This is a genomic window from Sphingomonas sp. DG1-23 (genome assembly GCF_030730875.1).
Taxonomy (GTDB): Bacteria; Pseudomonadota; Alphaproteobacteria; order Sphingomonadales; family Sphingomonadaceae; genus Sphingomonas.
Map to the genome: position 1 here is coordinate 55,024 of NZ_JAVAMA010000015.1, position 56,872 is coordinate 111,895.

The following is a 56,872-nucleotide window of genomic DNA, read 5'->3' on the forward strand; positions in this document are numbered from 1 at the left end:
GGGGCGAGAGCAGTCATTAAGGACCGTAAGGCAGAATCAGCCTCAACGAGACTTTCGATGCCTTCACCGAAGCGGGAAGGCGGCAGTGGCATGCGGCCAGGCGCAACTCTCGAGGCAATAGATTCGTCAGGCCGCAGCGATGCGTGCGATCATTGCGGACATCCCATCCCGCCAGATGGCGGTAACGCAAACCAAGACTTTCGGCTCTGCGACGCGTGCGATAGCGACTGGCTAACGGCTGTTGCAGGTAGCGTTCTTTCGCGCGTGGCTCAGTAGATTCCGTCGATCTCGACGGTCAGCCGGGGCGTGGGCGGCGCGAGCAGCAGGCTGGAGCGGCGCGTATTGGCGATCTCCTCGGAGCGCAGGCGTGCGTATTTGTCCTTCGCCGCCGCCGCCGCATCGGCCGGATCGCGCAGGATCGTCGGCTTGAGAAAGATGAACAAGGTGCGCTTCTGACGAGTTTCGCGCCGGCTCTTGAACAATTCGCCGACGATCGGGATGTCGCCGAGGATCGGCACTTGCTGGCGCGAATCCTGCCGGTCGTCGGTGATCAGTCCGCCCAGCACGATGGTCTGGCCATTGTCGGCGAGCACGGTGGTGTTGATCGCGCGGCGATTGGTGACGAGGTCGGAGGCGGCGGCGGTCTGGGCCGCCGCGATCGACGAGGCTTCCTGGTTGACCTGCAGCCGGATCGTGTCGCCGGCATTGATCCGCGGCAGCACCCGCAAGGTGATGCCGACGTCCTTGCGCTCGATCGTGGTGTAGGGTGCGACCGAAGTCGAATCGGTCAGTACCGATCCGGTGACGAAGGGCACGTTCTGACCCGAAACGAACTCGCCCGGGACGTTATCGAGAACGGTGATCTGCGGGGTCGACAGCAGGTTCGCCCGCGTCGACGCGCCCAAAGCCTGGACGAGGATCGAGAAATCGTTGCCGATGTTGATGTTGCCGGTCAGCCCGGTGCCGATCAGCGCCCCGGCCGGCACGTTGAGTGCCTTCAGGATCGTGCCGAGCGACGTTCCCGCCTGATCGAAGGACGTGCCTACGCCCTCTTGCTGGAGCGTCACGGCGTTGGTGCCGAGCTGGACGCCGAGCGCCTCGGCATCGTCGCCGGTGATCTCGGCAATCGCCGCCTCGATCAGCACTTGCGGGCGGCGCACGTCGAGATCGGTGATCAGTTGCTCGATCGAGGCGATCGCGGACGGGGTGCCGCGCACCACCACTGCGTTGAGCTCGGGCGCTGGCTGGACGGTCAGATCGGGAGTCGAAAATCCCTGCGGCGTCTGGGCCGGCTGGTTCTGCATCACCGGCTGGGTCGCAGCGTTGGCGGCCTGCATCGCATTGCCGAGCCCGGCGCCGGTCGCTGCGGCGCTGTTGGGAAGCGACGCGAGGTTTTGCGATCCGCCGCTCAAACGGGCGAAGGGATTGCTGTTCGCGCCCGAGAGGCTGCGCGCGATCGGATTGTCGGCGCTCTCGCCCTGGCCGAGCACGCCGCGCAGAACGTCGGTCACGGTTTCGGCATCGGCATAATTGAGGCGGAACATCCGCGTGATCGGCGTCGCGCCGCCGGGCTGGTCGAGCGACGCGGCGATGCGGCGGGCCTCGGCGACCGCGGCGGGGGTGCCGCGGATGATCACGGTGTTGCTGCGGCCGTCGGCGGCCACGCGCGCGCCGGTGCCGCCCTGCTGATCGCCGAGAACGGTCTGGAGCGACTGGGCGACATCGGCGGCGTTGCCGTTGCGCAGCGTGATCGTTGCGAAGGTTGCGCCGCTGCCGCCGTCGAGCTGGCGGGCGATCGCCTCCACCCGGCGGACATTGTCGGCATAATCGGTGATCACCACGGCGTTGGGACTGGTCAGCGGCTCGACGCTGCCGAAGGTTGCAACGAGGGGACGGATGACGCGCGCGACATCGGCCGAGGGCACGTTGGCGAGGCGGACCATCCGGGTGACGAGTTCCTGCCCACCCGCCGCGCGGCCGGGGACGCCGCCGTCGCGCACGGCATTGGCCGCGGGCACCACGCGCCACGCACGGCCCGATCGCACTGCCGAGAAGCCATTGGCGCGGAGCACCGACTGGAACAGCTCCCAGACTCCCGAAGGCGATAGCGGCGTCGCCGAAGTGACGGTGACGACACCTTTCACCGCCGGATCGAGGATCAGGGTGCGGCCGGTGATCCGCGAAATCTGATCGGCGACGTCGGCGATCTCGACTCCGCGCATGTTGATCACGATGTCGCCCGGCTGGGCCTGCTCGGCGGCGTTCTGCGCGACGGCGACGCTGTCGAGCGCGATGCCGGCAAGCGCGAGAGCGGCGAGGGTGGAGCGAATCTGGTGCACTAGGGTCTCTTTAGCGAAGCGGCACGGTAAGCGTCAGCCGCTTCCCGTCGCGGAGGATCTGGATCTGGGCATTGCCGTTCGCCTGCGCGGAGGCGAAGGCGGCGTTGGCGGCAGCGGGATCGCTCAGCGACGTCCCGTTGACCGACTGGATGACGTCGCCCGCGACCATGCCGGGCGGACCGTTGTCGCCGATGCGAAAGCCGCCATTCACCGGCGTCGCGTCGAAGCGCTGGAGCAGACCGGCGGTGCTCGCCGAGGGCGGGATGGCGGGCGGGGGCGGGGCGCCCGCGCCCGAACCGGTCACCGGCGAGCCCGGTTGCGGCGTCTGCGCGGCCTGGTTTTGCGCCGCCTGACGCTGCTCGGGCGAGAGCGTCGGATCGGGGAAAGCGAGATATTCGCTGCGACCGCCGGCCGTGAGGATCACCCGATCGCGCAGGATCGACTGGATCGTCGCGCCGCTCACGGCCTCACCGACATGAAACGGCGTCGCGGCCGCGCCGCTCACCGAGATGAAGGCAGTCGAAAGCGAGGCGGGGCTGGCGGCGATCACGCCCTTGAGCTCGAGCGGCAGCGACGTGGCCTGCGACGCGTCGGCCGCCGCCACCTTTCCGAACGGCGCAAGGGCGATCGCAGGCGCGATGTCCGGCGCGACGGCCGGGCCGCTGCGGCCCGACGGCACCGTGATCGCGCCGGTGCCGGCATGCCCGGCGAGCCGCCAGGTGAGACCGGCGAGCGCCACTGCGACCGAAAGCACCACCAGCCCGGTGAAGATGTCGAGCGCGGTGCGCGCCTGGCGCGGGGTGAGGGACAAAGCAGTGCTCATCCCTTGCGTCCGTCCACGAAGCCGTCGAGCGATGCAAGGGGCGTGGTCGCGCGCGCGGGAAACACTTCGATCCGCACGCGCTGGATTTCGGGATCGTCGGTGCCGCGCCGGGTCACGGCGATCCGCCATCGCTCGCCGAGCATTTCGACCTGGTCGGCACCGGGCATTCGGGTTTCGAGCTCGGCGAGCCGGTTCTCGGCGACCCACATCGCCGCGGTGCGCCGCTCGACGCCGCGGGTGGAGTCGATGTGCGATTCGACGGTGCGCATCAGGCCGACGGTGGCGATCGCGAGCACGGCGAGCGCGACAAGGGCTTCGATCAGCGAGAAGCCGGCTTCTCCACTATCGTCACCCCGGACTTGTTCCGGGGTCCACCGGGCCGCGAACGAAGATGGCGCCCTTCTCGTAACAGCCTCACCGCCAGCGTGCTCAGGCGCGGTGGATGCCGGAACAAGTCCGGCATGAAGGAATAGAGCGAAGGCCCGCATCACGCCTTCGGCGCCGGTGCCGGCATCGCGCGCGCAGTCAACCCGTCATAGGTTACCAGCCATCGCTGCGACCCGCTTTCGACCATTGCGGAAAGCGGTCTCCCCGCGCCGTCGACGCCGAGGATCACCGGCGGCCGCACGCTCAACGTCACCACCATGCCGCCGGGAAGGCGATGGAAGCCCAGCGCGTCGTCAGTGCGCGCGATCAACTGGCCGTCGGCGCCGATCGTGGCGAAGCCATAGCCGTGCTTCTGGACGGTGAACGCCATCATCCGATCGCCGAGCATCGCGTCGTCGGCAGCCGCCTGCAGCCGGGTGGCGAGGCGGCGCGCCTCGGTCTCGACGCTCGGCGCGCGGGTGACGCTGCCGATGCCGAGCGTGACCGCGCCGGCCATCACTGCGATGATGACGAGCACGATCAGCATTTCGAGCAGGGTGAAGCCCGCGTCGCGATCGATCGCGGTCCGTGCTGCCCCCCGCACCGAAATCAGCCTTTGCCGTCGATATCGGCGTCGACTCCTTCGCCGCCTTGCTTGCCGTCGCGGCCGAGCGAGCGGATCGTGAAGGTCATCCCGTCAGACTGATAGTCATAGGGCTTCTGCCAGCCGTCGAGCGCGGGCGCCGAAAGATAGCCGCCCTGCGCCCAGCTGCCCGGAACCGGCGGCGCCGTCGGGCGCTCGACGAGCGCCTTCAGCCCCTGTTCGGAGGTCGGATAGGCACCATTGTCGAGGCGGTACATCTTCAGCGCGCCGGCGATGCTGCTGATATTGGATTTGGTCGTTGTGGCCTTCGCCTCGTCCGGGCGGCCCATCACGTTGACGGTGACCAGCCCGGCGATGACCGCGATGATCACCAGCACGATCATCATCTCGAGCAAGGTGAAGCCGGCCTCGCCCTTGGGAGTTGTGCGGCGCTTGCTGTTCTGCCTAAGCAGTGCGATGTCACTAAACTGTTTCAAAACTATGCGCATCCCCGCCCCATGCGTCCTTCCCATGAAGCAAATGTGACAGCCTCCGGTCGCACCATAGGCGCGCCCGATGCGCCGGAATCGCTCGCCACGGGAGTGTGGACGCTGGCGGGCGATCGGCTGATCATAGCCGAGCGGGGAGGCCCTGCAACCATCGTCGTGCCGACCGAGCAGGTGCGGCTGCTCGCGGTCGACCTGCCGTTGGCGAGTCGGGCGAAGCGGCTGGAGGCGTTGCCCTTCGCCGTCGAGGAACTGATCGCCGAACCGGTGGAGTCGGTCCATCTCGCGCTCGGCGCCGAGGTGGCGCCGAAACGCTATCTGGTCGGCGTGGTGCGGCACGAATTGATGACGGCGTGGGTCGATTCGGCCGAGGATGCAGGGCTCGGGCACGCCGCGATGGTCCCCGATGCGCTCGCGCTGCCGCGGCCGGCGGAAGGCGAATGGTCGGTCGATCTCGGCGCGGATCGTGCGGTGGTCCGCGCCGGCGACGGCACCGGCTTCGCGATTCCGCCGGCGATGCTGCAGGCTGCATGGCAGGCCGCGGGACGGCCTGCGGCCCGGTCCTACGGGGCACCGCTTCCTGCGGAGATGCTGGCCGGCGGATCGGCGATCGAGCCCGCGGCGCTGGCGGAGCGGTTGCTCGCGCCCGCGCTCGACTTGCGGCAGGGGCGCTATGCCCGCCGCCGCGCCGCGCTGCCCGATATCTGGCGGCGGCTCGGCTGGATCGTCGCGCTGGGGGCCGCCGCGCATGTGGTCATCGCCACTGCCGACACGCTGATGTTGCGCAACATCGCCGATCGACGCGAGGCCGACACGCGCGCAACCGCCGCCATCGCTGCGCCGGGAGCCAATCTGGGCGGCGATCTCGCCGCGAGCGTCGCCGATATGCTGCCCACCGGGAGTAGCGCGCCGCCCGACGCCTTTCTGCCGCTGTTGACCCGCGTATCGGGCGCGCTCGGGCCGCTCGCCGGGGCGATCACCGTGCGTGCGATCGACTATCAGGCGAATGCGCTCACGCTCGACCTCGAGGGCAGCGATCCCGGGCTCGCCGGACGTGCCGAGGCGGCGTTGCGCGCCGCGCGCGTCACGGCAACCGTAACCCGCTCGCCCGACGGCAGCGTCCGCATAACGGCGAGCAACGCATGAGGCTGATCGTTTCCCGCGTACCGGCGCTCGACGCCGCATTGATCCGATTCGACACCTGGTGGGGTGGCCTCAGCCGGCGCGAGCAGGTGATGGTTGCCGGCCTCGGGACGCTATTGGCGCTGCTGGTGCTGGTCTATGGCGTGGTCAAGCCGCTTCAGGCGGCGCGGGCGGAGGCGCTGGCCGACATCCGCACCTATGAGACGCTGACCGCGCGGATTCGCGCCGCCGGAACGCTGACGACTGCACGGGCGCCGCGGCGGCAGGGCCCGGCGGCGCAGGTCGCGACCAGCTCGGCCGCAGGCTTCGGCATGGCGGTAGCGCCAGAGGCGATTCCCGGCGGGGTGCGGGTGACGATCGCCGATGCAAGCTACGAGACGCTGGTGGCATGGCTCGCCGATCTGGGCGCGTCGAGCGAGCTTCGCGTCCGCCGAATCTCGATCCAGCGCCGGCCGGGCCCGGGCCGCGTCTCGGCGAGCGTGGATCTGGGCGCATGAACGAGACGCTGATCCTGATCGACGATGCGCCGGCGACCTTGCCGTACAGCTTCGCGCGCAAGCACGGCGTGCTCCTGCGTGTGGGCGGGGCGGGAGTCGAATGCGTCCACCGCGCGGATGTTGGCCTCGACGCCTTGCTCGAAGTGCAGCGAATTGCGCCCGGCGCCTCCTTCGTACCGGTCAGCGACGAGGCTTTCGATGCAGCTTTGAGCGCCACCTATAGCGGCAGCGCGGGCGCCGCCGCCGATTTCGATCTCGGCGACATGGATCTCGCCGCGCTCGCCGACAGCGCCGCCTCGGTCGACGATCTGCTCGACACCCGCGACGACGCGCCGGTGATCCGCCTGATCAACGCGCTGCTGCTCGAGGCGGTCAAGGAGGGCGCGTCGGACATGCATATCGAGACGCAGGAGAAGCGCCTCGTCGTCCGCTTCCGCGTCGATGGGGTGCTGCGCGACATGATCGAGCCGCCGCGCGCGCTGGCGCCGCTGCTGGTCAGCCGCATCAAGGTGATGGCCAAGCTGGACATCGCCGAGCGCCGCGTGCCGCAGGACGGCCGGGTGACCTTGCGGATCGGCGGGCACGATGTCGACGCGCGCGTCTCGACGATTCCGACCCAGCATGGCGAGCGGGTGGTGATGCGCCTGCTCGAAAAAGGCTCGCTGCGGCTCGACATGGAAGCGCTGGGGATGAGCGCGCGCGACCGCGAGGTGTTCAATAGGCTGCTCGAGCGGCCGCACGGCATGCTGCTCGTCACCGGACCGACCGGATCGGGCAAGACGACGACGCTCTATTCGGGGCTGAGCCGATTGAACGACCGCAAGCGCAACATCATGACAGTCGAGGATCCGATCGAATATGAGCTGCCCGGGATCGGCCAGACCCAGGTCAATCCGCGTACCGACATGACCTTCGCGCGGGGCCTGCGCGCGATCCTGCGCCAGGATCCCGACGTGATCATGGTCGGCGAAATCCGCGATCAGGAGACCGCGCAGGTCGCGGTGCGCTCGGCGATGACCGGGCATTTCGTGCTGTCGACGCTCCATACCAACAGCGCGATCGGATCGGTGACCCGGCTGATCGACATGGGGGTCGAGCGCTATCTGCTCGCGCCGATGCTGGTGGGGCTGGCGGCGCAGCGGCTGGTGCGGCGGCTATGCGCGACTTGCCGACGCGAGGATGTGGCGAGCGCGGCGGATTCGCTGTTGCTCGGGGGCGCGATCCTGCCCGGCGAAAAGCTGTGGCGCGCGGAAGGATGCGCCGAATGCCATCAGGACGGCTATCGCGGTCGTGCGGGGCTGTACGAAGTCGTCGCGGTCGACGACCGGCTCCAGAAGATGATCCATGACGGCGCCTCGGAAGCCGATCTCGAGGCGCATGCGCGCAAGGACAATCCGGGCCTGCTCGACGACGGGCTGGCGAAGATACGCAGCGGGGTGACCACGGTCGACGAAGTCGCGCGGGTGGTGAGGGACGAGGCGTGAGCGAGCCGGCTCCATTCCTCCCCGAGCTCGCTCGGGGAGGATTTTAGTTATGCCCGCTTATTCGTACCGCGCGGCCGACCGCAGCGGCGCCAGCAAGAAGGGCATCGTCGAAGCCTCGTCGCCGGCCGCCGCGCGCGCGTTGCTCCGCGAGCAGGCTTTGCTGCCGCTCTCCGTCGAGCCGGCGGGGGAGCGCGGCGCCTCGTTCGGCAGCATCCCGCTGCCGCGGCTGCGCCGCTCGGGCATCTCGCCCAAGGCGCTCGCCACGGTCACCCGCCAGATCGCCACGCTCGCCGGATCGGACATTTCGATCGAGGAGGCGCTCCGCCTCGTCGCCACCCAGTCCGAACAGCCGCAAGTGAACTCGCTGCTGCTCGACGTGCGCGGGGCGATCCTCGACGGGCGCAGCTTCGCGGTGGCGCTGGCGCAGCATCCCAAATCCTTCCCGGAATTCTATCGTGCCTCGGTGGCGGCGGGCGAGGCTTCGGGCCGGTTGCCCGATGTGCTCAACCACCTCGCCGAATTCGTCGAGAATCGCCAGTCCAACGGCCAGAAGCTCCAGCTCGCCTTGCTCTATCCGGCGCTGCTCGCTTTGGTGTCGGTGGGCATGATGGTGCTGCTGATGGTCTATGTCGTGCCCGACATCGTCCGGGTCTTCGTCTCGCGCGGCGCCGATCTGCCGCTGCTCACCCGGCTGATGATCGCGATCAGCTGGTTCCTGCAGAAGTTCGGGCTCTATCTGCTGCTGGCGCTCGCGGTGGCGGCGCTGTTCGCGGCGCGCTGGACGCGCGTGCCCGCCAATCGGCTGCGGCTCCACCGGATGTTCACCGAGCGCCGGCCGTTCCGCCGCTTCAGCCGCCAGATCAACGCGGCGCGCTTCGCCGGCAGCCTCGCGACCCTGGTGGGGAGCGCGGTGCCGCTGGTCGAGGCGCTGCACGCCGCGGCGGCGGTGACCCCCAATCGCTGGGTGCAGGAAAAGGCGCTCGGCGTCGCCCAGCGCGTACGCGAGGGCATCAGCCTGCGCGCGGCGATGCAAGAGGCCGGAGTCTTCCCGACGATGCTCGTGGCGATCGTGGCGAGCGGCGAGAGCAGCGGGCGACTTGCTCCCGCACTGGGCCGGGCGGCACACGAGCTCGAGCGCGAGCTGGATGCGCTGGTGGCGACTTTGGTCGCATTGGTCGAGCCGCTGGTGCTGCTGGTGATGGGCGGGCTGGTGCTGCTGATGGTGCTCGCGATCCTGCTGCCGATCATCAACCTGAACAATCTGGTGACGTTGTAAATCAATTCCTCCCCGAGCTTTGCTCGGGGGGGAACCAGCGAAGCTGTGGGAAGGGCCGCGCCGCAGGCGCGGGGGCGCTCGCCGATAGCAGAACCGCCGTCTTCGCGGCGACCCCTCCACCGACCTCGGCGGTCCCCCTCCCCGAGACGAGCTCGGGGAGGAATAGATTACATCTGCCCCTGGATCCGCGCGCCGGCCGGGAGGCCGAGGAACGGCATCATCGTCGCGCCGTCCGGCGTCACCGAGATGTCGACCGTGCCGCTCTCCGCCAGTTCGAGCGTCGCCAGCGTCCGGCGGCGCTGCGCCATCGGGGCGATGCGGATCGAGGTTCGGTTGCCGATATGCTCGGCGGTCAGGATCAATGCGGGGAGGGCAGAGGCCGCACCGCCGTTCTTGCGACGGCAGCTTCCGGGGTCGGTGGTCGCGGTGCCGCTCAGCATCCGGCTGCCGCCGCCGATCGCGATCCGCTCCATCTCGACCTGCATCACCAGATCGCAGGTGAAGGGGAGGTTGGGCTGAAGCGCGTGAAGGAGGCTGCCATCGGCAGCGCCGCTCACCTTGTCGAGCACCATGCGCCCGCCGAGATGCGCGAGAAGGCGCCCGCCGAGATCGGTGTCGGGGCCGGTCGCCTTCCAGTCGGCGGCATAGGCAAGGCTGGTCAGCGCGCGCAAAGGCGCCATCCGCCACGCGAACTTCGCGCCGCCGGCGACGCCGACTTCGCCGTTCCACACCGTCCCCGCCACGCCGCTACGCCAGGACCGGTTCTTGAGGACGGCGCTCGCCGGCAGCGTGACCAGCAAGGCGAGCAGATAGGCCCCTATGCCCAGCGCGGCGAAGACGATAATACGCCGGCGTGCCACACCCCCCCTATCCGGAGTCGGCAATGGACCGGCGGTCCCTGCTGCGCTTGCTGCAATCAGGCCTGGTCGCGTCAGCGGCATCGGTCGTGCTTCCCTCGCATGCATTTGCCACAGCAGAAAAGAAGGACAAGCGTCCGATCGCTCTGCTGGTGCCGCTCACCGGACCGCGAGCGCGGCTGGGCATTAGCATGCGGCAAGCGGCCTTGCTCGCCGAAAACAGCCAATATGTGCTGAGCTTCGATACTCTCGGCACTGCGGCGGGCGCGGTGGCGGCGGCGGGGCAGGCGCTGCGCCGCAAGCCTGCGCTGATTCTCGGGCCGCTCTCGGCCGAGGAAGTGCCGGCGGTGAGCAGCAGCGTCGCGGGGCGGGTGCCGATCATCGCCTTCAGCAACGATGCGGTGCTGCGCGCGCCCGGCACGTGGATCTTCGGGATCACCGCGCGGCAGGTGACCAGCGCGATTCTGCGTTATGCCCGCTCGCGCGGCGTGAAGCGCGTCGCGGTCATCGACGATGGCAGCCCGTGGAGCGCGGCGGCTTCGCTGGCGGCGGGCCAGCTCGAGGGCGAGCTGGGCGTGCAGGTGCGCGTGCTCGAAGTCAAAGCGGGGCAGCCGCTGCCGGCGGCGGGCGATGCGCCCGACGGCCTCTTGCTGCCCGGCAGCGGCGAGGCGGTGCTGGCGGCGGCGCGCAACCTCAAGGACAGCGGCATCCAGCTGCTCGGCACCTTGCAGGGAATCGACAACCGCCCGCAGGCGCTCGAGGCACTGGACGGCGCGTGGATCGCCAGTCCCGACCCGGCCGCGTTCGGCACTTTCGCCAGCGAATTCGCCGCGCGCAATGGCGGTGAGGCGGGGACGATCACGGCGCTGGCATACGACGCGGCGGGAATCGCCAATACGCTGCGCGCTGCGAACACGCTCAACGGCGAAGGCCTGCTCGACGGCAAGGGCTTCCGCTGCGTCACCGGGCCGGTGCGTTTCCGCACCGACGGCTCGGTCGCGCGCGACTTCGCGATCCTCGTCGCCCGGCCGCACGGCTATGAACCGGTGGCGGTGAGCTCGGGATCGTGAGCAAGGAGCCCGAAGCCGGCGAATCCGGCTTCACGCTGATCGAACTGATGATCTCGCTGGGGCTGTTCGCGCTGATTGCGGTCGCGGGCCTCGCATTGGTCGAGGGCATCATCAACGTCCAGGGGCGCACCGAGAAGCGGCTCGACCGGCTCGCCGATCTCCAGCGGACGATGTTCGTGGTGTCGAGCGACATCGAGCAGATCGCCGGCGGCCCGATAAGCGGCGGCGGCGCGAACCTCTCCTTCACCCGCGCAGCCCCGGGCATGGGCGGGGCGGCGGTACCGCTTCGCTATGGCGTGGCGGGAGGCGCGTTGGTGCGGACGATAGGGCCGGCCCCGCAACTCGTGCTGGCCGGCGTGGCGAATGCGCGCTGGCGCTTCTGGGACGGGGCGTGGGTCGATCGCTGGCCGGTCAACGACGAAGGCAAGGATCGCTGGCCGCGCGCGGTGGCGATCGAGATGCAGGTGACCGGGCCGGGCGGCGCGCCGGGCTCGCTGCGTCGCGTGATCGCCTTGCCGGTGCGGCCCGAGGGGCCGAAGCAGTGACCCGCGGCCACGACGAAGAGGGGATGATCCTCGTCAACGTGCTGATGTTCGTCGCGATCGCCGCCGGGCTGGTGCTGCTGATGATCAACCGCGAGGAACTGGCGCTGGATCGCGGCCTGCGGACGCGCGAGGCGGCGCGGGCACTCGCGATCGTGCGCGGCGGCGAGCTGTCGGCACTGGTCGCGCTGCGCCGCGATGCCGAGCAATCGCCCGAGGTCGATCATCTCGGCGAGCCCTGGGCGAAGCTGTCGGAGAGCGGGGCGGCGATCGACGGGGGCAGCTTCGATCTCGCGATCGCCGACGCCGAGGGGCGCTTCAACATCAATTCGGTGCGCACCGGGCAGGTCGCTGCGACGATCCTGTTCCAGACGATCGGCAATCAAGTGGGGCTGACTCCCGAGCAGATCGTCGCTGCGGTGGAATATGTCCGGCTGCGCGGCCCCGTCACCGATCTCCGGCCGCTGCGGATGGCGGGGATCGAACCCAAGGTCGCGGATCGGCTCGAGCGGCTGGTCACGGCGCTGCCGGGTACGACGACGCTCAATCTCAACGCCGCCGATCAGGAGATGCTGGCGCTGTTGTTCCGCGATCCGCTGGTCGCCGGGCGGCTCGTCGCGATCCGCGACCGCCAGGGGTTTCTCACCGCAAAGGACCTGACCGATCAGAATGTCTCGCTGCCTTCGGGGACGTCATTCCGCTCGAACACTTTCTGGGTGCGCACCCGCGCGACGATCGGCGGCACCAGCCAGCAGGCCGCGACCTTGATCCAGCGGCGGCGGCGGGAGGACGCAAGCGTCGAGGTCGTGCCGGTCGAACGCTGGCGCAACGCCGCAGTGCCGCCGGGCGCGCCGCCGCTTCCTGCCGCGAAAGGCTGATATTCCCCTCCCTTGCAGGGAGGGGAGTCACAGAACGATCCGGAACAGCGCGCCGCCGCCGGGCGCATCGGTCACGTCGATTGCGCCGCCGTGCGCGATGACGATCTGGCGGGCGAGGTTGAGCCCGACTCCGGTGCCGGTGGGACGCGTGGTGAAGAAAGGCAGGAACACGTCCTGGCGCAGGCTCTCGGGCACCCCGGGGCCGTTGTCCGCGACTTCGATCGCGATCGATTGCGTGTCGCCGATCAGTCGAAGCGCGAGTTGCGGGCGTTCGGTAGCCTGCATCGCCTGGGCCGCGTTCTGCAGCAGGTTGATCACAACCTGCGCGAGAAGGTCCGGATCGGCGTCGAGCGCGAGCGTATCGGGCGCGACTTCCACCCGCAGCGGAATGGGCGCCTTGGTCGCGAAGATGCGGGCCAGTTCCTCGGCCCAGGGACGCGCGGCGAAGCTCTGGCGCTTGATCTCGGGCGTCTGCGCGACCGCACGATAGGCCTCGATGAAATTGCTCAGTCCTTGCGCGCGGCGCGCGAGCGTCTCGACGGCGATCCGGGCATCGCCGACGCGTGGATCGGCGGAAAGGTCGGGGTCGGCGAGCAGATCGGCGGCGGTCGCCGCAAGCGACGTGACCGGCGTCAGCGAATTGAGGATCTCATGGGTCAGCACCCGGACGAGATCGGTCTGTGCCGCCATTTCGACTGCGTCCAGCGTCCCCTGGATGGGTTGCACGCTGATCGCACGGGTGCGCTGGCCGAGCCGTTCGAGCGTCGCAGTGCGCACCAGCATTCGCTGGGGCCTTGCCGCGATATTGAGTATCAATAGCTCCTCACTCTGCGAGGCGTTCGCGAGACGCCGGGCAAAGGTGGCACCATAGATCGCGAAATCCTCGGGCAGGGTGCCATGCTCGGCAGTGAACAGCCGGCGCGCCGCCTTGTTGGCGAGCGTGACATGGCCGGTCCCATCGACCGTGAGCACCGCCACCGGCATGTCGTCGACCAGCGCGTCGAGGTAGCGCAACTCGCCGGCGACTCGGTCCTGCTCGGCGCGGAAGCGGGCGAGCGCCTCGTTGAGCGAGCCGCCCAATTCGCCGAACCCCGCGCCGCCATGCGCATCGAACTGGAGCCCGGTGTCGCCGAATTTGAGCGCCTCGAGGAAGCGCGCGACGGTGCGGTTGGTGCGGGTGATGTGGCGCCAAAGCCCTGCGAAAGTCGCCGCCGCGATCGCCAGCGCGACGATCCGCGCCGCGGCGAGTCCCGGCGTCAGGAATGCGGCGATGCAGGCGAGCAGCGTCGCAACCAGCGCGACGATCCAGGCGACCAGCCCGATCGTGAAGCGCTGGTCAAAGCCCATGCTTCTCCATGCGCCGATACAGCGCGGCGCGCGACAGTCCGAGTTCGTGCGCGGCGAGCGAGATATTGTAGCCGTGCTTCCGGAGCGCTTCCTCGACCAGCCGGCGTTCGACGCGTTCGAGGTTGAGATCGTCCGGTGCGCGCGGCGCCACCACGGCCGACGGCGCGATCCGCGGCATGCTGGACACCAGCGCGAAATCTTCGGGTTCGAGCGGTGCGTCGCGGGCGAGAATCACTGCGCGTTCGAGCGCGTGGCGCAGCGCGCGGACATTGCCCGGCCAGTCGTGGCCGAGCAACGCGGCCCGGGCGGCTGCGCTGAGCTGCGGATGGGGGCGGCCATAGCGTCTGGCGTAATGATCGAGATAATGGTCGATCAGCTCAGGTACGTCCTCCAGCCGTTCGCGGAGTGGCGGCAAGTCGATCTCGACGGTGTTCAGCCGGAACAGCAGGTCCTGCCGGAAATGGCTCTCGTCGCGCAATTTCTCGGGCGGCAAGTTGGTCGCGGCGATGACCCGGATATTGACCGGCACCGGCCTGTTGGCGCCGACCGGCGTGACCTGCCGCTGCTCGAGCACGGTCAGCAATTTGGGCTGGAGCCGCAGCGGGAGATTGCCGATCTCGTCGAGGAACAGGGTGCCGCCGTCGGCCGCCTGGATCCGCCCGACGCGATCGGTGCGCGCGTCGGTGAAGGCGCCCTTCACATGCCCGAACAGCTCGGAATCGATCAGATCCTCGGAGACCGCGCCGAGATCGACGGTCAGCATCACGTCGTTCGCGCGCAGCGACTGGCGATGGAGTTCGCGCGCCACGAGCTCCTTGCCGGTGCCGTTCTCGCCCAGGACGAGGACATTGGCGTCGGTGGGTGCGGCACGCGCGATCAGCGAATGGACGCGCGCCATCGCGGGGGACGCGCCGAGCAGCGCCGATCCCGCGACGATGGTCGGTGCAGGGGCAGCCCCGCCCGCCACAGCAGCCTGGCGGGAGCGGCGCAGCGACGCCGCGGTGCGCACCGCGGCGAGCAACTTCTCGTTCGACCACGGCTTGGAGACGAAATCGGTCGCGCCGCGCTTCATCGCCGCGACCGCGACCTGCACCCCGGCATGCGCGGTGATCATCACCACCACCATCTCGGGATCCATGCCGAGCAGCTTTTCGAGCCATGCCAGCCCCTCGGCGGCATCGGTGGCGCCGCGCGCGAAATTGGCATCGAGCAAGACGACGTCGGGTTTTCGCGTCTCGATCAGCGACAGCGCCTCGTCGGGACTGCGCACCGTGGCGACATCGACGAACAGCCGGCGCAGCAACAGCCGCGACGCCATCAGGATGTCGTCGTCGTCGTCGATCACGACGCAATAGTCGAATTCGGGCCCTCTCCCCATCCGTCCACTCCCGTACAGCGGCTGTGCGTTTCCGGACAATCAAAATGCGTGCCAAAGCACCGGGACGACGCGCCGTGAAGTCGTCACCCCCGCCGAAGTGCCGGGCTCCACAACGCCGCAAAAGGAATGCGGTGTGATTAAACCGTGCGTTCTCCGCGTCTTCCCATGTCCTGGCCAAGCGGCTTGTGGACCCCGGCACTTCGGCCGGGGTGACAAAGGAGGTTTTTGGCACGGGTCCTGCTGAAGTATCCTGGGTAGTTCGAAGCGGGGATAGCGCGCGTGTCTGGGAAACCGTCCAGAAAATCGGCGAGAAACGCCATTCTGCTTGCTGCGCTTGCCTGCGTGGCGCTGGCAACCTTCGGCAAGCCGCAGGCGGCTCTCGACATCGCGGTGCGCGAAGAGGGTGGCCACGCACTGCTCCGGCTGGGCTTCGCATCCGTTTCGATAGCGTTCGATTTCGGACAGGAGTGTCCGAATTCGAACGCTTGTGCGGGTTCGATCCTGTGACCAGTCTCGCACGGCGTCTCCCGGCAGCGGCTGGCACGGGGGTTGCTAGATCATGACCATGGGTGTCGTTCGGATGCAGAAAAGTGGAGACCGCCCGGTCACCGGGAGCGGGATGGACGCGGTGGTCGAGACTCGGAAGCTGTCGACCAGGGTCAAGGCCGCGATCGGCGGGGCGGTGATGCTGTTCGCGGCTCTGCTGTTCTGGTGGTTCGCGCCGTCGGGTTCGAGCCAGACGGTCGGTGCGGATCATGTCACGATTTCCACGGTCTCCCGCGGCACCTTCGACGATTTCATCCCGCTCCGTGCGCGCGTCACGCCTTTGCTCACCGTCTATATCGACGCGGTCGAGGGCGGGCGGGTCGAGAAGATGCTGGTCGAGGACGGTGCCACTGTCGCACGGGGCCAGCCGATCGCACTGCTCTCCAACGCCGAGCTCCAGCTCTCCACGCTCGCGCGCCAGACCGAAGTCGAGCAGCAGATCAACAATATGCGCAGCCAGGAGCTGGCGCTCGCCCAGACCCGGCTCGCCAACGAACGCGCGGTGCTCGAGGCGGGGCTCGCGCTCGACAAGACGCGGCGGCAATATGAGCGCGAAAAGCCGCTCGCGGCGCGCGGTTTCGTCACTGGCAAGCAATTCGACGACACCGAGGCCGACTATGCCTATCGCCAGCGCAACTATGCCGCGCTCAAGCGCAGCCAGGCGACCGATGCCCGGCTTCAGACGAGCCAGCTCTCGCAGCAGCAGGCGGCGGCGCAATCGATGCAGTCGGGCCTGTCGATCGCGCGGGCGAACCTCGATGCGCTCCAGTTGCGCGCGCCGGTGGCGGGGCAGCTTTCGGGATTCTCGGTGCAGGTCGGCCAGTCGCTCCAGCGCGGCGAGCGGGTCGGGCAGATCGACAGCCCCGGGCGCAACAAGCTGATCGCCGGGGTCGACGAATTCTATCTCGGCCGGGTCCAGCTCCAGCAGAAAGCGAGCCTCGATTTCGGCGGCAAGCGCTACGCCGCCAAGGTCACCAAGATCTATCCGCAGGTGCAGAACGGCCAGTTCCAGGTCGATCTGCAGTTCGTCGGGCCCGAGCCCGCCAACATCCAGCGCGGCCAGACGATGCAGGCGCGCCTCACGCTCGGCGACCCGGTACCCGCTCTGCTCGTCCCCAACGGCGCCTTTTACAACGAGACCGGCGGCAACTGGATCTTCGTGGTGACGCCCGACGGCGGCAGCGCGGTCAAGCGCCAGGTCCGCCTCGGCCGCCGCAATGCCGAGTTCGTCGAAGTGCTCGAGGGGCTCGAGGCCGGCGAGAAGGTGCTGACCTCACCCTATACCGGCTATGCCGACAAGACGCGCCTGGATCTGACCAAATAATTCCAACGAAAGGGATTTTACATGCTGACGATGCGCGAACTCTCCAAGGTCTATCGTACCGACACGGTACAGACGACCGCGCTCGACGCGATCGATCTCGATATCGCCGAAGGCGAGTTCGTCGCGATCATGGGCCCTTCGGGCTGCGGCAAATCGACTCTGCTCAACATGATCGGCATGCTCGATAGCCCGTCCTCGGGATCGTACGTGTTCAACGGCAAGGAAGTCGCCGGCCTCTCCGAGAGCAAGCTCGCCGATGTCCGCAAGGAGAGCATCGGCTTCATCTTCCAGAGCTTCAATCTGGTCGACGAGTTGAGCGTGCGCGACAATGTCGAGCTGGCCTTGCTCTACCACAACGTCTCCGCCGCCGAGCGCAAGCGCCGGGTCGACGAGGTCATGGACAAGGTCGGCATCGCCCACCGCGCGCGGCACCGGCCGAGCCAGCTCTCCGGCGGGCAGCAGCAGCGCGTGGCGGTCGCCCGCGCGCTGGTGGCCAACCCCAAATTGATCCTCGCCGACGAGCCGACCGGCAATCTCGACACGCATCACGGCGAGGAAGTGATGCGGATGCTCCAGACGCTCAACGGCGAAGGCTCGACGATCGTCATGGTCACCCATTCGCCGGCGCACGCCGATTATGCAGGACGGATCGTATCGATGCTCGACGGCCGCATCCTGCAGGAGCGACGGCGGGCGGCCTGAGGAGACTCTGGAGATGGACCGGGCCGAACGGGAGAGGGGGATCTCGAATGTGGCGTAATTATCTGACGATCGCGCTGCGGCTTCTCGCTCGCAACCGCGCCTATGCCGCGATCAACATCGGCGGGCTGGCGCTGGGTCTCGCCGGCTGCCTGCTCATCTTCAATTACCTCCGCTACGAGCGCAGCTATGATAGCTGGCTGCCCGACAGCGGCCGGCTCTATCAGGTCCAGTCGAAGTTCAACCTGCCGGGCCAGCCCGCGCGGCACATCCAGATGAGTCCGTTCATCGTCTACGAGAAGCTGCCCGGCGGCTTTCCGCAGGTCGAGGCGGTGACGTCGCTCGCGCCCGGCAAGACCGTCACCGAGCGCGACGGACAGCCGGTGTTCATCGACGTAGCCACGGTCGACGCCAATTTCTTCGACGTGCTCGGCCTGCCCTTCGCGCAAGGCGGGGCGGCGACCGCACTTCCCGACACCAATTCGATCGTGCTCACCCGGAGCGAGGCGATCCGCCATTTCGGCACCGCGGATGCGCTGGGCAGGCGGCTCAGCCTCGGCGCGGGACCGGGCAAGCGCGACTATCGCGTCACCGGCGTGCTGCGCGATCTGCCGCGCAACACCAGCCTGCGTCTCAGCCTGCTCTTCCGCCGCGACGTCGGCACGATGCGGCCGGAGCAGCGGGGCTGGAACAATTTCGAGCAGCAGCACTACGTCAAACTGCGTCACGTCGCCGACGCCGCTTCGGTCAATGCCGGGCTTCCGGCATGGGAGAAGCGCAACATTCCCGACGAGGTCATCGACGGGAAGCCGGCGACCATGTCGGACGCCGTCGATCTCAAGCTCGTGCCGCTGACCGATGTCCATCTCGGCGTCACGCAGGACGCGGCGCTGACTCCGGGAGGCGATCCCCGTGCGCTCGCCACCTTCGCGGTGGTCGCGCTGCTCACGCTCGCGATGGCGGTGATGAATTTCGTCAATCTGTCGACCGCGCGCGCTACCCAGCGCGCCCGCGAAGTGGCGCTGCGCAAGGTGCTCGGCGCCTCGCGCCGCCAGCTGGTCGTGCAGTTCCTCGGCGAGAGCATTGTGATGGCGGCAATGGCGATGTTGATCGCGCTGACCATCGTCGAGCTCGCCACGCCATGGATCGGCGCGGCGCTGGGTGCGGACATCAGGCTCGCCTATCTCGGACCTGCCGGCATGCTGCTGCCCGCCGCGGCGCTGTTCCTCGCGACCGGGTTGCTCGGCGGACTCTATCCGGCTTTCTATCTCAGCCGTTTTCGGCCGGCCGACGTGTTGCGCGCCAACAAATCCTCGGTCGAGACGCCGGGCAGTGGCCGCTTCCGCACCGGGCTGGTGATGCTCCAGTTCGCGATCGCAATCGGGCTGATCGCTTCGACCTGGGTGATCTTCTCGCAGACCCGCTACGTCGAGACGGTCGATCCCGGCTATCGCCGTGACGGTCTGATCCAGATCGTCAACGCCTGGCGTTTCGCCAAGGGCAGCGAGTATGACGCCGCCCATGCCGCGATGCTCGCGATCCCCGGCGTTACCGGTACGACGCGGACCGCGATACCGCTCGCCTCAGACACGCGCCCGGTACGGCTGGTGAAGGCGCCCGGAGCGGAGGAATATCAGTCGCTCAGCTATCACGGCGTCGATGCCGAATATCTTCAGACGACCGGCATCAACCTGCTCGCCGGCCGGCGGTTCGACGATCGCATTGCGCTGGATCGGGTTCCCGCAGGGGACGACCAGGCCGTCGCCGCCCGGGGGCTCAATATCGTGATCAACCGTGCCGCGGCGCGCAAGCTCGGCTTTCGCAACCCGCAAGCGGCGATCGGGCAGGCAGTGCGGATGACGCGCGGCGGGCCGATGGTGCCTGCCGCGATCGTCGGCGTGATCGAGGACACGCGCTTCGGAAGCGCGCGCGAGGCCATCGACGCGGCCATATATGCCGTCGATCCGGAGGCCGCCGAAGTCGTGCTGGTCCGCTTCGCCGCCGCCCGACCGGGCGAGGTGATGGCGGCGCTGAACAGGGTGTGGCGCAGGTTCGAGCCCGAGATTCCGTTCGAGGCGCGCTTCGTCGACGACATCGCCCACGAACTCTACGCCGCCGACCGCGCCCGCGGCGCGCTGTTCGCCGGCTTCTCGGCGCTGGCAGTGCTGATCGCCTGTCTCGGGCTCTACAGCCTCGCCTCGTTCGCGACCGAGCGGCGGACCAGGGAGATCGGCATCCGCAAGGTGCTGGGGGCCAAGGTGCGCGACATCGTGCGACTGCTGGCGTGGCAATTCTCGAAGCCGGTGGTGCTCGCCAATCTGGTCGCGTGGCCGGCGGCGTGGTGGGCGATGCGCGAATGGCTCAACACCTTCGACATCCGCATCGCGCTCACGCCCACGCCGTTCGCGCTGGCTGGCCTCCTCGCGCTCGGCATCGCGATCGTCACCGTCGCCGGACATTCGCTGCGGGTCGCCCGCGCCAATCCCATCCACGCGCTTCGCTACGAGTAGGAACCCAACCCATGTGGCGCAATTACGTGACCGTCGGTCTGCGGGCCCTCGCCAAGAACAAGGTCTATGCCTTCATCAACATCTTCGGTTTGTCGCTCGGCATCGCCGCCTGCCTGCTGATCCTCACCTTCGTGCGCTATGAATTCAGCTATGACAGCTGGATGCCGGGCGCGGAGAACGCCTATCAGCTCCAGGATTTCTACAAGCCGACCGAGCAAGGCGGCGAGGAAATGAAGCTGCAGGTGACGACCTATGTCTCGGGCACCGCGCTACAGAAGGATTTTCCGCAGGTCGAGAAGCGCGTCTACATCACCGGGCAGGGGATCACCTTCGTCCACAACGGCCAGGCCTATCGCCCCGAGCGCGCCTATTTCGCCGACGGCAACATCTTCGATATCCTTCAGCTGCCTTTCGCACGCGGCGACCGGGCGCATGCGCTCGACGATCCCAACGCGGTGGTGCTGAGCGAAAGCGAGGCGAAGAAATATTTCGGCAACGAGGATCCGATCGGCAAGACGCTCACCGTGCTCAGCGCCGATCTCAAGGAGGATTACCGCGTCACCGGCGTGTTCAGGGATCTGCCGAGGAACAGCCATTTGCGGATGGGCGCGGTGGTGCGCTTCAACCCCGAGAGCTATTTCGCCAAGAACCCCGATTTCCTCACGTCGTGGAATTCGCAGGGCGGCTGGGTCTATGTGAAGCTGCGCCCCGGCACCGATGCGAAGGCGATGATGGCGCAATTCCCTGCGTGGGAGAAGCGCAACATCCCCAACGATCCGGCCGATGGCGGGCCGGTGACCAATCCCGGCGACCATCAGGATTGGCGGCTCACCAACATCCGCGACGTGCATCTCGGCGAAGCCCAGCGTGCGTCGCTGTCGCTCGGCAGCGACAGGCAGACCATCCTGACCTTCGCAGTGGTGGCGCTGATGATCCTCGGCATGGCGTGCATCAATTTCACCAACCTCGCCACGGCGCGTGCCTCGCAGCGGGCGCGCGAAGTGGCGCTGCGGAAGGTGCTCGGGGCGACGCGCGGCCAGCTGATCGTCCAGTTCATCGGCGAATCGATCCTCGTTGCCGGCATCGCGACGCTCGTCGCGCTCGCGCTGGCCGAGCTGGCGCTGCGTCCGCTCAACAGCTTCCTCGATGCCGAGATGCAGATCCGCTATCTGGGCAGCGACGGCATCCTGCTGCCGGTGATGCTGCTGGCGATCCTGGTAGGGCTGGCGGGGGGCGTCTATCCCGCGCTCTATCTGTCGCGCTTCCAGCCGGCGCGCGTGCTCAAGGCCAACAAGTCGGCCGCCGATGCCGAGGGCAATGGCCAGCTGCGCAACCTGCTGGTCGTCGGCCAGTTCGCAGTTTCGATCGGGCTGATCATCTGCACTGCGATCGTCTATTCGCAGACCATCTACGCCCGCACGATGGACGCAGGCTATCGCCGCGACGGGCTGCTCCAGGTCCATGGCCTCGACGCGCCGCAGGTCGAGCCGGTCGCCAGATCGATCATGGACGAAGTGCGCCGGGTCCCGGGCGTCACTTCGGTGGCGCGCACCTCGATCGCGATCAATCCGGGCAACAATTCGATGACCGGCGTGCGGCTTCCCGGCCAGACCGATTCGATCCAGCTCGGGGTCTATGGAATGGACCCGTACGTGCAGGACACGCTTGGCATGAAGCTGCTCGCCGGGCGCAACTTCTCCGAGAGCGTGGCGATGGACGATTCGACCACGCCGACGCCCACCGACCTTGCGGCGGAGCGTGCGCTGGCCGCGCGCGGCACCAATGTCGTCCTGTCGGAAATGGCGGCGAAGCGGCTCGGCTTCGCCTCGCCCCAGGCCGCGATCGGCAAGCAGGTCCAGGCCAATATCCTGTCGTCGGAAGTCGGGGGCTGGCTGCCCGCGCGCGTCGTCGGGGTGGTCAGCGACGTGCGCTATCGCAGCGTTCGCCAGCCGCTCCAGCCGATCGTCTATTTCTACCAGAGCCGCGGCTATTACACGCTGCTGGTCCGCCACAATGGCGACGCCAAGCCGGTGCGCGAAAAGGTCGAGGCGATCTGGCAGCGGCTCGTCCCGGACATTCCCTTCGAAGCGCGTTCGGTGAGCGATGTCGTCCACACGCTCTATCGTCCCGACGAGACCCGCGCCCAGTTGTTCGGAATGTTCGCGATCCTCGCCGCGGTGATCGGCTGTCTCGGATTGTTCGGCCTCGCCGCATTCACTGCCGAGCGCCGCACCAAGGAGATCGGCATCCGCAAGGTGCTCGGCGCACGCACGCGGGACATCGTGCGGTTGCTGGTGTGGCAGTTCAGCCGGCCGGTGCTGATCGCCAATCTGATCGCATGGCCGGTGGCCTGGTGGGCGATGCGCGACTGGCTCAACCAGTTCGATATTCGCATCAGTCTGACGCCGACGCCTTTTGTGCTCGCGGGACTGCTCGCGCTGGTGATCGCGGTCGCCACCATCGGCGCGCACGCCTTTCGCGTCGCGCGCACCAACCCGGTCCATGCCTTGCGCTACGAGTAGGCGCGTCAGTTCGGGGCACGGCCGGGGCGGGCGAGGGGGCAACTCCTCGCCCGCTTCGTTCGCGACGGGCCTTGCCGGCCCCGACGAAGCCGGCAGGCCTCAGCGAAAATGAGAAATGGTCGGGAAGAGAGGATTCGAACCTCCGGCCCCTGCCTCCCGAAGACAGTGCTCTACCAGGCTGAGCTACTCCCCGACGGAGTATCGGTCCGGCGCCTCGAAGGGGGCGAACCGATGCTGGAGCGGCGCCTATAACCATGCCGATTGAGTCGCGCAAGCGGTTGCGATCAGCTCCCGCGCGCGCCGAGCAACGCATCGATGCTGGTGAATTTCTCGCGGGGCGAGCCCTGGCGTGCGGCGGCTATCTCCGCAGTGTCTATCTTCTGCCAGTCGCGAAAGGTCACGACATCGACGTTGCGGCCGGCGAGCAACGCGTCGAGCCCGGGGCGGCCCTGCTTTCCTGCACCGTCCCCTATGTCCGCGGCGATCTTCTCGGCGATCGCGAAACCGTCCGGCCGGTTGGTGCCGATCGTGCCGGTGGGGCCGCGGCGCGCCCAGCCGACCGCGTACAGGCCGGGAAGCACGCGGCCCTCGTCATTGGCGAAACGGCCCGAGCGGTCGTCATAGGGCACGCCTTCGATCGGCGGCGTGCGATAGCCGATGCAGCTCACCACCAGGCGCGCGGGAATTTCGTAGCGCTCGCCGATGCCCCGTGCGTTGCCGTCCATCCCGAGCGCGGTGCGTTCGATCACGACTCGTTCGACCTTGCCGTCGCCCTCGATCGCCACCGGCATCGCGAAGAAGTCGAAGACGATGCGGATCGGCTTGTCGGCATTGTCCGCGGCGGCGAAGCTGCGCAGATGGTTGACCGATTTGCGTTGGCCGGGATCGAGCGCAGCATCCATGTCCACCGGCGGAAGATCGTCCGGGTCGACCATTGCTGCCGCGCCGGCGAGCGCGCCGAGCTCGCCAAGTTCCTTCGGCGTCATCGCGATCTGGTGCGGGCCGCGCCGGCCGAGAAGGGTGATGGTGTCGACCTTCGCCGCCTTCAGCGCGACCAGCGCATGTTCGACGATGTCCGAACCCGCAAACTCGTCCTCGCGCTTCGCGAGGATCCGCGCCACGTCGAGCGCCACGTTGCCGTTGCCGATGACCACCGCCGGCCCGTCGAGCGGCGGGGCGAGATCGGCATAATCCGGGTGGCCGTTGTACCAGCCGACAAAGGCGGCCGATCCCACCACGCCGCGCAGTTCCGCACCCGGGAGCTCCAAGGGGCGATCATGGGGTGCGCCGGTAGCGAGGACGACCGCATCGTAGAGGCTGCGGAGTTCGTCGATCGACACGTCTTCGCCGATGGTCACATTGCCGACGAAGCGGACATTGTCGGTCAGTGCGACGGCCTCGTAGCGGCGCGAGACGCCCTTGATCGACTGATGGTCCGGCGCGACCCCGGTGCGGATCAGTCCGAAGGGCACCGGCAGGCGATCCACGATGTCGACCCGCACCTCTTCGCCGAAAGTCTTCTGGCAAGCCTCTGCGGTATAATAGCCGGCAGGTCCCGAACCGATCACCGCGATATGCCGCATGCGCTATCCTCTCGCATTTTGGGACAGGGTAGCGCGACAATTCCGCAGGGCAACCCACTCGACCCTTATGCAAAGTTGCTGCTAGGCCATGCCGCGTGAGCCCGATCGAACTGACCACGAGCCTGTTCGGGCTCCTCGACGCGCCGATCGTTCTCAAGATGAGTCCGGTCGAGGCCGCGGCCGCTTTTCTCGGGCTGATCAACGTGGCGCTGGTCGTCCGGCGAAGCATCTGGAACTACCCATTCGCGCTCCTGATGGTGTCGCTCTATGCGTGGATATTCTTCCACGAGAAGCTCTACAGCGACGCGCTGCTCCAGCCCTTTTACTTCGCCGTCAATCTCTACGGCTGGAGGAACTGGTCGCGCGCGCGCGCCGACACCGGCGAAGTGCGCGTCGAGCAGCTTGGCCAGGCCGCACGGCTCGGCTGGCTCGCCGGCGCAATTGCGGCATCGCTCGTCTGGGGTACGCTGATGGATCGCTGCACCGACGCCGCGTTTCCGTGGTGGGACGGCAGCATTGCGATGATGAGCATCGCCGCGCAGACGCTCCAGTCGCGCCGCCATTGGGAAAGCTGGCTGTTGTGGATCGCGGTTGATATCGCCGCCGTGCCGCTGTTCGCCGTCAAGGGGCTCTGGCTGACCGCCGGGCTCTATCTCGTCTTCCTCGCCCTGTCCGTCTGGGGCCTGATCCATTGGACCAAAGCCAGAACATGATTCCGCGCACCATCTGTCTCCATGGCCCCGAGAGCGTCGGCAAGACGACGATCGCCAAACGGCTCGCCGAACATTTCGGCGGTGAGCTGCTCGACGAATATGGCCGCGACTATGCCGAAACCCATGGGATCATGTTCACGATGCGCGATCTGGTCGAGATCGCGCAGAATCACGACGCGGGCGCGCGGATGCTGCTTGCGCAGGGAGCAGACCCGCTGATCCTCGATACCGATCCGCTGATGACCGCGGTCTGGGCCGACATGCTGTTCGGCAAGCGCGATCCGTGGTTCGACGCATGGCAGGGGACCGCCGACTTCTATCTGCTGTTCGACATCGATCTGCCCTGGGTCGCCGATGGCACGCGCATCTTCGGCACGCCGGCGCTGCGCCAGCGCTTCTTCGACCTGTCGAAGGCCGAGCTGGAGCGGCGCGGAGTGCGCTGGGCGTTGGTCTCGGGGCAGGGCGAGGCGCGATTCGAGGCGGCACTCGCGGCGATCGCGGCCGGCGGCGTCGCCTAGGCGGCGCGCAGATCCTGTAGCAGCCGATCCATGTTGGTGCCGAGCGCCCGCGCCCGATCGTCGAGCAAGCGCGCCAGTTCGGATGCATGGGCGGCGATATTGTGGTTCTGGTCGACGGCTTCCCCGATGATCCGGCTGCGCGCGTCGGTGTCGCTGACGTCCTCCATCACGGCATTGATCGCGTGCGAGATCGCTTCGATCGCCAGACGTTGTTCGTCGACCGCGGCCGATACCGCCCGCGCCGAACTGCCCGCGGCGTTCATCCGCGCGGTCGTACCCGAAACCACTTCGTTGACGGTGCGCGCCGCGGCGCCGATCAGATCGAGCTTCCCGGCGATCTGGCTGGTCGCCGAGGCGGTTCGCGCCGCCATCTGCTTCATCTCGTGGGCGACCACGCCGAAGCCGCGCCCGGCATCGCCGCTCCGCGCCGCCTCGATCGTGGCATTGAGGGCGAGGAGATTGCTCTGCGTGGCGATCTCAGAGACGAGGTCGAGGATGCTGCGCGCGCCTTCGATCTGGTGGGTGAGATCGAGCATGCGCGGCTCGAGCGCACGCACCGTCTCGCCGGTCTCGTTTACCAATGCGTTGGCGCGCTCGGCATTGTCGCCGGCCTGATGCGCCGCGTCGCTGAGCTGCGCCGCGCCGGCCGCGACCAGCGAGGCGTTGTTCAGCGACTTGTCGCTCGCCACGCGGAGGTTGCGATATTCGGCCGACAGGCGGCGGGCGAGTTCGCCCAGATCGTTTTCCTGCCCTGACAGCGAGGCCGCCGCCGTCCGCAGCTCGATGGCTACGGTCCCGATGCGCTCGTGGATGTCGGTCGATATTGCGACGCGGCGTTCGCGGGTGGACTCGGCGAGCATCTGCTCGGCCGATTGGCGCTGGCGGAGATGTTCCTCGGCCAGCGCCTGCGCCGCGCGGAGATCGTCGAGCGCGCTCTGCGTGGCGTGGCGTGCGCTTTCGGCATCGCGCCGCGCGCTTTCGGCGGCGTCGCGCGCCTTGTGGCTGCGCAGGATGAGATGCTGGATCCGTCCGGTCGTGAAGATCAGGATCGCGCCTTCGGCCGCGACGAGGCCGCCATGGAGCAGGACGAGGGCAAGCGATCCCGAGCCCGGGAATACCCAATCGGGAAGGACGTACGAGAAGAGCAGGTGATGCCCGGCGGTGAGCACCGTGAAGAGGATGATGGGACGCCAGTCGCACAGCAGGAGCAGCATCGACATGCAGACGAAGAAATACATGTGCATGTCGGTCTGCCACGCATGCCCGGCGGCCAGCGCGACGAACAATGCCGGAAAGATTGCGGTGGCAATGCCGAGCGCGCAGCGGGTGGCGACGTCGATGCGCTTGCGGAGCACGCCGAGGCTCGGGACGATCAGCACGATGAGCCCTGCCGCCATGACGGTAGCGATATTGCCGCTGGCCTGCATCAGGCCCACCGGCAGCAGCAGCAGCCAATTGAGCCACATCGTGGCGAGCAGCACGCGCGCGCCGCCCGCGCGCAGCGGCGCAAACAGGGCATCCTGACTCATTCTTTGGTTCCGCATGCGGTGGGTGGCGCGGCGATGATCAGCGTCGCATGGCGCATCGCCGCCCCGATCAGGCTGGGCGTGCGGCCCCGCACCGCGAGCGAGCCGGGCAACGGGCCGCGGCCGACTATCCGGGCGCCCGCGCGTGTCGCCCAGACTGCGGCGGAATCGGCGCTCTGTCCGGCGAGCGGGACCAGCAGCATCTCGCCTTCCGCCGGCGGCGCGAGGGCGACTGCCGCGAGGGCGACGCCGGCGGCGGCGAGCTGGAGGGACAATGCGGGTGCGACGCGCGGCATCGCATGGTCTTTTCCGTCCCGTGGTGAAGATCGCGTTAAGTCTGCCCTCCGGTTGCCCCCTTCGCATCGGGCGCGACCCCTGCTAGGGCCGCGCGATCATGGCGACCGAACTTTCGAAGATCCGCAATTTCAGCATCATCGCGCATATCGACCACGGCAAGTCGACGCTGGCCGATCGGCTGATCCAGCGCACCGGGGGACTCTCCGAGCGCGAAATGTCGAGCCAGGTGCTCGACAACATGGACATCGAGAAGGAGCGCGGGATCACCATCAAGGCGCAGACCGTGCGCCTCGACTGGAAGGGCCATGTCCTCAACCTGATGGACACGCCGGGCCATGTCGACTTCGCCTATGAAGTCAGCCGCAGCCTCGCCGCGTGCGAAGGCGCGCTCCTCGTCGTCGACGCCGCGCAGGGGGTCGAGGCGCAGACGCTCGCCAACGTCTATCAGTCGATCGAGCACGACCACGAGATCATCCCGGTGATCAACAAGATCGACCTGCCCAGCGCCGAGCCCGAAAAGGTCCGCAACGAGATCGAGGAGATCATCGGTCTCGACGCGAGCAACGCCGTGCTCGCCAGCGCCAAATCGGGGATCGGCATCGACGAGATTCTCGACGCGATCGTCGAGCGCATCCCCGCCCCCAAGGGCGATCCCGACGCGCCCTTGAAGGCGATGCTCGTCGACAGCTGGTACGATCCGTATCTCGGCGTCGTCATCCTCGTCCGGGTGATCGACGGGACGATTCGGAAGGGCCAGCAGATCAAGTTCATGGCCGCGGGCACCACCCATCTGATCGACCGCGTCGGCGCCTTCCGCCCCAAGATCGAGCAGCTTCCCGACCTCGGCCCCGGCGAGATCGGCTTCATCACCGCGCAGATCAAGGAAGTCGCGCAGGCCCGGGTCGGCGACACGCTCACCGATGCGAAGCGCCCCACCGCCGCGCCGCTCGAGGGCTTCAAGGAAGTCCAGCCGGTGGTGTTCTGCGGACTGTTCCCGGTCGACGCCGCCGATTTCGAAAAGTTGCGCGAGAGCATTTCCAAGCTGCGCCTCAACGACGCAAGCTTCAGCTTCGAGATGGAGACCAGCGCCGCGCTCGGCTTCGGCTTCCGCTGCGGGTTCCTCGGGCTGCTCCATCTCGAGATCATCCAGGAACGGCTCTCCCGAGAATATGACCTCGACCTGATCACCACCGCGCCGTCGGTGGTCTACAAGATGCGGCTGACCAAGGCCGCGGGCGAGGCCGAGGGCAAGTCGATCGAACTCCACAACCCCGCCGACATGCCCGATCCCAACCGGATCGAGGAGATCGAGGAGCCGTGGATCAAGGCGGTGATCTACGTCCCCGACGAATATCTCGGCTCGATCCTCAAGCTCTGCCAGGACCGGCGCGGCATCCAGCGCGACCTGACCTATGTCGGCGGCCGTGCCCAGCTGACCTATGAATTGCCGCTCAACGAAGTCGTGTTCGACTTTTACGACCGGCTGAAGAGCATCAGCCGCGGCTATGCGAGCTTCGATTACGAGCAGATCGGCCACCGCCCGGGCGACCTCGTCAAGATGGGCATCCTCGTCAACAACGAGCCGGTCGACGCGCTGAGCATGATCGTCCACCGCTCGACCGCCGAGGCGCGCGGCCGCGGCATGTGCGAGCGGCTCAAGGACCTGATCCCGCGCCATCTGTTCAAGATCCCGATCCAGGCGGCGATCGGCGGCAAGGTGATCGCGCGCGAGACGATCGCGGCGATGCGCAAGGACGTCACCGCCAAATGCTATGGCGGCGACGCCACGCGCAAACGGAAGCTGCTCGAGAAGCAGAAAGAGGGCAAGAAACGGATGCGCGAATATGGCAGCGTCCAGATCCCGCAAGAGGCGTTCATCGCCGCGCTCAGGATGGGCGAGGAATAGAGCGCGCCAGCGAGGCGATTTCGCCGCCCTTCGCGGTTGCGGCCCGCGACTTTTGCTGCGACGTGCCGGCTCCGCTTAAAAGGGAGCAAGCATGAAAAAGGCCATCCAGATCCTGTGCGTCATATTGATCGGCGTGACCGTGATGATCGGCATGCGCTGGCACCGTTACGTCGCAAGCTCGGACACGCCCTATGACGAAGTGGGCATCATGCTGAACGGCTATATGCCCGGTCCGCTGCGCAGCTGGGGCTGCCACAAGCTGCAGGAGCGCTTTCCCCGCACGCTGCCGCCGCACGGCTGCGCCGCGCCCGACGGTCGCAGCTGGGCCTGACGACGGCGCGGGCGGGCGAGGATATGCTCGCCCGCCGCGAGCGCCCATGCAAGCGGCTGCGTCGACAGCATGGGAACCGCGGCGCGATCATTCCATGGTGAGCGCGCCGATCAGCGGTGCGCTGGTGGCCCAGGGCGAATAGGCGCATCCGTCGAACCAGAGGGTGACCGGAGTGCGGTTCAGCTTGGCGGCGATCAGCACGCTCAGCATCTGGTCCCGTCCCGGATTCTCCGCCGCGATGGTGAAATGCGCCACGGACGCGCAGCCATCAGGATTGCCGATCCCGGAGGCGAAAACATAGACGCTTCCGCCGATCAGCGTGATCCGGCTGATCGTCACCGTTCCGCCGCCGCCCGCGGCGTGGGACGGCGCCGAGGGCAACAGGAGCGCCAGCATCAGACATAGAAGTTTACGCATATTTCCCCCTTGGAAAGATTGTCGAAATTGGATCGCCGCCGACGGACTGCCGGGCCGGTATCCCGTCATCCCACCCGATAGACTCTGACGAATCCCAAAGGCCCGCAGGTCTGCCCGTCATAGCCGATATAGATCGTCTCGCCGCCGGCGCGGGCCGTGAGCAGTCTGCTGAGGATAAGCTGCCGGTTTTCAGCGGGTACGCTGGCCGGGACGACGAAATGGGATACGTTGCAATTCGGCACTACAGGCGGATTCGTCACTTTAAAGAGCACCGTCAGCTCATCGGTGTAGGTTACCACGTCGGTTATCTTCGTCAGCAGGTTCGCATTATAGGTATTTTGGGCGGACGCGCTGACCGGGAGCTGCGAGACGATCATCAGCAGGCCGCATAGACTCTTCTTCATAATACTCATTCCCCCATATTCCGAGGGAACCGAGAGCATGGAAATGCTGCGGTCGCAACGGCCCCGTGCGGTATGCGGCGGGCCTCAGGCCCCGGCCATCGCGTTGGTCGCGGTCCCGAAGATGTCGGCGAGGTTCAGCCCGAGCGCCTGAAACGCCATGACGCAGGCGACCGCGATCAGCGCGGCGATCAGCCCATATTCGATGGCCGTGGCGGCGGTCTCGTCACGGATGAGAGTGCGGTGGCGCATGTCTGGTCCCCTCGATGCGGGGAGTGATCGGGCAGGAGGGGTTGCGGAGGAATTAAGGGCGGGCGAGCGCGACTCGGAAAATAGGATTCGGCGCGGCAAGATTCACGGTTTGCACGGCAATCGCGCAATCCCGTTGCGCAACTTCGTAATATTATTGCGCGCGAAGCTTGGCGAGGGTCGACGATTTCAAAGAGCCGAGCCAAGGGTCGCACAGGAAATCCTACATTTCCATCGACCCGTAGCCATTGGCTGCATCCTGTCGTTCGCGCACCAGCGCGAGGAAGGCGCCGAGCGGCATCAGCCAGCTTCGCTGCGCGGGGCGATAGGTCGCGTGCAGCCGGGTCGGGACGACCAGCTGCAGCCGCTTGGCCTGCATCTCCTGCGTCTGGTTTTCCGAAATCCCCGGCTCGAGCGTGAGCAGATGCTTTTCGGGGATGCGATCGGCTTCGGAGAGGATCTGGCGCCAGCGATCCTTGGCGGTCGATTTGGCGCCGAGCATGGTCAAGCGCGCGCGGGGAAAGTCCGGATCGCGATACTGCATCGGGCCCGGGAACAGGAAATCGGGCTTGTTGCGGTTCTCGGTCACGGCACCGCGGCGATGCCGGACGCCGTGCGCGACGAAGATCGCTTCGAGATGGTTCTCGAGCGCTTGCCCGGCGCGGGCCTTGCGGCGATTCTGCACGCTGAGCGAGAAGGACAGGAAGCCGTCGACATCCGCGCCATCCGGCGACACGAAGCCGGCCGCGATGCGCTCGGCCACCACCCGCCGTTCGAGACGGCGAAACAATTGCTCCTCGCGATCCATCCACGCGACCAGCGCCTGATCGGGGTCGTCGAGCGGCGAGACGTGCGGCAGCGACGCGCGGGCGAGGTCCGAGAATATGCGGGTCGGCGGCATCGTCAGCCCGAAAGGATCGATGAGCGTATCGAGTTGCCGCGCATCGGGTTCGCCCGGGGCAATGCCGAGTTCGTCGAGGATGTAGCGCGCGGCGAAATCGAGTTCCGCGTCGCTCGATCCCTCGATCGGCTGAAAGGTGAATCCGAACATCGGCTGTTCGTGCAGGCCGAACAGCCAGAGGAGCTGGTTCTGGATCGTGCTTTCGGCCGGGGTGACGATGGCGAGCAGCGAGCCGTCCTTCGCCAGCGCGATGAACAGCATGTCGTCCGCCCGCATCCTCTCGGTGACGGGATTGGTCGAGTAATAGAGGTGGAATTCCGGCGCGCGCGGCTTGCCTTTGCGGACGTTGGACCAGCTCATGAAGCCGTCTTCGCGCAGGCCTTCCTGCTCGCCGGAGAGCCAGAGGAAGCGGGTCGGAATGCCCTTGCGATCCTCGACCCCGAGCAATTGCCGGAGCGGCCGCGCACCCTGAAACTCGTGCTGGTTCGACTTCTCGGTGATGGTTTCGACAAGGGTCAGTCGCTTGGCCGCGACTCCTTCGAACAAATCTGAGAGAAATCCACGCCGCATCAACTTCCCCTGATTTCGAGCCGCGGGATCTCCGATCTGATCCATTCCGCGCAGGAAGCCAACACCGTCTCGATGGGAAGCCGCGTCCGTCCCTTGAGCGCGCATTCCCAGATCAGCGCATAGCGCCAACCGGTCTTTGCGAGCGTCGCCTCCGCTTTGGCGTCGAGTTCCTGGTTCCGCGCGATTTTCGCGCGCCAGAATTCCTCCCGGGTTTTCGGCCATTTGAACAAATGGCAGTCATGTCCATGCCAGAAGCAGCCATGCGCGAAGATCACGGCGCGATAGCGCGGCAGGACGATATCCGGGGTGCCCGGAAGCGACCTGTCGTGCAGCCGGAATCGAAAGCCACGCGCGTGCAGGCCTTTGCGGAGCAGCAATTCCGGATTGGTATTCTTGCCCTTAATGCCCGCCATCATCCGGCTGCGGACCGCAGCCGAGACTATGTCAGCCATGGGCGAATGCCGGTTCCCGATCAGGTCGCGAGACAGTGACCGGCGCCGCGTGCAAGTCAGCCGGCTGCGCCAGTGCGGTCGCCAGATAGGGCTTCATCGCCTGCGCCAGGAATTCGACCACCGGCACGACCACTGCATTGCCGAACTGGCGATAGGCCTGCGTATCCGACACCGGGATATGCCACCGCCGGTCGCCGCGATCGAAGCCCATCAGCCGGGCGCATTCGAGCGGGGTGAGGCGGCGCGGGCGCTTGCCCGGCTGGGCGATCAGGATCTCCGATCCGTCCTTGTAGTAACGGGCGGACAGGGTGCGGGCGACGTCGTTCGGGCCGAAGAGGCTGAAGCCGAAGCCATTGCCCTTCGACGCATGCTTGGCCTTGTATGCCTGGAGATATTCCCAGAGGCGCGGGGTGAGCGTGTATTTGGGATCGACCTCGTCGTGCGGCTGGAGAATGCTGCCCAGCTTCGGGCCGTCCTTCGGCAGTTCGAGCGTCTCGAGATTGAAATCACTCTTCTCACGGAAGCCGACGATGAAGATCCGCTCCCGCTTCTGCGGGACCCAATGTTCGGAACTGATCACCCGGGTCTGGACGTGATAGCCGAGCTCGTTCTCGAGCACATTGACGATCGTCGCGAAGGTCCGGCCCTTGTCGTGCCGCTCGAGATTCTTGACGTTCTCGAGCACGAACGCGGCCGGGCGATGATGCGCGATGATCTGCGCGGTATCGAAGAACAGGGTCCCCTGCGTGTCGCACAGGAAACCGTGCGGGCGGCCGAGCGCGTTCTTCTTGGAAACGCCGGCGATCGAGAAAGGCTGGCACGGAAAACCGCCGAGCAGCACGTCATGCTCGGGCACCAGCGCCGGGTTCTCGGCGAAGGGGCGGATGTCGCCCGCGAGCGGATGGTTGTCGCGGAAATTGCGCGAATAGGTCTCCTGCGCCTTGGCATCCCATTCGGAGGTGAACACGCAGTGCCCGCCGATCGCCTGGAATCCGATCCGCAGGCCGCCGATCCCGGCGAAGAGATCGATGAAGCGGAACGCCGCGTCGTTGGAGGCGGCAGGGGTCAATTTCGCGATCATCTCCAGCGTGCGGTAGATCGGCGCCCTGGGCTCGATCTCGCCGCGTTCCCAGCGATAGACGGTGCTGGGGGAGCAATCGAGTTCGGCTGCCAGTTCCTCGACGCTCATCCCGGTCCGTTGCCTGAGTTCGGAAAAGCTGAGCGGACCGTGCATCGAACACCTCTGGGACAATTTCTGTCATTCTGACCGAGCGATTCCCGCCGTGCAAGAACAAAAGAGGACCGTTTCCCGAATTCCTGTGGACGGTCAGTCCATTCGCGCGCTCACCCGATCGCCGCCCGGATTTCCGCCATCCGCGCATCGAGCGGCGCGATCCGCGCCTGGTCCTCGGGGGAGAAGAGCGGCAACACGTCCATTCCCGGCTCCCAATAGGTGCGGGTGATCGCGCCGCGCTGCGCGACGAGGGCGATATATTCGCGGACGAGCGTCTCATGGCCGTCGGGCGCCATGATGTTGGGGCGGAAGGTGGTGGGATCGTAGGGCGCCGAGGGATCGGGCAGGAACAGCACGCGGACGGGATCGCCGGCCTGCGGGGTGACGTCGAGCAGATCGCCTTCGGGGCTGCGCCAGACCGCGTGGTGCTCGGCCTCGAACCAGCGCCCCGGCCAGCGCCAGATCGCCCAGCCATAGACTGCCTCGCCGCCATTGGCTTCGGCGTACGTCTCCGAATTCTCGAAGCAATAAGCGGGCTTGGCGGCGGCGGCGGGCCGGACGGGGACGTAAAGCGGCGGCTCGGGCGCAATCGTCGCGCAAAAGGCGAGAGTCGCCGAATCGAGCTGTTCGGGAGGTCCGAGGATCATGGCTCCGGGCTAGCCCGCGCGCGGGGCCGCGTCCATGCGCGCGCCAAGGCTTTACGAAATTGAAGGTTCGCAGCGGCTAGGCTCCCCGCAATCGTGCCGGCGCGTCCGGCGAACAGGAAGTTGGGGGAAGACTATGGATCGGCTGCCGCTGATCGCGCCGCGCCCGCCGCGGCTGAGCCTGATGGGCGAGGCACTGGCCGAGATCGAGGCGCGCGGAGTCTATTCGAACGGCGGGCCAGTGGTGCGCGGGTTCGAGGCGGCGGCGACCGCGCAATTGTTCGGTGGGGCAGGCGACTGCCTCGCGGTGGGCAATGCGACGCTGGGGCTGATGCTGGCGATCCGCCACGCCGCGGGGCCGCGCGCAGGCAAGGGGCAGTTCGCGCTGATCCCGGGCTTCACCTTCGCGGCGACGGCACATGCGGCCGAATGGGCGGGGCTGACGCCGCTCTTGTGCGACGTCGATCCGGGCGACTGGGCGGCGAGCGCCGCGGCCGAGGCGCGGGCGTTCGAGAAATATGGCGAGCGGATCGCGGCGGTGGTGCCTTATGCGACCTTCGGGGCGGGGATCGATCTGGCGCGCTACCGCGATTATGCCGCGCGCGGCGTAGGGGTGGTGATCGATGCCGCCGCCTCGCTCGGCGCGCTCGATGCCGAGGGGCGACAATTCGGCGCGGGGGCGCCGTTCGCGGTGGTCTATTCGATGCACGCGACCAAGGTGTTCGCGACCGCCGAGGGCGGGCTGGTCCATTCGGGCGATGCGGCGCTGATCGAAAAGCTGCGGCGGATGAGCAATTTCGGCTTTGCCGGCGGGCGATCGGCCGAGGGGCCGGGGTTCAACGCGAAATTGCCCGAAGTGCTCGGGCTGGTGGCGCGGGCGAAGCTCGACGAGATCGAACAGGTCGCGGCGCACCGGATGCAGCTCGACGCCGTCTATCGCGCGGCTTTGGGCGGGTTCGCGGCGGAAAAGGGGTTCGAGTTTCAGGAATTGCGCGGATCGCGGCCGGCGCTGCAATTCCAGTCGCTGCTGCTCCCGCGCGCCTTTGCCGGGCATCGCCGCGCGATCATCGAGACGCTGGCCGAACAGGGGATCGGGGCGGCGCATTATTTCAGCCCGCATCTCGGCGAGCAGCCATGGTTCCGCGCGCACGGGGTGAGCGAAGCGCTGCCGGTGTGCGACGATGTCGGCGCGCGGATCCTGTCGCTGCCGGTGACCGACGCGATGACCGAAAGCGATGTCGAGCGGGTATGCACGGCGCTGATCGATGCGTGCGCGGCTTCGGGGCGCAAGGCGTTGCCTGGGGCCGAGCGGCGCGGCGGGCACGTCCATGCGGCGCTGGTCGTCGGCGGCGGGCCGGCGGGGACGGCGTTGCTGACCGCGGCGAGCAAGAGCGACGCTTTGGTGCGGCTGGCCGAGGCGGGGCTGGCGGTGCTCGAGCGCGACGCGGTGCTCGGGCGCGGCGAGATCGGCACCTATGCGATCACGTCGGATTCGACGGCGGAGACCTTCCTGACCGCGGTCAAGGGCAATGGCCATGAAGGCATCGCGGCGCTGGAAGGGCATTCCTCCGGGCAGGAAGTCGCGATGCACGCCGGCAAATTGGGCGTGCCGCTGGCGCGGACGACGCCGTTTCTGGAAGCGACGGGTGCCGAGCTTGCGGCGATCGTCGCAGGGAGCGGCGGGATCGTGGCGACGCGGAGCGAGGTGGTCGAGGCGCGGCGCACCGGCGAGGGCGCGTGGGCGGCGCGGGTGCGCAACCTCGTCACCGGCGAAGCGCGGGTGATGCGCGCGGAGAAACTGGTGATCGCCACCGGCGGCTACCAGACCCGCGCCAATGTCTATGCCGAGAAGGTCGCGGGCGCGGCGCTCGGCGATCTCGCCGGCGAGCGGCTGATGACCGGGGACGAATTCCTGCGGATCGGCGGGCTCGACGCGCTGCGCGCGCGGATCGCGGGCAGGCCGGCGCCGCGGATCGCGATCGTCGGCGGATCGACCAGCGCGCTCGCCGCGGCGGCGTTGATCCTCAAGGCTGCGCCGGCCCTGCCGCTGGGGGCAGGGGCGCTCGCGCTCTATCACCGCCGGCCGCTGCGGCCTTTCTACCCTTCGGTCGAGGCGGCGCGGGCGGACGGGTTCACCGATTTCGGCGCGCAGGACATCTGCCCGGTGAGCGGGTTCGTCTATCGGCTGGCGGGGTTCCGGCTGGAGGCGCGCGAACTGGTGCTGCGGATGCTCGGCGTGGGCGGGCGGGCGCCCGATCCGCGGATGGGGCTGCGGCGGATCGGCGAAGTCGAGGACGCGGATGTGCGCGCCGAGATCGCCGCGGCGGACGTGGTGATCGGTGCGCTCGGCTATCGCCCGCGAGCTTTGCCGCTGTTCGATGTGGACGGCACCCGGATCGCGCTCGCCGCCGATGCGCCGGGACGGCCGCGGCTGGTCGACCAGCAATGTCGGGTGATCGACATGGACGGGCGACCGGTGCCCGGCGTGTTCGGGATCGGGCTGGCCTCGGGGCATGTCCCCGACGGACGGCTGGGCGGCGAAGCGAGCTTCAGCGGCAAGGCCAACGGCCTTTGGCTGTGGCAGAACGATATCGGCCAGATGATCGTCGATCAATTGCTCGACATGGCTGCGCGGGCGGTCGCATGACCGGCCCCGCCGTCTCGGTGATCATGGCGGTGTACAACGGCGCGGCATTGCTGCCCGAGACGCTGGCGAGCCTGCGCGCCCAGACGCTGCAGGACTGGGAGCTGATCGCCGTCGACGATTGCTCGACCGACGACAGCGTCGGCGTGCTCGAACGGTTCGGCGATCCGCGCGTGCGGGTGATCCGTTCGGAGGCCAATGGCGGGCCGGTGGTGGCGCGCAACCGCGCGTTCGCCGAGGTCGAGGGGCGCTATGTGGCGGGGCTCGACCAGGACGATATCAGCCTGCCCGAGCGGTTCGCGGAGCAGGTGGCCTATCTCGACGCGCATCCGGACACCGCATTGGTGAGTTGCGCGACCGATTTCCTGATCGACGGCAAGCGCTTGCCGGGCAACTGGCCGCGGCCGCTGACGCCGGTGCTGATCGACTGGCTGATGCTGGTGCAGAACCCGATCGCCTGGTCTTCGGTGATGTTCCGCGCCGACGCCGCGCGCCGGCTCGATCCGTTCGAGCGGCCGGCGATGCGCTATGTCGAGGATTTCGACCTGTATCAGCGGCTGCGGCCGTTCGGGCGAATCGCGCAGATCGATCACGTGCTGATGCTGTATCGCTGCCATGCCGGGGGCGCCTCGCAGATGTTCAACGCGACCATGCGGGCGCATGCCGAATTGCTGCTGCGTGAGCGGCACGCGGCGCTGCTCGGCGATGCGGCGCCCGACATGGCCGGGCTGCTGGTCCGCCACGTGATGGCGCGCGAGCCGGTGCCCGATGTCGAGACGCTCAACCGGCTGTTCGACGGCATCGGCACGCTGCGCTCGGCGTTCGGCGTCGAACGGCCGGGCGAGGATCTGGAGGCGGTCGATCGCGAGATCTCGCAGCTCTGGTGGCGGATCTGCCGCGCGAGCGTGCGATCGGGAACGCTGCTGCTCCACCGCACGCTCGGGCACCGGCCGCTGCCGCTGGGGCAGGCGGCGGATCTGGTCGCCAGCCAGATGATCGGCGGGATGCGCAAGGTGAAGAGGGGGCTGACCGGGCGGTAGTCTGGTCCGCTCGATAGCGCATTGCGCTGAAACCTCTCCCCGGCCCTCTCCGCAGGCGGGAGAGGGAGAGTCAGTCGGCCCTCGCGAATTTCGCGACCAGCGCATCTGGCAGCAAACGTGCGGCGGCAGCCTTGACCTTGCCGGTGAAAGCGGGGGCGATGACATGGTCCTTGCCCGCGAGCAGCGCTTCATAGCCGGCACGGGCGACCGTCGCCGGATCGGCCTTGGGCTCGCGGGCCGTCAGCGAGTCCGGATCGACCCCGGCACGTTCGAAGAAGCCGCTTTCGGTGAGGTCGGGCATCAGCGCAGTGATCGTCACGCCGGTGTCGGCGATTTCCTCGCGCACCGCCTCGGCGAAATTGCGCAGGAAGGCCTTGGTCCCCGAATAGACCGCGAGGCGCGGCGAGGGGCCGAGCGCGACCACCGACGAAGTGATCAGCACCCGCCCCGATCCGCGCGCGACCATCGCCGGCAGGAACAATTTGGCCGCCTGAACCACCGAAGTGATGTTCACGGCGATCGACTGGAGCTCGAGATGGAGATCGCTCTGGCCGACAAAGTCGCCCCACGCGCCGGTGCCCGCATTGAGGCAGAGAAAATCGGGCAGGCCGGCAAAGGCGGCGGTCTCGTGGAACAGCTTGGCGCCGCCGTCGGGCGCGCCGAGATCGATCGACCAGGCGTCGACCTGCGGCGCCCCGGCGTCACGCAGCGCGTCCGCGGCGCGATCCAGCTTGTCGCGATCCTGCGCGACGATGATCAGCCGATGACCATCTTCGGCAAAGCAGCGGGCGAGCTCGAGGCCGATCCCGCTCGATCCGCCGGTGACCAGCGCCAGACCCGATTGTACCATGCGACTCTCCTCGCGCTGCTCAACCAGCGGCGGGCGGTCGGGGTCCTTGCCTTGGCCACGCGCGGTGCGTCATAGCGACGCAATGATCGATCGGCGTGTGTTTCTGTCCGGATTGGGCGCGGCTGTCCTGGCGGGGCCCCGCGCACTGGCCGCGCAACGCGGGCCGCTGGTGCTGGCGGCGGCGAGCCTGCAGGAATCGCTGAACGCCGCCGCGGACGCGTGGGCGGGGCTCGGCCATGTCCGGCCGGTGCTGTCGTTCGCCGCTTCGTCGGCGCTGGCGCGACAAGTCGCGGCGGGGGCGGCGGCGGACCTGTTCATCTCCGCCAACGAGCCGTGGATGGACGATGTCGAGCGCCGCGGGCTGATCGTGCCGGGGAGCCGCGCGATGCTCGTCGGCAACCGGCTGGTGGTGGTGCAGCCGGCGAGCGCGCCGACACCCGGGAGCGCGCCACTGTCGCGGCTGCTGGCGCGCGGGCGGGTAGCGCTGGCGGATCCGGCATCGGTGCCGGCGGGGCGCTATGCCCAGGCGTCGCTGACGCGGCTCGGGCTGTGGGACGCAGTGGCGCCGCGGGTGGTGCGCGGCGAGAATGTCCGTGCCGCGCTGGCATTGGTCGAGCGCAATGCGGCGGAGTGGGGCGTGGTCTATGCCACCGATGCGCGCGCCTCGCGGCGCGTGCGCGCGGTGCGGATGTTGCCCGCGGCGAGCCACCCGCCGATCCGCTACCCGCTGGCGCGGCTGCGCACGTCGACCAGCGGCGATGCGGAGGGCTTTCGGCGGTTCCTGCTGTCGCGGGCAGGGAAGGCGATCTTCGCGCGGTTCGGATTCACGGGGGCGTAGTTACCCTTCCGCTTGCGGGAGGGGTTAGGGGAGGGCATGTGACGAAGGTGGCGTGCCGGTTCCCAGCCCCTCCCCCGACCCCTCCCGCAAGCGGAAGGGGAGTTCGCGTTCAGCGTGGCGCGCGCGCGGTCCCTCACTCATGGGCGACGCGACCTTTGCCATGCTGAGCCCCGAGGAATGGGGGATCGTCGCATTGTCGCTCAAGGTCGGCGGGGTGGCGGTGCTGGTCAGCCTGCCGCTGGCCTTTGCGATCGCCTGGCTGCTCGCGCGGGCGCGGTTTCCGGGGAAGGTGCTGCTCGACGCACTGGTGCACCTGCCGTTGGTGGTGCCGCCGGTGGTGACCGGCTGGCTGCTGCTGCTCGCCTTTGCGCCGGCCGGACCGATCGGCGGCTGGCTCGCGAGCTGGTTCGGCGTCAGCCTGTTGTTCCGCTGGACCGGCGCGGCAGTCGCCGCGGGCGTGATGGCGCTGCCGTTGATGGTCCGTGCGATCCGACTGTCGATCGAAAGCGTCGACCGGAGGCTCGAACAGGCGGCGCGGACCCTGGGCGCGGGGCGCTGGCGGACCTTCCGCACGGTGACCCTGCCGCTGAGCCTGCCGGGGGTGATCGCCGGGGTGGTGCTCGGCTTCGCGCGCGCGCTGGGCGAATTCGGCGCGACGATCACCTTCGTCTCGAACGTCCCCGGCGAGACCCAGACCCTGCCGCTGGCGATCTATGCCGCGCTGCAGACCCCGGGGGGCGAGGGGCTGGTGCTGCGGCTGGCGGGGATTTCGGTGCTGCTGTCGCTGGCGGCGCTGATCGTCTCCGAAGTCATCGCACGGCGCGCGGGGCGGGGGCTGCATGTCCTTTGACCTCGACGTCGCCAAGCGGCTGGGCGAGGCCGAGATCGTCTGCCGGGTCCATGGCGGCGACGGACTGACCGTATTGTTCGGCCCATCGGGCGCGGGCAAGACCAGCGTGCTGGGCATGGTGGCGGGATTGATCGCGCCCGATCGCGGGCATGTCCGCGTCGGCGGCGAGACGCTGTTCGATGCGGCGCTCGGACTGGACTTGCCGCCCGAGCGGCGCCGCGCGGGCTATGTGTTTCAGGAGCCGCGGCTGTTCCCGCACCAAAGGGTGCGCGCCAATCTGCTCTATGGCTGGCTGGCGGGACAGGGCGCCGTGGATGTCGACGAGACGATCGGGCTGCTCGGGCTGGCGGGGCTGCTCGACCGCTGGCCGCGCACGCTCTCGGGGGGCGAGGCGCGGCGCGTGGCGATCGGGCGGGCATTGCTGTCGGACCCGCGCTTCCTGCTGCTCGACGAGCCTTTGTCGTCGCTCGACCGGGCGCGGCGCGAGGAGATCATGCGGCTGATCGAGCGGCTGCGCGACGAATTGGCGCTGCCGATCCTGATGGTCACGCACGATCGTGGCGAGGCCGAGCGGCTGGGGAACCGGATCGTGGAGATTTGACGGGTACGATCCTATCCGTGCTCCTGCGGAAGCAGGACCCCGGATCATGCAGTACTTCGCTGCCCTGGGCTCCTGCTTTCGCAGGAGCACTGCGATGCTTTGCGATCCCCTTTCCCTGCCTTTCAGGAGAGCTAGAGAGCGGTCGCCGCCAGCAACGCCGCCAGCGCCTGATTGAGCGGGGTGGGGACGCCGTGCTTCGCGCCGAGCCGGACGATCACGCCGTTGCGCGCGTCGAGCTCCATCGGGCGACCGGCGACGAAATCGGCGTGGAGCGAATTGACCGAATCGGGATGCGCCTTCCGCGTCCATGCGACCACCTGATCGGCGAGCGTGTCGGGCAGGGTCGCGCCCTCGGCGCGGCCGACGAGGATGCATTCGCGGACCAGCCCGCGCATCACCTCGGCGACGTCCGCGTCATTGGCGACTTCGGCGGCGCGGCGGGTGACCGCGCTGACGATGCCCGAGCAGTTGATCGCGAGCTTGCGCCATGCCGCCGTGGCGAAATCGGGCGTGGTCCGGGCGTCGATCACGGTGTCGGCGAACAGCGCGACGAGCGCCGCGCCGGCCGCGTCCTCGGGGACGAGGATCGTGCCGTCGCGGCGCTGGACGATCCGGCCGGGCGCGGTGCGCTCGGCGGGCAGGTCGATGATCACCGGAACCGTCCGCTCGGGCGGCACCATGGGGAAACGCTCGCGCTGCTCGACGCCATTCTGGATCACCGCGAGCCGTGTATCCGGGCCCATCAGCCCGGGCAGCCACGCGGCGGCGGCAGCGCAGTCATAGGTCTTGGTGGTGGTCAGCACCCAATCGACCGGGCGTGCCGCGGCGGGATCGGTGAGGATGCGCGGGGTGGCGCGGAGCGGGCCGCCCGGCGTCTCGATCGCCAGATCGGCGAGCGGCGAGCGCGCGCACACCGTCACCTCGTGCGTCTGCGCCAGCCATGCGGCGAGCGTGCCGCCGATCGCGCCGGAACCGATGACTGCGATCCGGGTCATCCCATGCCGCCGAGATAGTCGCGCTTGCCGAGCGGCACGCCCTTGTGGCGCAGGATGTCGTAGGCCGTGGTAACGTGGAAGTAGAAATTGGGCAGCGCGAAATCGAGAACATAGCCGCGGCCCTTGAACGGGAAGCTGTCCGACCGGGTCTTCAATTCGACATCCGAATCCTCGCGGCCGTCGATCGCGTCGCGTGCGACCGAATTGAGGAAGTCGACCGTCGCGGCGATGCGCGCCTGCAACTCGTCGAAGCTCGCTTCGGTGTCGGACATGGCGGGCGGGGTGATCGCGGCGAGCCGCGCGACGGCGAACTTGGCGGAGTCGCTCGCGCGCTGGACCTGCGAGGTGAGCGGGGACATGTCCTCGTAGAGCCGCGCGGCGAGCAGTTCGTCATGCGCGATGCCGTGTTCGTCGGCATGCGCGCGCGCTTTCTCGAGGAAGGCGGCCATCGCCTTGAAGCCGCGCAGGAAGACGGGGACCGTGAGGTCGTAGAGTTCGGTTGCCATGCGCCGGAGATAGGGCTCCGGATCAGGCTTGGCCAGCGCGCTTAGTGAAGCGTGAGCGCGGTCCGCGGGGCCGGCGCACGCACCGGAGCGACCGGGGCGGACGTATCGGTGCGGAACTGTTCGGCCTGCGCAGTGAGGCGTTCGACCTCGCCCAGCAGGTTGCGCGCCGCCGCCGAGGTCTGCTCGACCATCGCGGCGTTCTGCTGGGTCGCGCGGTCCATCGTCGCGACGGCGTCGTTGATCTCGCCGACCGCGGTCGCCTGGGCCTCGTTCTCGCCGGCCATCTGCGCGAGCAGGCCGTGGACGGTGTCGACCGCGCCGGCGATGCGGACGAGCGCCGCGTCGACTTCGCCGACCATCGACGCCGCGATGCCGACTTCGCTCTGGGTGACGCCGAGCTGCTCGCGGGCGCGCTTGGCCTCTTCCTCGGCGCGCATCGCCAGCGCCGAAACCAGATCGGCGACCACGGCGAAGCCGCGGCCCGCCTCGCCGGCGCGGCCGGCCTCGACCGCGGCGTTCATCGCGAGAACCCGGGTCTGGAAGGCGATCTTGTCGAGCCCCTCGATCACGCCGTCGATGCCCTGCGCGCTCTCGGAGACGCGCTGCATCGCGCTGGTGGCGCGGCCGGCGGTGTCGCGGCCGTCCCTGACCACGGTCATTGCCTCGTCGGCGCTGCCGACGGTGCGGGCGGCGGCAGTGGCGACCGCGTGAAGACGATCGTCGAGCACGGTCACCGATCCGGCGGTCTCGCCGAGGCTGGCGGCGTTGGTTTCGGTGCGGCGGGCGAGATCTTCCGAAGCCCGGGCGATCTCGGCGGCGCCCGAGCGGATGTTGGTGGCGCTGATCGTGACGGTGCCGATCAGCTCGCGCAGGCTGGCCAACGCGTCGTTGAAGCTGCGCTTGAGGCCGGCGAACGGGCCGGTGAGATCGGCACGGATCTCCGCGGTGAGGTCGCCGAGCGCGAGGCTGTCGAGCCCTTCGCCGATGCTCTCGACGATCAGCCGGGTCTGGGCCTGCTTGGCGGCTTCGGCGGCGTCGAGCTGGCCGCGGAACGCTTCCATCGCCTTGGCCATGTCGCCGAGCTCGTCGGCGCGATCGGTGAACGGGATCGCCACCTTGAGATTGCCGGTGCCGAGCTCGCGCATCGTCGCGGCGAGCGCGAGCAACGGCCGGATCAGCAGCCGGCGGCCGGCGAGGGTGAGCATCGCAGTCGCGGCGATCGCGGCGAGAAGCGTCAGCACCAGCACCCCGATCGCGATCCAGCCGAAGCGCTCGGCGGCGGCGCCGACTTCGCCGGCATGCTTCTCGATCGCGTCGGACGCGTCGCTCATCGAGGTTTCGAGCACGCGGAATTGCTGGAAGAATTCGGGGAGCGTGGTTTGCGCGGCCGCGGGGTTGCCGCCGGCGAGATCGACGATCTGCTTCGCGGCGGCGGCATAGGCCTGGACCGGCGCGGCGAGCTTGCCGGTGGCGGCGGAGACCGCTTCCGAGCCGGTATAAGCGGCATCGGTGGCGATCGCCTCCTTCAGCGTGTCCAGATGCTCCTCCAGATCCTTGACGACATCGCTGCGGGCGATCCCGCTGCGCGGATCGGCGGCCTGCAGCGCGGCGAGCGCGTCGCTGCGGATCGCGTCGTGCATCATGTCCGCTTCCATATGGTTGCGGAGCAGCTTCGCGGCCGCGGCCTGGGTGTGGAGCGCATTGCTCTGCTGCCACGCCGCCCAGATGCCGGTGACGCCGCACAAGGCGACGAGCCCGAGCATGATCGCTGCGGCGGAATTGGCGGACTTGTTGAGCGAAGTCATGGGCTTGCCTCTCCCCAGAACCGCGCGTGCCGGAAGGGCCGACATCTGCACGATCGATGGATTGTGAAGCTAATTATAGCGGCGAAAATCGCATGGCCGGCGGAACGGGCTCTATAATTGGATGGGGATCAGCATTGGAAAGGCGCAGGCATGCGGGTCCCCCCGTCGAAGATTTCGGCTGTTCTATTGGCGTGCGCGTTCGGCGCATCCGCGGCCCATGCGCAGGACGGCGTCGACCTCTCCGCCGCCTATGTGATGGACGTGGTCGCAGTCGGCGCGGAAGGGCGCCCGGCGCGGGTCTATTGGCTCGACAATCTCGATCTCACCGCCGATCTAGAGCTCCAGAAACTGATCGGCTGGACCGGCGCGACGATGCATGTCGACGTGCTGGCCAATATCGGCGGCATGCCCAACGACCGCGCCGGCACCTTGCAGGGCGTCGACAATATCGAAGTCGCCAGCCATAGGCTGCGGCTGTTCGAGGCGTGGATCGAGCAGAAGATCGGCGAGCGCACCACGCTGCGCGCCGGCCTCTACGATCTCAACAGCGAATTCTACAGCAACGATTCGGCCGGGCTGCTGCTCGCGCCGGCATTCGGCGTCGGCTCGGAGATCGCCGCCACCGGGCCGAACGGCCCGTCGATCTTCCCTTCGACCGCGCTCGCCGTGCGGGTCGACCATAAATTGGGCAAGGACGGCTTCGTCCGCGCATCGGTGCTCAACGCCACCGCGCGCACGCTCGGCGATCCGGGCGGCGTCAATCTGACCTTCGACGACGGCGCGCTGCTGATCGCCGAGGGCGGGGTGGCCGGCAGCGGCGGCAAGCTCGCGATCGGCGCATGGGGCTATACGCGGCGGCAGGACGACGTCTTCGCGCTCGACTCGGCCGGTGATCCGCTCCAGCGCCGCGCCCGCGGCGCCTATGTCGTCGCGGAGAGACCGTTCAACGATCCCGAGGGACCGCATCCGATCGCGGGCTTCGTTCGCGCCGGGCTGTCCGATGGTCAGACCACTGCGTTCAAGGGCGGCTGGCAGGCGGGACTGCTCGTCTCGAAGCTTTGGAAGGGCCGCGACGACAGCCAGATCTCGCTCGGCGTCAACCAGGCATGGCTTTCGGACGGCTATCGCCAAATGCTGCGCGGCGAGGGCACGCATACCACTTCCGCCGAGAGCGCGATCGAGCTGACCTATTCGGACAAGGTCGGGCCGCTGACCTTGCAGCCCGATCTCCAGCTGGTGCTCGATCCCGGCGGAGACGCGGATGCGAAGCCGGTGCTGGTCGCCGGATTGCGCGCTTCGATCGCGTTCTGAACGCCGGCAGACCGCACCCCGATGCGGGGACTATGGTCAGGCGGCAGGCAGTTTACGGGAGCCGGAGCCCGTAGCTATCGTTGCGGAGCGGCGGGCGCGGGGCAACGGCGACGATCTAGCTGATCGCCGTCGCTTGCGACCAGACCACCATCCATCGTCCCTCGCGAATCTCATAGAGGTCGGTGTGCCAATATTCGCCTCGCGGTATTCTGTGCCCGCCGAAGACGACCTCGAGCTGCGCCTGGTAGCGGAGGACCGCAGCGCCCTCATACAAGCGCACTGCGATGTCGGCCGGCTGCCACGTCAGATATTTCAGCTGCCCCGATGCGATGGCGCCGATATATTCGTCGCGCGAAAGCGCTGCGCCGATGGGCGTGATCAGCTGAAAATCCGGCGCATGAAACTCCTTCGCATCGCCCGGATGCCCCGCAACCAATGCGCGCAGTCGGGCGCGCTCGGTTTCGCGGAGGAGATCGGCGTCGCCGGTTGTCGCGGGCATTTCATTTGCAGGCATTGGCATGTCCTCGATTGTCCGCAAAGCCGCCGCCGACCGCTTTGCACATCGCCGCGCTATAGAACGAACAGGGAACTGCGCAAGCATCCGCTTCTCGCATATCGGGAGGCGCAGGTGCGGTTGGGCCACCTGTCCGAGGATATTTCATTGGTCATACCAGCCGGCGTAGTTGGCTTGACCACTTAGTCAAATTAATCTTACTAATCCGACTCAGGGCCTCGACAGACTAACCGAGCGAAGGCCAAGGGAGAGATTGGATGCCGACCCGTTGGTTGATGGGCTCGGTCGCGATGATCGCGGCCGCGCAGGCGAGCGCGCAGGAGGCGTCGCCAGAACAGGAGCAGGTTGCGACGCCGGCGGACGAAGCCGGGGCATCGCCCGACATCGTCGTGGTCGGCACCCGCGCGAGCGATCGCTCGGCGCAGGACACCAAGCGCGAATCCGATCAGATCGTCGATTCGGTGGTTGCCGAGGACATCGGCGCGCTCCCCGATTTCAACGTCGCCGAAGCGCTGCAGCGCGTGCCGGGCATCGCGCTCGACCGCAACGAATTCACCGGCGAGGGATCGGGCGTGAGCGTTCGCGGCCTCAACCAGATCACCACCTCGCTGGCCGGGCGCTCGATCTTCAGCGGGGTCGGCCGATCGCTCAATCTGGGCGAGGTCCCCGCCGGTCTGGTCGGACGCGTCGACGTCTACAAGAGCCCGCAGGCGGACCAGATCGAAGCGGGGCTGGGCGGTACCGTGGACGTGAAGCTGCGCAGCCCCGCCGATCTGAAGAAGTTCACTGCCTCGGTCACCGCGCGCGGCATCTATCGCCGGCTGAGCGACAGCTTCAATCCGAGTTTCTCGGCGATGGTCGGGAACAACTGGAATGTCGGGGACGGCAAATTGGGCGTCCTGATCTCGGGCATCTACGATCGCCGCAACTTCCGCACCGACCGGCTGGCGGTGGACGCGTTCGCCGACCGGCGCAATCTGGTCGACCGCGATGGCGACGGCCGCGCCACCAACAATCCCGCCGACAGCATCTATGTCCCCACCACCCTCACCACGCGCTATTCGCTGGGCGAGTTCGAGCGCTGGGCGCTGGGCGGGCGCCTCCAGTACAAGTCACCGGGCTATGAATTCTATGTCGACGGCATCTACAACAGCTACAAGGGCACGCAGGACCATTCGTTCATCGCCGCCCGCCTCAACCAGACCCTCTATGGCGCCCGTGCGGCGCTGCAATCCTACACCGTCCGGCCGGACAATCTGACCTTCGAGTCGGGCACGTTCCGCAACGTCCCGTTCCAGTCGACCACCTATATCCAGGACGAGAAGAATTCGGTCTGGCAGGCTGCCGCGGGTTTCAAGATCCATTCGGGCAAGCTTCAGGCGACCGGCGATGTGAGCCTGTTGCGCAGCACGAAGAACGAGATGCGCCGCGACCTTACCACCGGCGGCATCGCGCCGACCTTCCTGATGGATTTGCGTCCCGACACGCCGTCTTACGATTATCAGGGCGTGGATCTGCTCGATCCGCGCGCTTATCGTCCCGACCGGATCTCGACCTACAATTATCCGAACGAAGGCGAGGAGCGCGCGGCGCGGCTCGACATCACCGCCAATCTCGATCTGCCGGTCCTGCAGGCGGTGCAGTGGGGCGTCCGCTATACCCGGCGGACCGCGGACCGGATCGGCTTCGACGAAGGCGTGAGCCTGACCGGACGGACCCCGACCACGCCGCTGGCCGACACGCTGAACGCCACGCCGGACGATCTGTTCGCGAACCGGTTCGACCTGATCGACACGACCTGGCTGCGGCCGAACCCGGCCGTGGTGCGCGAATTCGCCGGGCTGGTCCGCGCCTATGGCCTGCCGGCGGGCTTCCCCGCGCTCGAGCCGCTGCTCGCTTACTCGTTCGACGAGAAGACCCAGGCGGCCTATGCGATGGCCAGGATCCGGCAGGAAATCGGGTCGATGCGGCTGACCGGCAATGCCGGCGTTCGCATCGTCAACACGCGGCAGAATGCCAATGGCTATCGCACCGCGGCGACCACCGGCACGTTCGAGCCGGTCGACATCGATCGCAAGTACAGCGCGGTGCTGCCGAGCATCAACCTCGCGCTGCGGATCACGCCCGATCTGGTGGTGCGCGCCGCTTATTCGGAGGTGATGTCGAAGCCGAGCTTCCTCGATCTCTCGCCCACCCGGACGCTCGATTACGAGACGTTCGAGGGCTCGGGCGGCAATCCCGAACTGATGCCGTACCAGGCGAACCAATATGATGCCGCGATCGAATATTATTTCGGCCGCCCGGGCTTCGTCTATCTCGGCTATTTCCGGAAGGACATCGACGGCTATTACCAGCGCGTCTCGCGGCCCGAGATCATCGACGGCCAGACCTTCCAGATCGAGCAACTCGTCAATGCCGACGCCGCCAAGGTGGACGGATGGGAAGTCGGCTACCAGCAGCAATACGACTTCCTGCCGGGCGCGCTGCGCGGGCTGGGCGGGCGGTTCAGCTACACCCGGATCAACTCCAACCGCTACAATTCGACGCTGCGGCGCAACGAGCCTTTGTCCGGCCTGTCGCCGAACCTGTACAACGCGACGCTGACCTATGAGCTGGGTGGCTTCCGCGCGCGGCTGGCCTATAATTGGCGCGAGAGCTATCCGATCAATCTCAACCCGGGCGGGGCGCTGAACCTGCCCCAGACCCGGCGTTCGTTCGGGATCTGGGACGCCAGCGCCACCTGGCAGCTCCGGAAGAACGTCGCCTTGTTCGTCGACATCTCGAACATCACCAACCAGCGCGGCACCGAGGTCTTCACCGTGCGCGAACGGCCGCGTTCGTTCTTTCTCAGCGACCAGACCATCGGCCTCGGCATCCGCGCCAACTTCTGAGGTCGCGCCCGACCGTCGGCGACGAGAGAAGGTCAAAGAAAAAGCCGCCGTCCGGTTTCCCGGACGGCGGCTTTTCCTGGTTCAGCGCCCGAGCGGCTGAACGAAAGCGACCTTCGGAGTGGTTTCTCGCAGCCGGGCCGAAATGCCTCCCAGGCATTTCTCAATCGCGTCTACGCGCGATTGACCCGGCCGCGAGCTACCACTCACTCGCTCTCGTTCAGATACTCGCCAGCGTCGGCGTCGGTGCCATGGCCCGAGGGGACCACGCTCGCCAGCGCGTCGTCGCCGGTGCCGGCGGCGTCGCGGGTCGAGCGGGCGTTCTCCGCGGCGCGGAGCTCCTCGGCCGAGTTCGGCGCGATCAGCGTCGCTTCGTTCATGCGGCGCTGGGCCACCCGAAGCGCCGCGTCACGCGACGAGGCCGCGACGCGCAGGCGGTTCATGCCTGCGCCGGTGCCGGCCGGGATCAGACGACCGACGATCACGTTCTCCTTGAGGCCGAGCAGGGTGTCCTGCTTGCCCTGGACCGCCGCCTCGGTGAGGACGCGGGTGGTCTCCTGGAAGGAAGCCGCCGAGATGAAGCTGCGGGTCTGCAGCGACGCCTTGGTGATGCCGAGCAGGATCGGCTTGCCCTGTGCGGGGGCCTGACCCTTTTCGAGCTTGGCGTTCTGCTCGTCCATCTCGTCGCGATCGAGCTGCTCGCCCACCAGCAGGGTGGTGTCGCCGGACTCGGTGATCTCGACCTTCTGCAGCATCTGGCGAACGATCACCTCGATGTGCTTGTCGTTGATCTTCACGCCCTGCAGTCGATAGACTTCCTGGATTTCCGACACGAGATATTCGGCGAGCGGCTCGATGCCGAGAACCTCGAGAATATCGTGCGGATCGGGCGAGCCGCCGATCAGGTTGTCGCCACGCTTGACGTAATCGCCTTCCTGGACGTCGATCACCTTCGACTTCGGCACCAGATACTCGACGACCTCGCCGCCATCCTCGGGCTGGATGCCGATCTTGCGCTTGGCCTTGTAGTCCTTGCCGAATACGACACGGCCCGAGACCTTGGCGATGATCGCGTTCTCCTTGGGCTTGCGCGCCTCGAACAGCTCGGCGACGCGCGGCAGACCGCCGGTGATGTCGCGGGTCTTGGCAGACTCGCGGCTGACACGGGCCAGAACGTCACCGCCCTGGACCTGCGCACCGTCCTCGACCGAGAGCACCGCGCCTGCCGCCAGCATGTAGCGGCCGGCTTCCTCTGCGCTTTCACCCGTCAAGGTGAGGCGCGGACGAAGGTCCTCCTTCTTGGCGGAAATGCCGCGATTTTCGGTGACGACGCGCTGGGCGATGCCCGTCGCTTCGTCGACCTGCTCGGTCATCGTCTTGCCTTCGATCACGTCGACATATTTCACGGTGCCGGGGTTCTCGGTGATCACCGGCATGGTGAACGGATCCCACTCCGCCATGCGGTCGCCCGCCGAGACGATGTGGCCGTCGTCGAACAGCACATAGGCGCCGTAGGGGATGCGGTGCACCGCGAGCTCGCGGCCGTCCATGTCGACGATCGCGATTTCGCCCGAGCGGCTGAGCACCACGCGGCGGCCGCGCTGATCGACGATGATGCGCAGATCGCGATACTCGATCGTGCCGTCGACCGGCGCTTCGAGGTTCGACTGCTCGTTGAGCTGCGCCGCGCCGCCGATGTGGAAGGTCCGCATCGTCAGCTGGGTGCCGGGCTCGCCGATCGACTGCGCCGCGATGACACCGACCGCTTCGCCGATGTTCACCGGGGTACCGCGGGCGAGATCGCGCCCGTAGCACTTGCCGCAAACGCCGATGCGCGCCTCGCAGACCAGCGGCGAGCGGATCTTCATCCCCTGGATGCCGGTGGCCTCGATCTGGGTGATCATCGCCTCGTCGAGCAGCGTGCCCGACGGGATGATGACCTTGCCGTCCTTGTCGGCGACGTCCTCAGCCGTGGTGCGGCCGAGGATGCGCTCGCCGAGCGACGCGATGGTCGAGCCGCCCTGAACGATCGCGCGCATCTCGAGCGCACGCTCGGTGCCGCAATCCTCCTCCATGATGACGCAATCCTGCGACACGTCGACGAGGCGGCGGGTGAGGTAGCCCGAATTGGCGGTCTTCAACGCGGTGTCCGCGAGGCCCTTGCGGGCGCCGTGGGTCGAGTTGAAATATTCGAGGACGGTCAGACCTTCCTTGAAGTTCGAGATGATCGGGGTCTCGATGATCTCGCCCGACGGCTTGGCCATCAGGCCGCGCATGCCGGCGAGCTGCTTGATCTGCGCCTGCGAGCCGCGGGCACCCGAATGGGCCATCATGTAGATCGAGTTGATGTCCTTCTCGCGGCCCGTCGCCGGATCGCGCTTCACCGCCTTGATCTCGTCCATCATGGCGCCGGCCACCTGATCGCCGCAACGGCTCCAGGCGTCGATCACCTTGTTGTACTTCTCTTGCTGGGTGATCAGGCCGTCCTGATACTGCTGCTCATAGTCCTTCACGAGCGCCTTGGTCTCGTCGACCATGCCGACCTTGGCGTCCGGGATGATCATGTCGTCCTTGCCGAACGAGATGCCCGCCTTGAACGCGTGCCGGAAACCGAGCGCCATGATCGCGTCGGCGAACAGCACGGTCTCCTTCTGGCCGGTGTGGCGATAGACCTCGTCGATCACGTCGCCCACGTCCTTCTTGGTGAGGAGGCGATTGACGGTCTCGAACGGCACCTTGTGCGACTGCGGCAGCGTCTCGCCGAGCAGCATGCGGCCCGGCGTCGTCTCGTAGCGCTTGAGGTACTGATTGCCTTCGGCGTCGGTCTGCGGAACCCGGCTGACGATCTTCGAGTGCAGCGTGACCGCCCCGGCGTTGAGCGCCTGGTGGACCTCCTGCATGTCGGCGAGGATCATGCCTTCGCCCGGCTCGCCCGACTTCTCCATCGAGAGATAATAGAGACCGAGCACCATGTCCTGCGACGGCACGATGATCGGCTTGCCGTTGGCGGGGCTGAGGATGTTGTTGGTCGACATCATCAGCACGCGCGCTTCCAGCTGGGCCTCGAGGCTCAGCGGGACGTGCACGGCCATCTGGTCGCCGTCGAAGTCGGCGTTGAACGCCGAGCAGACCAGCGGGTGCAGCTGGATCGCCTTGCCTTCGATCAGCACCGGCTCGAATGCCTGGATGCCGAGACGATGGAGCGTCGGCGCGCGGTTCAGCAGAACCGGGTGCTCGCGGATCACTTCGTCGAGGATGTCCCAGACTTCCTTGCGCTCCTTCTCGACCCACTTCTTGGCCTGCTTCAGGGTCATCGACAGACCCTTGGCGTCGAGGCGCGCGTAGATGAACGGCTTGAACAGCTCGAGCGCCATCTTCTTGGGCAGGCCGCACTGGTGCAGCTTGAGTTCCGGACCGGTCACGATGACCGAGCGGCCCGAATAGTCGACGCGCTTGCCGAGCAGGTTCTGGCGGAAGCGGCCCTGCTTGCCCTTGAGCATGTCGGACAGCGACTTGAGCGGACGCTTGTTGGCGCCGGTGATCGTGCGGCCGCGGCGGCCATTGTCGAACAGCGCGTCGACGGCTTCCTGCAGCATGCGCTTTTCGTTGCGGACGATGATGTCCGGCGCGCGCAGCTCCATCAGCCGCTTGAGGCGGTTGTTGCGGTTGATCACGCGGCGATACAGATCGTTGAGATCCGAGGTCGCGAAGCGGCCACCGTCCAGCGGCACCAGCGGGCGCAGCTCGGGCGGGATGACCGGAACGACGTCGAGGATCATCCATTCGGGGCGGTTGCCCGAATCGATGAAGCTCTCGACGACCTTGAGCCGCTTGATGATCTTCTTGGGCTTCAGTTCGGACTTGGTGACCGCAAGCTCGTCGAGCAGCTCCTTGCGCTCGCCCTCGAGGTCGAGGTCCATCAGCATCTGCTTGACGGCCTCGGCGCCGATGCCGGCCGAGAAGGCGTCCTCGCCATATTCGTCCTGCGCGTCGAGCAGCTCATCCTCGGTGAGGAGCTGATACTTCTCGAGCGGGGTCAGGCCCGGCTCGATCACGATGTAGCTCTCGAAATAGAGCACGCGCTCGAGCTGCTTGAGCTGCATGTCGAGCAGCAGGCCGATGCGCGACGGCAGCGACTTGAGGAACCAGATGTGCGCGACCGGGGCGGCGAGCTCGATATGGCCCATCCGCTCGCGGCGGACCTTCGAGACGGTGACCTCGACGCCGCACTTCTCGCAGACGATGCCCTTGTACTTCATGCGCTTGTACTTGCCGCACAGGCACTCGTAATCCTTGATCGGACCGAAGATGCGCGCGCAGAACAGGCCGTCACGCTCGGGCTTGAACGTGCGATAGTTGATGGTTTCCGGCTTCTTGATCTCGCCGAAGGACCAGGAGCGGATACGATCCGGCGACGCGATGCCGATCTGGATCTGGTCGAAGGTCTCCGGCTTGGCCACCGGGTTCGCGAAGTTGGTCAGTTCGTTCATGGGTGAGTACCCTCTTCTGAATTCTTTCTCCTCTCCCATCGGGAGAGGAAGGGGCCCGCCCGGCGGAGCCGGGTGGGAAGGTGAGGGTGATCCAGCGGGCTCGCCCTCACCCTTCCGGCGCTTCGCGCCTCCCTCCCTCTCCCGGCGGGAGAGGGAGAAGAAGGCTTATTCCGCCGCGATCGCGACGCCGTCGCTGTCGAAGCCCGGCTCGTCGTTCTTGAGTTCGACGTTGAGGCCCAGCGAGCGCATTTCCTTGACGAGCACGTTGAAGCTCTCGGGAATGCCGGCCTCGAAGGTGTCGTCGCCCTTGACGATCGCTTCATAGACCTTGGTGCGGCCGACCACGTCGTCGGACTTCACCGTCAGCATCTCCTGCAGGGTATAGGCGGCGCCGTACGCCTGCAGTGCCCAGACCTCCATCTCGCCGAAGCGCTGGCCGCCGAACTGCGCCTTGCCGCCCAGCGGCTGCTGGGTGACGAGCGAGTAGGGCCCGATCGAACGCGCGTGGATCTTGTCGTCCACGAGATGGTGCAGCTTGAGCATGTAGATGATGCCCACGGTGACCTTGCGATCGAACGCCTCGCCGGTGCGGCCGTCGAGCAGGGTCGACTGACCCGACGTGTCGAGCCCGGCAAGGCTCAGCATGTCGGAGACGTCGGCCTCGCGTGCGCCGTCGAACACCGGCGTCGCCATCGGCACGCCCGGCTTGAGGTTGGTCGCCAGCTCGACGATCTGGTCGGCGCTGCGCGCCTCGATCTCGGCGACATAATGATCGCCATAGACCTGCTTGAGGCGCGACTTGACCGCGTCGGGCATCTGCCCGCCGGTCGCGTCGGGATTGGCATGACGCCAATCCTCGAGCGCGACGCCGATCTGCTGGCCGAGCTGACGCGCGGCCCAGCCGAGATGGGTCTCGAAGATCTGACCGACGTTCATGCGCGAAGGCACGCCCAGCGGGTTGAGCACGAGATCGACCGGGGTGCCGTCCTCGAGGAACGGCATGTCTTCCTGCGGCAGGATCCGCGAGATGACGCCCTTGTTGCCGTGACGGCCGGCCATCTTGTCGCCCGGCTGCAGCTTGCGCTTCACCGCGACGAAGACCTTGACCATCTTGAGCACGCCCGGCGGCAGCTCGTCGCCGCGCTCGAGCTTCTCGCGGCGGTCCTCGAACTTGTCCTTGATGCGCTTCACGGCCTCGTCATACTGGCCGCGCACCGCTTCGAGGTTCGCCTGCATGGCGTCGTCCTGCACCGAGAACTTCCACCATTCGTGACGGTCGACGCTGTCGAGCAGATCGGCATCGATCGCGGCGCCCTTCTTGAGGCCCTTCGGCGTCGCGGTCGCGACCTGGCCGATGAGCATCTCCTTCAGGCGCGACCAGGTGGCGCGGTTGAGGATGTTGCGCTCGTCGTCCGAGTCCTTCTTCAGGCGCTCGATCTCCTCGCGCTCGATCGCCAGCGCGCGCTCGTCCTTGTCGATGCCGTGGCGATTGAAGACGCGAACGTCGACGATCGTGCCGGCAACGCCCGGGGGCAGGCGCAGCGAGGTGTCGCGCACGTCCGAGGCCTTTTCGCCGAAGATGGCGCGGAGGAGCTTTTCCTCCGGGGTCATCGGCGATTCACCCTTCGGCGTGATCTTGCCGACGAGGATGTCGCCCGGCTCGACCTCTGCACCGATATAGACGATGCCCGCCTCGTCGAGGTTGCGCAGCGCTTCCTCGCCGACGTTCGGGATGTCGCGGGTGATGTCCTCGGGCCCGAGCTTGGTGTCGCGGGCCATGACTTCGAACTCGTCGATATGGATCGACGTGAACACGTCGTCCTTCACGATCCGCTCGGAGATCAGGATCGAGTCCTCATAGTTGTAGCCGTTCCACGGCATGAACGCGACGAGCGCGTTGCGGCCGAGAGCGAGCTCGCCGAACTCGGTCGACGGGCCGTCGGCGATGATGTCGCCGGCATTGACCACGTCGCCCACCTTCACCAGCGGGCGCTGGTTGATGCAGGTCGACTGGTTCGAGCGCTGGAACTTCATCAGCGTGTAGATGTCGACGCCGCTCTGGGTGGCTTCGACGTCGCCCGAGGCGCGGATGACGATACGGGTCGCGTCGACCTGATCGACGATGCCCGAACGGCGTGCGCCGATCGCGGCGCCCGAATCGCGGGCGACGGTCTCTTCCATGCCGGTGCCGACGAAGGGCGCTTCCGCCTTCACCAGCGGCACGGCCTGACGTTGCATGTTCGAGCCCATCAGCGCGCGGTTGGCGTCGTCGTTTTCGAGGAACGGAATGAGCGACGCGGCGACCGAGACGAGCTGCTTGGGGCTGACGTCCATCAGCGTGATCTGCTCGGGCAGCGCCATCAGGAATTCGCCTGCCTGACGCGACGAGACCAGTTCCTCGGTGAAGCGGCCTTCGGCGTCGAGATCGGCGGAGGCCTGCGCGATCGTGTGCTTGGCCTCTTCCATCGCCGACAGATAGACGACGTCGTTGGTCACCTTGCCGTCGATGATGCGACGATAGGGCGTCTCGATGAAGCCGTATTTGTTGACGCGGCTGAACGACGCGAGCGAGTTGATCAGACCGATGTTCGGGCCTTCCGGCGTCTCGATCGGACAGATGCGGCCATAATGGGTCGGATGCACGTCGCGGACTTCGAAGCCCGCGCGCTCGCGGGTGAGACCGCCCGGCCCGAGCGCCGAGACGCGACGCTTGTGCGTCACTTCGGAGAGCGGGTTGGTCTGATCCATGAACTGCGAGAGCTGCGACGAGCCGAAGAACTCGCGGACCGCGGCGACCGCGGGCTTGGCGTTGATCAGGTCGTTCGGCATGACTGTGGACACGTCCACCGAGCTCATACGCTCCTTCACGGCGCGCTCCATGCGGAGCAGGCCGACGCGATACTGGTTCTCGAGCAGCTCGCCCACCGAACGCACGCGGCGGTTGCCGAGATTGTCGATGTCGTCGACTTCGCCCTTGCCGTCCTTGAGGTCGACGAGGGTCTTGACCACCGCGAGGATGTCCTCGGTGCGGAGCGTCGTGACGGTGTCCTCGGCGTCGAGGTCGAGGCGCATGTTGAGCTTGACGCGGCCGACGGCCGAGAGGTCGTA

48 protein-coding genes and 1 tRNA gene (1 of these 49 cut by a window edge) are annotated in these 56,872 nt (G+C 67.5%); 23 read left to right on the top strand and 26 right to left on the bottom strand.

Going from position 1 to position 56,872, the window contains the following annotated elements:
* Positions 1–269 precede the first annotated feature (269 nt).
* The 5 genes from gspD to gspG are packed head-to-tail and all read right to left on the bottom strand — an operon-like array spanning position 270 to position 4,608.
* The gene (gene gspD, locus Q9Q95_RS20070; protein WP_306098937.1) at positions 270–2,339 is read right to left on the bottom strand and encodes a type II secretion system secretin GspD; all 2,070 of its coding nucleotides are present in this window, start codon (positions 2,337–2,339) and stop codon (positions 270–272) included.
* A gap of 10 nt (positions 2,340–2,349) precedes the next feature.
* Positions 2,350–3,162, bottom strand: a complete 813-nt coding sequence (locus tag Q9Q95_RS20075) for a type II secretion system protein N (protein WP_306098938.1) — start codon at positions 3,160–3,162, stop codon at positions 2,350–2,352.
* Positions 3,159–3,650: a type II secretion system minor pseudopilin GspI gene (gene gspI / locus Q9Q95_RS20080; RefSeq protein WP_306098990.1), complete on the bottom strand. Its 492-nt coding sequence runs from the start codon at positions 3,648–3,650 to the stop codon at positions 3,159–3,161. Before gspI ends, Q9Q95_RS20075 begins: the two co-directional genes overlap by 4 nt.
* Positions 3,650–4,132, bottom strand: coding sequence for a prepilin-type N-terminal cleavage/methylation domain-containing protein (locus tag Q9Q95_RS20085; RefSeq protein ID WP_306098939.1), 483 nt, complete (start codon positions 4,130–4,132; stop codon positions 3,650–3,652). Before Q9Q95_RS20085 ends, gspI begins: the two co-directional genes overlap by 1 nt.
* A gap of 5 nt (positions 4,133–4,137) precedes the next feature.
* Positions 4,138–4,608, bottom strand: a complete 471-nt coding sequence (gspG, locus tag Q9Q95_RS20090; RefSeq protein WP_306098940.1) for a type II secretion system major pseudopilin GspG — start codon at positions 4,606–4,608, stop codon at positions 4,138–4,140.
* 45 nt (positions 4,609–4,653) lie between these two features.
* Between gspG and gspL the strand changes: the two genes are divergently transcribed.
* From gspL to Q9Q95_RS20110, 4 genes are read left to right on the top strand one after another with little or no spacing between them, the layout of a single operon-like run.
* A complete protein-coding gene (gene gspL, locus Q9Q95_RS20095) occupies positions 4,654–5,763 on the top strand; it encodes a type II secretion system protein GspL (protein WP_306098941.1) in 1,110 nt (369 codons plus the stop codon).
* Complete coding sequence (gene gspM, locus Q9Q95_RS20100; RefSeq protein WP_306098942.1) at positions 5,760–6,257, top strand: type II secretion system protein GspM; 498 nt, start codon at positions 5,760–5,762, stop codon at positions 6,255–6,257. Before gspL ends, gspM begins: the two co-directional genes overlap by 4 nt.
* The gene (gene gspE / locus Q9Q95_RS20105) at positions 6,254–7,741 is read left to right on the top strand and encodes a type II secretion system ATPase GspE (protein WP_306098943.1); all 1,488 of its coding nucleotides are present in this window, start codon (positions 6,254–6,256) and stop codon (positions 7,739–7,741) included. Before gspM ends, gspE begins: the two co-directional genes overlap by 4 nt.
* A gap of 49 nt (positions 7,742–7,790) precedes the next feature.
* The gene (locus Q9Q95_RS20110; protein WP_306098944.1) at positions 7,791–9,017 is read left to right on the top strand and encodes a type II secretion system F family protein; all 1,227 of its coding nucleotides are present in this window, start codon (positions 7,791–7,793) and stop codon (positions 9,015–9,017) included.
* A gap of 167 nt (positions 9,018–9,184) precedes the next feature.
* On the opposite strand, the gene Q9Q95_RS20115 is transcribed toward Q9Q95_RS20110, so the two are convergent.
* Positions 9,185–9,877 carry a hypothetical protein gene (locus Q9Q95_RS20115; protein ID WP_306098945.1) on the bottom strand — a complete coding sequence of 231 codons (693 nt, stop codon included), beginning with the start codon at positions 9,875–9,877 and terminating at the stop codon, positions 9,185–9,187.
* A gap of 23 nt (positions 9,878–9,900) precedes the next feature.
* Here Q9Q95_RS20115 and Q9Q95_RS20120 point away from each other — a divergent pair, with 23 nt between their 5' ends.
* From Q9Q95_RS20120 to Q9Q95_RS20130, 3 genes are read left to right on the top strand one after another with little or no spacing between them, the layout of a single operon-like run.
* Positions 9,901–10,944: an ABC transporter substrate-binding protein gene (locus tag Q9Q95_RS20120; protein ID WP_306098946.1), complete on the top strand. Its 1,044-nt coding sequence runs from the start codon at positions 9,901–9,903 to the stop codon at positions 10,942–10,944.
* Positions 10,941–11,489: a type II secretion system protein J gene (locus Q9Q95_RS20125; protein WP_306098947.1), complete on the top strand. Its 549-nt coding sequence runs from the start codon at positions 10,941–10,943 to the stop codon at positions 11,487–11,489. Before Q9Q95_RS20120 ends, Q9Q95_RS20125 begins: the two co-directional genes overlap by 4 nt.
* Positions 11,486–12,364: a general secretion pathway protein GspK gene (locus tag Q9Q95_RS20130; protein ID WP_306098948.1), complete on the top strand. Its 879-nt coding sequence runs from the start codon at positions 11,486–11,488 to the stop codon at positions 12,362–12,364. The genes Q9Q95_RS20125 and Q9Q95_RS20130 overlap by 4 nt, the downstream gene beginning before the upstream one ends.
* A gap of 27 nt (positions 12,365–12,391) precedes the next feature.
* Here Q9Q95_RS20130 and Q9Q95_RS20135 read toward each other — a convergent pair whose 3' ends face one another.
* A complete protein-coding gene (locus Q9Q95_RS20135) occupies positions 12,392–13,711 on the bottom strand; it encodes a PAS domain-containing sensor histidine kinase (protein ID WP_306098949.1) in 1,320 nt (439 codons plus the stop codon).
* Positions 13,701–15,089: a sigma-54 dependent transcriptional regulator gene (locus Q9Q95_RS20140; RefSeq protein ID WP_306098950.1), complete on the bottom strand. Its 1,389-nt coding sequence runs from the start codon at positions 15,087–15,089 to the stop codon at positions 13,701–13,703. The genes Q9Q95_RS20135 and Q9Q95_RS20140 overlap by 11 nt, the downstream gene beginning before the upstream one ends.
* Before the next feature lie 279 nt (positions 15,090–15,368).
* Here Q9Q95_RS20140 and Q9Q95_RS20145 point away from each other — a divergent pair, with 279 nt between their 5' ends.
* Genes Q9Q95_RS20145 through Q9Q95_RS20165 form a run of 5 tightly spaced genes read left to right on the top strand, consistent with a single transcriptional unit; the run spans position 15,369 to position 22,690 of the window.
* Entirely contained in the window at positions 15,369–15,596 is a 228-nt protein-coding gene (locus Q9Q95_RS20145; protein ID WP_306098951.1) for a hypothetical protein, read from the top strand.
* A 52-nt stretch (positions 15,597–15,648) separates the two neighbouring features.
* Positions 15,649–16,959, top strand: coding sequence for an efflux RND transporter periplasmic adaptor subunit (locus Q9Q95_RS20150; RefSeq protein WP_306098952.1), 1,311 nt, complete (start codon positions 15,649–15,651; stop codon positions 16,957–16,959).
* 21 nt (positions 16,960–16,980) lie between these two features.
* Positions 16,981–17,661, top strand: a complete 681-nt coding sequence (locus Q9Q95_RS20155; protein WP_306098953.1) for an ABC transporter ATP-binding protein — start codon at positions 16,981–16,983, stop codon at positions 17,659–17,661.
* A 47-nt stretch (positions 17,662–17,708) separates the two neighbouring features.
* Entirely contained in the window at positions 17,709–20,168 is a 2,460-nt protein-coding gene (locus Q9Q95_RS20160; RefSeq protein ID WP_306098954.1) for an ABC transporter permease, read from the top strand.
* A gap of 11 nt (positions 20,169–20,179) precedes the next feature.
* Positions 20,180–22,690, top strand: a complete 2,511-nt coding sequence (locus Q9Q95_RS20165) for an ABC transporter permease (protein ID WP_306098955.1) — start codon at positions 20,180–20,182, stop codon at positions 22,688–22,690.
* Positions 22,691–22,806: 116 nt separating this feature from the next.
* On the opposite strand, the gene Q9Q95_RS20170 is transcribed toward Q9Q95_RS20165, so the two are convergent.
* Positions 22,807–22,883: transfer RNA gene (locus Q9Q95_RS20170), tRNA-Pro, on the bottom strand.
* Positions 22,884–22,974: 91 nt separating this feature from the next.
* Entirely contained in the window at positions 22,975–24,273 is a 1,299-nt protein-coding gene (locus tag Q9Q95_RS20175; protein ID WP_306098956.1) for an FAD-dependent oxidoreductase, read from the bottom strand.
* 95 nt (positions 24,274–24,368) lie between these two features.
* On the opposite strand from Q9Q95_RS20175, the gene pnuC reads away from it, so the two are divergent.
* Entirely contained in the window at positions 24,369–24,986 is a 618-nt protein-coding gene (pnuC, locus tag Q9Q95_RS20180; RefSeq protein WP_371876819.1) for a nicotinamide riboside transporter PnuC, read from the top strand.
* Positions 24,983–25,504 carry an ATP-binding protein gene (locus tag Q9Q95_RS20185; protein WP_306098957.1) on the top strand — a complete coding sequence of 174 codons (522 nt, stop codon included), beginning with the start codon at positions 24,983–24,985 and terminating at the stop codon, positions 25,502–25,504. Before pnuC ends, Q9Q95_RS20185 begins: the two co-directional genes overlap by 4 nt.
* Here the strand turns inward: Q9Q95_RS20185 and Q9Q95_RS20190 are convergent.
* Both Q9Q95_RS20190 and Q9Q95_RS20195 read right to left on the bottom strand, forming a co-directional pair.
* The gene (locus Q9Q95_RS20190; RefSeq protein ID WP_306098958.1) at positions 25,501–27,033 is read right to left on the bottom strand and encodes a methyl-accepting chemotaxis protein; all 1,533 of its coding nucleotides are present in this window, start codon (positions 27,031–27,033) and stop codon (positions 25,501–25,503) included. The genes Q9Q95_RS20185 and Q9Q95_RS20190 overlap by 4 nt on opposite strands.
* Positions 27,030–27,326 carry a hypothetical protein gene (locus tag Q9Q95_RS20195; protein WP_306098959.1) on the bottom strand — a complete coding sequence of 99 codons (297 nt, stop codon included), beginning with the start codon at positions 27,324–27,326 and terminating at the stop codon, positions 27,030–27,032. Before Q9Q95_RS20195 ends, Q9Q95_RS20190 begins: the two co-directional genes overlap by 4 nt.
* Before the next feature lie 98 nt (positions 27,327–27,424).
* Between Q9Q95_RS20195 and lepA the strand changes: the two genes are divergently transcribed.
* Both lepA and Q9Q95_RS20205 read left to right on the top strand, forming a co-directional pair.
* A complete protein-coding gene (gene lepA, locus Q9Q95_RS20200) occupies positions 27,425–29,233 on the top strand; it encodes a translation elongation factor 4 (RefSeq protein WP_306098960.1) in 1,809 nt (602 codons plus the stop codon).
* 91 nt (positions 29,234–29,324) lie between these two features.
* Complete coding sequence (locus Q9Q95_RS20205; RefSeq protein WP_306098961.1) at positions 29,325–29,564, top strand: hypothetical protein; 240 nt, start codon at positions 29,325–29,327, stop codon at positions 29,562–29,564.
* Between the two features lie 87 nt (positions 29,565–29,651).
* Here Q9Q95_RS20205 and Q9Q95_RS20210 read toward each other — a convergent pair whose 3' ends face one another.
* The 7 genes from Q9Q95_RS20210 to Q9Q95_RS20240 all read right to left on the bottom strand — a co-directional run bounded on the left by Q9Q95_RS20210 (position 29,652) and on the right by Q9Q95_RS20240 (position 34,435).
* Positions 29,652–29,981 (bottom strand): hypothetical protein, encoded by a 330-nt coding sequence (locus Q9Q95_RS20210; RefSeq protein ID WP_306098962.1) that lies wholly within the window; start codon positions 29,979–29,981, stop codon positions 29,652–29,654.
* 65 nt (positions 29,982–30,046) lie between these two features.
* On the bottom strand, positions 30,047–30,385 hold the full coding sequence (locus Q9Q95_RS20215) for a hypothetical protein (protein WP_306098963.1): 339 nt from the start codon (positions 30,383–30,385) through the stop codon (positions 30,047–30,049).
* Positions 30,386–30,469: 84 nt separating this feature from the next.
* Positions 30,470–30,634: a Flp family type IVb pilin gene (locus Q9Q95_RS20220; protein WP_306098964.1), complete on the bottom strand. Its 165-nt coding sequence runs from the start codon at positions 30,632–30,634 to the stop codon at positions 30,470–30,472.
* 220 nt (positions 30,635–30,854) lie between these two features.
* Positions 30,855–32,102 (bottom strand): type II restriction endonuclease, encoded by a 1,248-nt coding sequence (locus Q9Q95_RS20225; RefSeq protein ID WP_306098965.1) that lies wholly within the window; start codon positions 32,100–32,102, stop codon positions 30,855–30,857.
* A complete protein-coding gene (locus tag Q9Q95_RS20230; protein WP_306098966.1) occupies positions 32,102–32,554 on the bottom strand; it encodes a very short patch repair endonuclease in 453 nt (150 codons plus the stop codon). Before Q9Q95_RS20230 ends, Q9Q95_RS20225 begins: the two co-directional genes overlap by 1 nt.
* The gene (gene dcm / locus Q9Q95_RS20235; protein WP_306098967.1) at positions 32,547–33,788 is read right to left on the bottom strand and encodes a DNA (cytosine-5-)-methyltransferase; all 1,242 of its coding nucleotides are present in this window, start codon (positions 33,786–33,788) and stop codon (positions 32,547–32,549) included. The genes Q9Q95_RS20230 and dcm overlap by 8 nt, the downstream gene beginning before the upstream one ends.
* 110 nt (positions 33,789–33,898) lie before the next feature.
* Positions 33,899–34,435: a hypothetical protein gene (locus Q9Q95_RS20240; protein ID WP_306098968.1), complete on the bottom strand. Its 537-nt coding sequence runs from the start codon at positions 34,433–34,435 to the stop codon at positions 33,899–33,901.
* Between the two features lie 133 nt (positions 34,436–34,568).
* Between Q9Q95_RS20240 and Q9Q95_RS20245 the strand changes: the two genes are divergently transcribed.
* Both Q9Q95_RS20245 and Q9Q95_RS20250 read left to right on the top strand, forming a co-directional pair.
* Entirely contained in the window at positions 34,569–37,079 is a 2,511-nt protein-coding gene (locus Q9Q95_RS20245) for a DegT/DnrJ/EryC1/StrS family aminotransferase (protein WP_306098969.1), read from the top strand.
* A complete protein-coding gene (locus Q9Q95_RS20250; protein WP_306098970.1) occupies positions 37,076–38,116 on the top strand; it encodes a glycosyltransferase in 1,041 nt (346 codons plus the stop codon). The genes Q9Q95_RS20245 and Q9Q95_RS20250 overlap by 4 nt, the downstream gene beginning before the upstream one ends.
* A gap of 70 nt (positions 38,117–38,186) precedes the next feature.
* Here Q9Q95_RS20250 and Q9Q95_RS20255 read toward each other — a convergent pair whose 3' ends face one another.
* Positions 38,187–38,966, bottom strand: coding sequence for an SDR family oxidoreductase (locus Q9Q95_RS20255; protein ID WP_306098971.1), 780 nt, complete (start codon positions 38,964–38,966; stop codon positions 38,187–38,189).
* Between the two features lie 82 nt (positions 38,967–39,048).
* Here Q9Q95_RS20255 and modA point away from each other — a divergent pair, with 82 nt between their 5' ends.
* The 3 genes from modA (at position 39,049) to Q9Q95_RS20270 (ending at position 41,255) form a co-directional block, all read left to right on the top strand.
* A complete protein-coding gene (gene modA, locus Q9Q95_RS20260; protein WP_306098972.1) occupies positions 39,049–39,804 on the top strand; it encodes a molybdate ABC transporter substrate-binding protein in 756 nt (251 codons plus the stop codon).
* A gap of 160 nt (positions 39,805–39,964) precedes the next feature.
* Positions 39,965–40,654: a molybdate ABC transporter permease subunit gene (gene modB, locus Q9Q95_RS20265; RefSeq protein ID WP_306098992.1), complete on the top strand. Its 690-nt coding sequence runs from the start codon at positions 39,965–39,967 to the stop codon at positions 40,652–40,654.
* On the top strand, positions 40,644–41,255 hold the full coding sequence (locus tag Q9Q95_RS20270; protein ID WP_306098973.1) for an ATP-binding cassette domain-containing protein: 612 nt from the start codon (positions 40,644–40,646) through the stop codon (positions 41,253–41,255). The genes modB and Q9Q95_RS20270 overlap by 11 nt, the downstream gene beginning before the upstream one ends.
* 131 nt (positions 41,256–41,386) lie before the next feature.
* On the opposite strand, the gene Q9Q95_RS20275 is transcribed toward Q9Q95_RS20270, so the two are convergent.
* From Q9Q95_RS20275 to Q9Q95_RS20285, 3 genes are read right to left on the bottom strand one after another with little or no spacing between them, the layout of a single operon-like run.
* Positions 41,387–42,250 carry a 2-dehydropantoate 2-reductase gene (locus tag Q9Q95_RS20275; RefSeq protein ID WP_306098974.1) on the bottom strand — a complete coding sequence of 288 codons (864 nt, stop codon included), beginning with the start codon at positions 42,248–42,250 and terminating at the stop codon, positions 41,387–41,389.
* Positions 42,247–42,756 (bottom strand): DUF1993 family protein, encoded by a 510-nt coding sequence (locus Q9Q95_RS20280; RefSeq protein WP_306098975.1) that lies wholly within the window; start codon positions 42,754–42,756, stop codon positions 42,247–42,249. The genes Q9Q95_RS20275 and Q9Q95_RS20280 overlap by 4 nt, the downstream gene beginning before the upstream one ends.
* Positions 42,757–42,797: 41 nt before the next feature.
* The gene (locus Q9Q95_RS20285; protein WP_306098976.1) at positions 42,798–44,561 is read right to left on the bottom strand and encodes a methyl-accepting chemotaxis protein; all 1,764 of its coding nucleotides are present in this window, start codon (positions 44,559–44,561) and stop codon (positions 42,798–42,800) included.
* Positions 44,562–44,711: 150 nt separating this feature from the next.
* Between Q9Q95_RS20285 and Q9Q95_RS20290 the strand changes: the two genes are divergently transcribed.
* On the top strand, positions 44,712–45,872 hold the full coding sequence (locus Q9Q95_RS20290; protein ID WP_306098977.1) for a carbohydrate porin: 1,161 nt from the start codon (positions 44,712–44,714) through the stop codon (positions 45,870–45,872).
* Positions 45,873–45,987: 115 nt separating this feature from the next.
* Here the strand turns inward: Q9Q95_RS20290 and Q9Q95_RS20295 are convergent, their stop codons facing one another.
* A complete protein-coding gene (locus Q9Q95_RS20295) occupies positions 45,988–46,473 on the bottom strand; it encodes a nuclear transport factor 2 family protein (RefSeq protein WP_306098978.1) in 486 nt (161 codons plus the stop codon).
* A gap of 170 nt (positions 46,474–46,643) precedes the next feature.
* On the opposite strand from Q9Q95_RS20295, the gene Q9Q95_RS20300 reads away from it, so the two are divergent.
* Positions 46,644–49,277, top strand: coding sequence for a TonB-dependent receptor (locus Q9Q95_RS20300; protein WP_306098979.1), 2,634 nt, complete (start codon positions 46,644–46,646; stop codon positions 49,275–49,277).
* A gap of 203 nt (positions 49,278–49,480) precedes the next feature.
* Here Q9Q95_RS20300 and rpoC read toward each other — a convergent pair whose 3' ends face one another.
* Together rpoC and rpoB are read right to left on the bottom strand one after the other, a co-directional pair.
* Positions 49,481–53,764 (bottom strand): DNA-directed RNA polymerase subunit beta', encoded by a 4,284-nt coding sequence (gene rpoC / locus Q9Q95_RS20305; RefSeq protein WP_306098980.1) that lies wholly within the window; start codon positions 53,762–53,764, stop codon positions 49,481–49,483.
* 165 nt (positions 53,765–53,929) lie between these two features.
* A protein-coding gene (gene rpoB, locus Q9Q95_RS20310; RefSeq protein WP_306098981.1) for a DNA-directed RNA polymerase subunit beta crosses the window boundary here: on the bottom strand, positions 53,930–56,872 show its 3' portion. The gene runs 1,212 nt beyond the window's last position; only the last 2,943 of its 4,155 coding nucleotides appear in the window; its start codon lies beyond the right edge, outside the window; the stop codon is at positions 53,930–53,932.

Bases quoted from the DNA above. Each gene is read 5' to 3' on its own strand.
- Q9Q95_RS20175 (WP_306098956.1), bottom strand. From the start codon at position 24,273: ATGCGGCATATCGCGGTGATCGGTTCGGGACCTGCCGGCTATTATACC.
- Q9Q95_RS20205 (WP_306098961.1), top strand. From the start codon at position 29,325: ATGAAAAAGGCCATCCAGATCCTGTGCGTCATATTGATCGGCGTGACC.
- Q9Q95_RS20270 (WP_306098973.1), top strand. From the start codon at position 40,644: ATGTCCTTTGACCTCGACGTCGCCAAGCGGCTGGGCGAGGCCGAGATC.
- lepA (WP_306098960.1), top strand. From the start codon at position 27,425: ATGGCGACCGAACTTTCGAAGATCCGCAATTTCAGCATCATCGCGCAT.
- Q9Q95_RS20155 (WP_306098953.1), top strand. From the start codon at position 16,981: ATGCTGACGATGCGCGAACTCTCCAAGGTCTATCGTACCGACACGGTA.
- Q9Q95_RS20280 (WP_306098975.1), bottom strand. From the start codon at position 42,756: ATGGCAACCGAACTCTACGACCTCACGGTCCCCGTCTTCCTGCGCGGC.
- Q9Q95_RS20150 (WP_306098952.1), top strand. From the start codon at position 15,649: ATGACCATGGGTGTCGTTCGGATGCAGAAAAGTGGAGACCGCCCGGTC.
- Q9Q95_RS20195 (WP_306098959.1), bottom strand. From the start codon at position 27,326: ATGCCGCGCGTCGCACCCGCATTGTCCCTCCAGCTCGCCGCCGCCGGC.
- gspM (WP_306098942.1), top strand. From the start codon at position 5,760: ATGAGGCTGATCGTTTCCCGCGTACCGGCGCTCGACGCCGCATTGATC.
- Q9Q95_RS20275 (WP_306098974.1), bottom strand. From the start codon at position 42,250: ATGACCCGGATCGCAGTCATCGGTTCCGGCGCGATCGGCGGCACGCTC.
- Q9Q95_RS20245 (WP_306098969.1), top strand. From the start codon at position 34,569: ATGGATCGGCTGCCGCTGATCGCGCCGCGCCCGCCGCGGCTGAGCCTG.
- gspI (WP_306098990.1), bottom strand. From the start codon at position 3,650: ATGCGGGCCTTCGCTCTATTCCTTCATGCCGGACTTGTTCCGGCATCC.
- rpoC (WP_306098980.1), bottom strand. From the start codon at position 53,764: ATGAACGAACTGACCAACTTCGCGAACCCGGTGGCCAAGCCGGAGACC.
- Q9Q95_RS20190 (WP_306098958.1), bottom strand. From the start codon at position 27,033: ATGAGTCAGGATGCCCTGTTTGCGCCGCTGCGCGCGGGCGGCGCGCGC.
- Q9Q95_RS20225 (WP_306098965.1), bottom strand. From the start codon at position 32,102: ATGCGGCGTGGATTTCTCTCAGATTTGTTCGAAGGAGTCGCGGCCAAG.
- Q9Q95_RS20230 (WP_306098966.1), bottom strand. From the start codon at position 32,554: ATGGCTGACATAGTCTCGGCTGCGGTCCGCAGCCGGATGATGGCGGGC.
- Q9Q95_RS20220 (WP_306098964.1), bottom strand. From the start codon at position 30,634: ATGCGCCACCGCACTCTCATCCGTGACGAGACCGCCGCCACGGCCATC.
- Q9Q95_RS20160 (WP_306098954.1), top strand. From the start codon at position 17,709: ATGTGGCGTAATTATCTGACGATCGCGCTGCGGCTTCTCGCTCGCAAC.
- Q9Q95_RS20300 (WP_306098979.1), top strand. From the start codon at position 46,644: ATGCCGACCCGTTGGTTGATGGGCTCGGTCGCGATGATCGCGGCCGCG.
- Q9Q95_RS20185 (WP_306098957.1), top strand. From the start codon at position 24,983: ATGATTCCGCGCACCATCTGTCTCCATGGCCCCGAGAGCGTCGGCAAG.
- gspE (WP_306098943.1), top strand. From the start codon at position 6,254: ATGAACGAGACGCTGATCCTGATCGACGATGCGCCGGCGACCTTGCCG.
- Q9Q95_RS20165 (WP_306098955.1), top strand. From the start codon at position 20,180: ATGTGGCGCAATTACGTGACCGTCGGTCTGCGGGCCCTCGCCAAGAAC.
- Q9Q95_RS20250 (WP_306098970.1), top strand. From the start codon at position 37,076: ATGACCGGCCCCGCCGTCTCGGTGATCATGGCGGTGTACAACGGCGCG.
- Q9Q95_RS20120 (WP_306098946.1), top strand. From the start codon at position 9,901: ATGGACCGGCGGTCCCTGCTGCGCTTGCTGCAATCAGGCCTGGTCGCG.
- Q9Q95_RS20210 (WP_306098962.1), bottom strand. From the start codon at position 29,981: ATGCGTAAACTTCTATGTCTGATGCTGGCGCTCCTGTTGCCCTCGGCG.
- Q9Q95_RS20075 (WP_306098938.1), bottom strand. From the start codon at position 3,162: ATGAGCACTGCTTTGTCCCTCACCCCGCGCCAGGCGCGCACCGCGCTC.
- modA (WP_306098972.1), top strand. From the start codon at position 39,049: ATGATCGATCGGCGTGTGTTTCTGTCCGGATTGGGCGCGGCTGTCCTG.
- Q9Q95_RS20240 (WP_306098968.1), bottom strand. From the start codon at position 34,435: ATGATCCTCGGACCTCCCGAACAGCTCGATTCGGCGACTCTCGCCTTT.
- Q9Q95_RS20295 (WP_306098978.1), bottom strand. From the start codon at position 46,473: ATGCTTGCGCAGTTCCCTGTTCGTTCTATAGCGCGGCGATGTGCAAAG.
- modB (WP_306098992.1), top strand. From the start codon at position 39,965: ATGCTGAGCCCCGAGGAATGGGGGATCGTCGCATTGTCGCTCAAGGTC.
- Q9Q95_RS20285 (WP_306098976.1), bottom strand. From the start codon at position 44,561: ATGACTTCGCTCAACAAGTCCGCCAATTCCGCCGCAGCGATCATGCTC.
- Q9Q95_RS20255 (WP_306098971.1), bottom strand. From the start codon at position 38,966: ATGGTACAATCGGGTCTGGCGCTGGTCACCGGCGGATCGAGCGGGATC.
- Q9Q95_RS20290 (WP_306098977.1), top strand. From the start codon at position 44,712: ATGCGGGTCCCCCCGTCGAAGATTTCGGCTGTTCTATTGGCGTGCGCG.
- Q9Q95_RS20135 (WP_306098949.1), bottom strand. From the start codon at position 13,711: ATGGGCTTTGACCAGCGCTTCACGATCGGGCTGGTCGCCTGGATCGTC.
- Q9Q95_RS20215 (WP_306098963.1), bottom strand. From the start codon at position 30,385: ATGAAGAAGAGTCTATGCGGCCTGCTGATGATCGTCTCGCAGCTCCCG.
- dcm (WP_306098967.1), bottom strand. From the start codon at position 33,788: ATGCACGGTCCGCTCAGCTTTTCCGAACTCAGGCAACGGACCGGGATG.
- Q9Q95_RS20140 (WP_306098950.1), bottom strand. From the start codon at position 15,089: ATGGGGAGAGGGCCCGAATTCGACTATTGCGTCGTGATCGACGACGAC.
- Q9Q95_RS20110 (WP_306098944.1), top strand. From the start codon at position 7,791: ATGCCCGCTTATTCGTACCGCGCGGCCGACCGCAGCGGCGCCAGCAAG.